Origin of the sequence: Selenomonas dianae (genome assembly GCF_030644225.1) — a bacterium.
In the GTDB taxonomy this organism is placed as follows: Bacteria; Bacillota; Negativicutes; order Selenomonadales; family Selenomonadaceae; genus Centipeda; species Centipeda dianae.
In genome coordinates this window covers 1,943,089-1,999,980 of the sequence record NZ_CP128650.1, presented here as the reverse complement: position 1 = coordinate 1,999,980, position 56,892 = coordinate 1,943,089, and the positions used below count along the sequence as shown (strand labels likewise).

Annotated in this window: 60 protein-coding genes (1 of these 60 only partly in view); 47 read left to right on the top strand and 13 right to left on the bottom strand. The window is 58.3% G+C overall.

Going from position 1 to position 56,892, the window contains the following annotated elements:
- The 3 genes in view from QU667_RS09810 to QU667_RS09800 are tightly spaced (at most 26 nt apart) and all read right to left on the bottom strand, a layout consistent with a single transcriptional unit that may run on beyond the window.
- Positions 1 to 527: the 5' portion of an asparaginase gene (locus tag QU667_RS09810; RefSeq protein WP_304986993.1), read on the bottom strand. The gene continues 406 nt to the left of window position 1, outside the view; the window shows 527 of its 933 coding nt (coding positions 1-527); the start codon lies at positions 525 to 527; its stop codon lies off the left edge, out of view.
- On the bottom strand, positions 524 to 886 hold the full coding sequence (locus tag QU667_RS09805; protein ID WP_304986992.1) for a nitrous oxide-stimulated promoter family protein: 363 nt from the start codon (positions 884 to 886) through the stop codon (positions 524 to 526). Before QU667_RS09805 ends, QU667_RS09810 begins: the two co-directional genes overlap by 4 nt.
- 26 nt (positions 887 to 912) lie before the next feature.
- Entirely contained in the window at positions 913 to 1,482 is a 570-nt protein-coding gene (locus QU667_RS09800) for a flavodoxin family protein (RefSeq protein WP_304986991.1), read from the bottom strand.
- 101 nt (positions 1,483 to 1,583) lie between these two features.
- On the opposite strand from QU667_RS09800, the gene QU667_RS09795 reads away from it, so the two are divergent.
- The 3 genes from QU667_RS09795 (at position 1,584) to pflA (ending at position 5,905) form a co-directional block, all read left to right on the top strand.
- Positions 1,584 to 2,744: an MFS transporter gene (locus QU667_RS09795; RefSeq protein WP_304986990.1), complete on the top strand. Its 1,161-nt coding sequence runs from the start codon at positions 1,584 to 1,586 to the stop codon at positions 2,742 to 2,744.
- 169 nt (positions 2,745 to 2,913) lie between these two features.
- Complete coding sequence (pflB, locus tag QU667_RS09790; protein ID WP_304986989.1) at positions 2,914 to 5,163, top strand: formate C-acetyltransferase; 2,250 nt, start codon at positions 2,914 to 2,916, stop codon at positions 5,161 to 5,163.
- Positions 5,150 to 5,905 carry a pyruvate formate-lyase-activating protein gene (gene pflA / locus QU667_RS09785; protein ID WP_304986988.1) on the top strand — a complete coding sequence of 252 codons (756 nt, stop codon included), beginning with the start codon at positions 5,150 to 5,152 and terminating at the stop codon, positions 5,903 to 5,905. The genes pflB and pflA overlap by 14 nt, the downstream gene beginning before the upstream one ends.
- 372 nt (positions 5,906 to 6,277) lie before the next feature.
- On the opposite strand, the gene holA is transcribed toward pflA, so the two are convergent.
- From holA to QU667_RS09770, 3 genes are read right to left on the bottom strand one after another with little or no spacing between them, the layout of a single operon-like run.
- The gene (holA, locus tag QU667_RS09780; protein ID WP_304986987.1) at positions 6,278 to 7,324 is read right to left on the bottom strand and encodes a DNA polymerase III subunit delta; all 1,047 of its coding nucleotides are present in this window, start codon (positions 7,322 to 7,324) and stop codon (positions 6,278 to 6,280) included.
- The gene (locus QU667_RS09775) at positions 7,321 to 7,947 is read right to left on the bottom strand and encodes an MBL fold metallo-hydrolase (RefSeq protein WP_304986986.1); all 627 of its coding nucleotides are present in this window, start codon (positions 7,945 to 7,947) and stop codon (positions 7,321 to 7,323) included. Before QU667_RS09775 ends, holA begins: the two co-directional genes overlap by 4 nt.
- Positions 7,944 to 8,438 (bottom strand): GNAT family N-acetyltransferase, encoded by a 495-nt coding sequence (locus QU667_RS09770; protein WP_304986985.1) that lies wholly within the window; start codon positions 8,436 to 8,438, stop codon positions 7,944 to 7,946. Before QU667_RS09770 ends, QU667_RS09775 begins: the two co-directional genes overlap by 4 nt.
- A gap of 112 nt (positions 8,439 to 8,550) precedes the next feature.
- On the opposite strand from QU667_RS09770, the gene QU667_RS09765 reads away from it, so the two are divergent.
- Entirely contained in the window at positions 8,551 to 8,982 is a 432-nt protein-coding gene (locus QU667_RS09765) for an EamA family transporter (RefSeq protein ID WP_304986984.1), read from the top strand.
- Positions 8,983 to 9,012: 30 nt separating this feature from the next.
- The gene (locus QU667_RS09760) at positions 9,013 to 10,227 is read left to right on the top strand and encodes a DUF819 family protein (RefSeq protein WP_304986983.1); all 1,215 of its coding nucleotides are present in this window, start codon (positions 9,013 to 9,015) and stop codon (positions 10,225 to 10,227) included.
- A 64-nt stretch (positions 10,228 to 10,291) separates the two neighbouring features.
- Here the strand turns inward: QU667_RS09760 and nrdG are convergent, their stop codons facing one another.
- The 7 genes from nrdG to QU667_RS09725 all read right to left on the bottom strand — a co-directional run bounded on the left by nrdG (position 10,292) and on the right by QU667_RS09725 (position 14,273).
- The gene (nrdG, locus tag QU667_RS09755; RefSeq protein ID WP_304986982.1) at positions 10,292 to 10,819 is read right to left on the bottom strand and encodes an anaerobic ribonucleoside-triphosphate reductase activating protein; all 528 of its coding nucleotides are present in this window, start codon (positions 10,817 to 10,819) and stop codon (positions 10,292 to 10,294) included.
- Positions 10,791 to 11,075, bottom strand: a complete 285-nt coding sequence (nrdD, locus tag QU667_RS09750; RefSeq protein WP_304986981.1) for an anaerobic ribonucleoside-triphosphate reductase — start codon at positions 11,073 to 11,075, stop codon at positions 10,791 to 10,793. The genes nrdG and nrdD overlap by 29 nt, the downstream gene beginning before the upstream one ends.
- Positions 11,076 to 11,366: 291 nt before the next feature.
- Positions 11,367 to 12,455 carry a mechanosensitive ion channel family protein gene (locus tag QU667_RS09745; RefSeq protein ID WP_304986980.1) on the bottom strand — a complete coding sequence of 363 codons (1,089 nt, stop codon included), beginning with the start codon at positions 12,453 to 12,455 and terminating at the stop codon, positions 11,367 to 11,369.
- Positions 12,456 to 12,491: 36 nt separating this feature from the next.
- On the bottom strand, positions 12,492 to 12,956 hold the full coding sequence (locus tag QU667_RS09740; protein WP_304986979.1) for a hypothetical protein: 465 nt from the start codon (positions 12,954 to 12,956) through the stop codon (positions 12,492 to 12,494).
- Positions 12,953 to 13,321, bottom strand: coding sequence for a response regulator (locus QU667_RS09735; RefSeq protein ID WP_304986978.1), 369 nt, complete (start codon positions 13,319 to 13,321; stop codon positions 12,953 to 12,955). Before QU667_RS09735 ends, QU667_RS09740 begins: the two co-directional genes overlap by 4 nt.
- Positions 13,302 to 13,724: a cytidine deaminase gene (locus QU667_RS09730; RefSeq protein WP_304986977.1), complete on the bottom strand. Its 423-nt coding sequence runs from the start codon at positions 13,722 to 13,724 to the stop codon at positions 13,302 to 13,304. The genes QU667_RS09735 and QU667_RS09730 overlap by 20 nt, the downstream gene beginning before the upstream one ends.
- Positions 13,725 to 13,736: 12 nt before the next feature.
- Entirely contained in the window at positions 13,737 to 14,273 is a 537-nt protein-coding gene (locus QU667_RS09725) for a GNAT family N-acetyltransferase (protein ID WP_304986976.1), read from the bottom strand.
- 156 nt (positions 14,274 to 14,429) lie between these two features.
- Here QU667_RS09725 and QU667_RS09720 point away from each other — a divergent pair, with 156 nt between their 5' ends.
- From QU667_RS09720 to QU667_RS09515, 42 genes are all read left to right on the top strand, one after another.
- Positions 14,430 to 14,900, top strand: coding sequence for a hypothetical protein (locus tag QU667_RS09720; RefSeq protein WP_304986975.1), 471 nt, complete (start codon positions 14,430 to 14,432; stop codon positions 14,898 to 14,900).
- A gap of 31 nt (positions 14,901 to 14,931) precedes the next feature.
- Entirely contained in the window at positions 14,932 to 15,960 is a 1,029-nt protein-coding gene (locus QU667_RS09715; RefSeq protein WP_304986974.1) for a rod shape-determining protein, read from the top strand.
- Between the two features lie 77 nt (positions 15,961 to 16,037).
- The gene (locus QU667_RS09710) at positions 16,038 to 16,838 is read left to right on the top strand and encodes a flagellar hook-basal body protein (RefSeq protein WP_304986973.1); all 801 of its coding nucleotides are present in this window, start codon (positions 16,038 to 16,040) and stop codon (positions 16,836 to 16,838) included.
- 72 nt (positions 16,839 to 16,910) lie between these two features.
- On the top strand, positions 16,911 to 17,705 hold the full coding sequence (gene flgG / locus QU667_RS09705) for a flagellar basal-body rod protein FlgG (RefSeq protein ID WP_304986972.1): 795 nt from the start codon (positions 16,911 to 16,913) through the stop codon (positions 17,703 to 17,705).
- Positions 17,702 to 18,469, top strand: coding sequence for a flagellar basal body P-ring formation chaperone FlgA (gene flgA, locus QU667_RS09700; protein ID WP_304986971.1), 768 nt, complete (start codon positions 17,702 to 17,704; stop codon positions 18,467 to 18,469). The genes flgG and flgA overlap by 4 nt, the downstream gene beginning before the upstream one ends.
- 23 nt (positions 18,470 to 18,492) lie before the next feature.
- On the top strand, positions 18,493 to 19,092 hold the full coding sequence (locus QU667_RS09695) for a flagellar basal body L-ring protein FlgH (RefSeq protein ID WP_304986970.1): 600 nt from the start codon (positions 18,493 to 18,495) through the stop codon (positions 19,090 to 19,092).
- Positions 19,093 to 19,107: 15 nt separating this feature from the next.
- Complete coding sequence (locus QU667_RS09690) at positions 19,108 to 20,223, top strand: flagellar basal body P-ring protein FlgI (protein WP_304986969.1); 1,116 nt, start codon at positions 19,108 to 19,110, stop codon at positions 20,221 to 20,223.
- 15 nt (positions 20,224 to 20,238) lie between these two features.
- The gene (locus tag QU667_RS09685) at positions 20,239 to 20,643 is read left to right on the top strand and encodes a rod-binding protein (RefSeq protein ID WP_304986968.1); all 405 of its coding nucleotides are present in this window, start codon (positions 20,239 to 20,241) and stop codon (positions 20,641 to 20,643) included.
- Positions 20,644 to 20,729: 86 nt separating this feature from the next.
- On the top strand, positions 20,730 to 22,223 hold the full coding sequence (locus QU667_RS09680; protein WP_304986967.1) for a phosphodiester glycosidase family protein: 1,494 nt from the start codon (positions 20,730 to 20,732) through the stop codon (positions 22,221 to 22,223).
- A 140-nt stretch (positions 22,224 to 22,363) separates the two neighbouring features.
- Entirely contained in the window at positions 22,364 to 23,329 is a 966-nt protein-coding gene (locus QU667_RS09675) for a polyprenyl synthetase family protein (RefSeq protein ID WP_304988448.1), read from the top strand.
- Positions 23,330 to 23,345: 16 nt separating this feature from the next.
- A complete protein-coding gene (gene tatA, locus QU667_RS09670; RefSeq protein WP_304986966.1) occupies positions 23,346 to 23,717 on the top strand; it encodes a twin-arginine translocase TatA/TatE family subunit in 372 nt (123 codons plus the stop codon).
- 71 nt (positions 23,718 to 23,788) lie between these two features.
- Positions 23,789 to 24,007, top strand: coding sequence for a Sec-independent protein translocase subunit TatA/TatB (locus QU667_RS09665; RefSeq protein WP_304986965.1), 219 nt, complete (start codon positions 23,789 to 23,791; stop codon positions 24,005 to 24,007).
- Positions 24,008 to 24,010: 3 nt separating this feature from the next.
- Positions 24,011 to 24,823, top strand: coding sequence for a twin-arginine translocase subunit TatC (tatC, locus tag QU667_RS09660; RefSeq protein ID WP_304986964.1), 813 nt, complete (start codon positions 24,011 to 24,013; stop codon positions 24,821 to 24,823).
- A gap of 212 nt (positions 24,824 to 25,035) precedes the next feature.
- Complete coding sequence (locus QU667_RS09655; protein ID WP_304986963.1) at positions 25,036 to 26,496, top strand: menaquinone biosynthesis decarboxylase; 1,461 nt, start codon at positions 25,036 to 25,038, stop codon at positions 26,494 to 26,496.
- An 8-nt stretch (positions 26,497 to 26,504) separates the two neighbouring features.
- Positions 26,505 to 27,353: a 4-hydroxybenzoate octaprenyltransferase gene (locus QU667_RS09650; protein ID WP_304988447.1), complete on the top strand. Its 849-nt coding sequence runs from the start codon at positions 26,505 to 26,507 to the stop codon at positions 27,351 to 27,353.
- Between the two features lie 27 nt (positions 27,354 to 27,380).
- Positions 27,381 to 28,250, top strand: coding sequence for a bifunctional methylenetetrahydrofolate dehydrogenase/methenyltetrahydrofolate cyclohydrolase FolD (folD, locus tag QU667_RS09645; protein WP_304986962.1), 870 nt, complete (start codon positions 27,381 to 27,383; stop codon positions 28,248 to 28,250).
- A gap of 2 nt (positions 28,251 to 28,252) precedes the next feature.
- Positions 28,253 to 29,917, top strand: a complete 1,665-nt coding sequence (locus QU667_RS09640; protein WP_304988446.1) for a formate--tetrahydrofolate ligase — start codon at positions 28,253 to 28,255, stop codon at positions 29,915 to 29,917.
- Between the two features lie 199 nt (positions 29,918 to 30,116).
- Complete coding sequence (locus QU667_RS09635; protein WP_304986961.1) at positions 30,117 to 30,773, top strand: acetyltransferase; 657 nt, start codon at positions 30,117 to 30,119, stop codon at positions 30,771 to 30,773.
- A 22-nt stretch (positions 30,774 to 30,795) separates the two neighbouring features.
- Positions 30,796 to 31,287 (top strand): ApeI family dehydratase, encoded by a 492-nt coding sequence (locus tag QU667_RS09630; RefSeq protein ID WP_304986960.1) that lies wholly within the window; start codon positions 30,796 to 30,798, stop codon positions 31,285 to 31,287.
- Complete coding sequence (locus QU667_RS09625) at positions 31,274 to 32,065, top strand: SDR family NAD(P)-dependent oxidoreductase (protein WP_304986959.1); 792 nt, start codon at positions 31,274 to 31,276, stop codon at positions 32,063 to 32,065. The genes QU667_RS09630 and QU667_RS09625 overlap by 14 nt, the downstream gene beginning before the upstream one ends.
- Before the next feature lie 82 nt (positions 32,066 to 32,147).
- Entirely contained in the window at positions 32,148 to 33,068 is a 921-nt protein-coding gene (locus QU667_RS09620) for an N-acetylneuraminate synthase family protein (RefSeq protein ID WP_304986958.1), read from the top strand.
- A gap of 15 nt (positions 33,069 to 33,083) precedes the next feature.
- Positions 33,084 to 34,160: a LuxE/PaaK family acyltransferase gene (locus tag QU667_RS09615; protein ID WP_304986957.1), complete on the top strand. Its 1,077-nt coding sequence runs from the start codon at positions 33,084 to 33,086 to the stop codon at positions 34,158 to 34,160.
- Positions 34,144 to 35,340, top strand: coding sequence for an acyl-CoA reductase (locus QU667_RS09610; protein ID WP_304986956.1), 1,197 nt, complete (start codon positions 34,144 to 34,146; stop codon positions 35,338 to 35,340). Before QU667_RS09615 ends, QU667_RS09610 begins: the two co-directional genes overlap by 17 nt.
- A 24-nt stretch (positions 35,341 to 35,364) precedes the next feature.
- Positions 35,365 to 35,604, top strand: coding sequence for an acyl carrier protein (locus tag QU667_RS09605; RefSeq protein WP_304986955.1), 240 nt, complete (start codon positions 35,365 to 35,367; stop codon positions 35,602 to 35,604).
- A gap of 11 nt (positions 35,605 to 35,615) precedes the next feature.
- Positions 35,616 to 37,028: an AMP-binding protein gene (locus QU667_RS09600; RefSeq protein ID WP_304986954.1), complete on the top strand. Its 1,413-nt coding sequence runs from the start codon at positions 35,616 to 35,618 to the stop codon at positions 37,026 to 37,028.
- Positions 37,018 to 38,097, top strand: a complete 1,080-nt coding sequence (locus QU667_RS09595) for a LuxE/PaaK family acyltransferase (RefSeq protein ID WP_304986953.1) — start codon at positions 37,018 to 37,020, stop codon at positions 38,095 to 38,097. Before QU667_RS09600 ends, QU667_RS09595 begins: the two co-directional genes overlap by 11 nt.
- The gene (locus QU667_RS09590) at positions 38,081 to 39,280 is read left to right on the top strand and encodes an acyl-CoA reductase (RefSeq protein WP_304988445.1); all 1,200 of its coding nucleotides are present in this window, start codon (positions 38,081 to 38,083) and stop codon (positions 39,278 to 39,280) included. The genes QU667_RS09595 and QU667_RS09590 overlap by 17 nt, the downstream gene beginning before the upstream one ends.
- Positions 39,281 to 39,298: 18 nt before the next feature.
- Positions 39,299 to 40,255, top strand: a complete 957-nt coding sequence (locus QU667_RS09585) for a CatB-related O-acetyltransferase (RefSeq protein ID WP_304986952.1) — start codon at positions 39,299 to 39,301, stop codon at positions 40,253 to 40,255.
- Between the two features lie 15 nt (positions 40,256 to 40,270).
- On the top strand, positions 40,271 to 41,887 hold the full coding sequence (locus QU667_RS09580; RefSeq protein WP_304986951.1) for a glycosyltransferase: 1,617 nt from the start codon (positions 40,271 to 40,273) through the stop codon (positions 41,885 to 41,887).
- Positions 41,888 to 41,913: 26 nt separating this feature from the next.
- Positions 41,914 to 43,017 (top strand): DegT/DnrJ/EryC1/StrS family aminotransferase, encoded by a 1,104-nt coding sequence (locus QU667_RS09575; protein WP_304986950.1) that lies wholly within the window; start codon positions 41,914 to 41,916, stop codon positions 43,015 to 43,017.
- 133 nt (positions 43,018 to 43,150) lie between these two features.
- Positions 43,151 to 45,814, top strand: coding sequence for a valine--tRNA ligase (locus QU667_RS09570; RefSeq protein WP_304986949.1), 2,664 nt, complete (start codon positions 43,151 to 43,153; stop codon positions 45,812 to 45,814).
- Between the two features lie 9 nt (positions 45,815 to 45,823).
- A complete protein-coding gene (locus tag QU667_RS09565) occupies positions 45,824 to 47,125 on the top strand; it encodes a bifunctional folylpolyglutamate synthase/dihydrofolate synthase (protein ID WP_304986948.1) in 1,302 nt (433 codons plus the stop codon).
- 64 nt (positions 47,126 to 47,189) lie between these two features.
- Positions 47,190 to 48,473 carry an O-antigen ligase family protein gene (locus QU667_RS09560; RefSeq protein WP_425541891.1) on the top strand — a complete coding sequence of 428 codons (1,284 nt, stop codon included), beginning with the start codon at positions 47,190 to 47,192 and terminating at the stop codon, positions 48,471 to 48,473.
- Positions 48,474 to 48,475: 2 nt separating this feature from the next.
- Positions 48,476 to 49,147, top strand: a complete 672-nt coding sequence (locus QU667_RS09555) for a redox-sensing transcriptional repressor Rex (protein WP_304986946.1) — start codon at positions 48,476 to 48,478, stop codon at positions 49,145 to 49,147.
- Between the two features lie 235 nt (positions 49,148 to 49,382).
- Complete coding sequence (gene scpC, locus QU667_RS09550; protein WP_304986945.1) at positions 49,383 to 50,879, top strand: succinyl-CoA:acetate CoA-transferase ScpC; 1,497 nt, start codon at positions 49,383 to 49,385, stop codon at positions 50,877 to 50,879.
- Positions 50,880 to 50,954: 75 nt separating this feature from the next.
- Positions 50,955 to 52,601 (top strand): acyl-CoA mutase large subunit family protein, encoded by a 1,647-nt coding sequence (locus tag QU667_RS09545; protein ID WP_304986944.1) that lies wholly within the window; start codon positions 50,955 to 50,957, stop codon positions 52,599 to 52,601.
- A 129-nt stretch (positions 52,602 to 52,730) separates the two neighbouring features.
- Entirely contained in the window at positions 52,731 to 53,123 is a 393-nt protein-coding gene (locus QU667_RS09540) for a cobalamin B12-binding domain-containing protein (protein WP_304986943.1), read from the top strand.
- A gap of 95 nt (positions 53,124 to 53,218) precedes the next feature.
- On the top strand, positions 53,219 to 54,157 hold the full coding sequence (gene meaB / locus QU667_RS09535) for a methylmalonyl Co-A mutase-associated GTPase MeaB (protein ID WP_304986942.1): 939 nt from the start codon (positions 53,219 to 53,221) through the stop codon (positions 54,155 to 54,157).
- 40 nt (positions 54,158 to 54,197) lie between these two features.
- Entirely contained in the window at positions 54,198 to 54,614 is a 417-nt protein-coding gene (mce, locus tag QU667_RS09530) for a methylmalonyl-CoA epimerase (protein WP_304986941.1), read from the top strand.
- A gap of 84 nt (positions 54,615 to 54,698) precedes the next feature.
- Entirely contained in the window at positions 54,699 to 56,228 is a 1,530-nt protein-coding gene (gene mmdA / locus QU667_RS09525; RefSeq protein WP_304986940.1) for a methylmalonyl-CoA decarboxylase subunit alpha, read from the top strand.
- Positions 56,229 to 56,246: 18 nt separating this feature from the next.
- Positions 56,247 to 56,384: a hypothetical protein gene (locus QU667_RS09520; protein WP_304986939.1), complete on the top strand. Its 138-nt coding sequence runs from the start codon at positions 56,247 to 56,249 to the stop codon at positions 56,382 to 56,384.
- Between the two features lie 76 nt (positions 56,385 to 56,460).
- On the top strand, positions 56,461 to 56,856 hold the full coding sequence (locus QU667_RS09515) for a biotin/lipoyl-containing protein (RefSeq protein WP_304986938.1): 396 nt from the start codon (positions 56,461 to 56,463) through the stop codon (positions 56,854 to 56,856).
- The last annotated feature ends 36 nt before the right edge of the window (positions 56,857 to 56,892 follow it).

Sequence of the window (56,892 nt, the reverse complement as noted above, 5' to 3'; positions counted from 1 at the left end):
GGGGCGGTGAGGTCGATCTCCGTGCGCCCGATGCTGCGAAAGGCATCGTCCGCCAGCGAATGTATCTTCTTCGCCGCATTGCCGTGGATGAGCCGTCCGCCGAATGCGAGGCAGACCCCTGCGAAGCCGCTGCACGCCGCCTCGTATGCGAGGCGCAGATTCCCCTCCGCATCCGAGCCGTCCCTGCCGAGCGGACGCTGCGAACCTGTGAGGACAACGGGACGGTCGATGTGCTCAAGCATATAGTAGAGTGCGGCGGCGGTATATGCCATCGTGTCCGTGCCGTGGGTGATGATAAAGCCGTCGTAGTCCGTGCGGCAGTCTGCAACTTTGCGCGCGATCATCTGCCAGTGGCATGGGGCGATGTTTGTGGAGTCGAGCGAGAGGAGATCGACGACCGCGATTGTGCTGCCTGTCGCACCGATTGCCGTACGCATATCTTCGGCGGTGAGGGCGGGGCGCAGTCCGTGCTCCGTTTCGCGTGCAGCGATTGTGCCGCCCGTGGCGATGAGGAGGATGTTCTTCATGTATGCTGACCTTTCTTTTCGCGACTCCTTAGATCGATCCACATATGCCGGAGGGTCATGATGGGGCGATGGAGGAGCATACGAGGCCCGCTCCAACGCATGACGGCACGGACGCGCTCGCGCATAGCGCGGCTGTAGCAGTGGACGGGGCACGCAGAGCAGAAAGATTTCACGTCCATGCGCGGACAGCGGATGATGCGCTCGCGTGCGTAGTCGAGGAGGCGGCGGCAGTCGGGGCACAGTGTGGGCGCGCCGTCCGCCTCCGCCGTGCGGTGTGCGTGTCCATGACCTCGGCAGTAGAGGGCGATCATCTCCGCCATCACGTCGGCTTCGAGGGTTCGTTTCTTTTCGGTGTTCATATCGACAAATCTTTCGTTTTTTGAAATTATCGAGGAATGCCGGCACGGGCGTGTTTCTTTTCCTCCTGTGCGCGGCGGAATTTGTCGAGGAGGTCGAGTTTGTGCTCCATCTTCTCTACGAATGCACGCGCGGCGGCGCGATCCTCCTCGTTCGGGTGCTCGGCGGCGCGTACCCAACGCTCCTGCGCCTCGGGGCTGTTGTGCGTGTCGTCGGGCTGTGATTTCTTGCGGCGGGCGATGAGCGCGGGGGCGAGTTTTCCCTGCGCGGAGAACGTGCCGAGGATTTCGCAGTCCGCACCGAGCAGATAGGCGGCGCGTGCAAAGGAAGTGACGGCGTGCTCGGAGCCGACATCTGCGCCGTGCGTCTGGAAGAGGATGACGCACGCATCGTTGACCTTGGGCAGGTATGCCTTCATGAGATCGTCGGGGCCGCCGCGCCGCAGCCAGTAGCCGAGCGCGACGACATCGTACGCGGAGAGATCTGTCGGCGCGTCCTGCACGCGGAAGAGCTCGCCGCCCGAAGCGCCCGCAATCTCCTCGGCGATTGCCTTTGTGTTGCCCGTGGTGGATGAATAGATGACCGCCCATTTCCTCATATCGTGAATACTCCTTTACTTTTTCATCTCATTTGTTACAATACATTACATCACATTTTTGGATGGTATGCAAGGATGTTGGTCACAGGAGGATGTCTGTCATGAATACAAACATACGGCACGCGACGGCGCTGCTCTCGACGGGACACGCGATGGTGGATTTCTATGCGAATTTCCTCCCGATCCTCCTGCCGCTGCTCATGCTGAAATTCGATCTGTCGCTGACGATGTGCGGCGTGCTCGTCATGGTCGCGTCGGTGACGACGAATATGCTGCAGCCGATCTTCGGCTACCTCATGGACAAGCGAAACTTCAGCCCGCTGCTCCCGTACATCGTACCTGCCGCAGCCGTCCCGATGTGTATGGTCGGGTTTGCGGGACACACGGCGCTGCTCTTCGTGCTCGTCGCGGTGACGGGCGCGGCGGTCGCGGCGTATCATCCGCTCTCGTCGATGCTCGTCGGACGGACGGCGGCAGAGGGGCGCGGAAATGGCATGATGAGCTACTTCATCGCGGGCGGCAATGCGGGCATGGCATTCGTGCCGCTCGTCCTCGTCGCGTTCCTCGAAAAGCTGTCGCTGAATGCGCTGCCGCTTCTCATTCTGCCTGCGGCACTCATGGCGCTGCTCTTTATCCGCTCGGGACTGTGCGCGGTCTCGTCCCTGCCGGAGCATCCGGCAGCGGAGCGGCCGAAGCTCACCCGTATTCTCTTCGCGCGTACGACGATCACGCTGAATCTCGCGATGGGACTGCGCTGCTGGACGCACGGCGCGTTCGGGACATTCCTGCCCCTGCTCCTCGTCGGAAATGGGGAGGACACGAGCGCGGCGGGGCTGTTCCTCACCATCTTCATGGTCGGTGGCATGATGGGCGGGCTGTTCGGCGGCAATCTTGCGGACAAGTTCACGGGGCGGGGGATCATTGTGACGTTCCTCGTGTTCGGCATCCTACCCTGCGCGTACTACTTTACCCATGTGAGCGCGGATGTGCTCGGCGGCATTGTCCTCTTTGCTGCGGGCTTTGCTCTGATGGCACCGCAGCCGAGCTCGATCATCTGGGCGCAGCAGGCACTTCCCGAAAACGCGGGCATGGCATCGGGGATGATGCTCGGTATGTCGTTCGGGCTTGGCAGTCTCGGCGTGGCGGCGACGGCGGCACTCGGCGATGTCGTCGGTCTTGCCCCCGCCCTCCTCATCTCCGTGCTTGCACTCCCGCTCGCGGCTCTCCTTGCATATATCACGCCGGAGCCGCAGACAAAGTAGGGGAATCACCACATATCAGCATATACATAAATTATATTTCTTATGAAAAATATTGATAGCATTTATTTCGCCCCTCCTATTGAAAAGTGAATTGGATTCAAGTATGATGGGATTGTCGAATGGGGATTTATTCTCAATGGCATTCCATTCACAGAATAGGAGGCATACAATGCTGCAAAGCAAGAGCTGGGACGGTTTTGAGGGGGGCGTCTGGCAGGAGGAGGTCAACGTCCGCGACTTCATCCAACGCAACTATACGCCGTACGATGGCGACGAGAGTTTCCTCGCGCCGCCGACGGATGCGACGAACCGCCTGTGGGCGCGCGTGCAGGAACTCCAGAAGGAGGAACGCGCAAAGGGCGGCGTGCTCGATATGGAGACGGAGGTTGTTTCGGGGCTGACGGCGTACGGTCCGGGCTATATCGACCCCACGATGAAAGACCTCGAAAAGGTGGTCGGTCTCCAGACGGACAAACCGCTGAAGCAGGCATTTATGCCGTACGGCGGCATCCGCATGGCGGAGGAGGCTCTTGAGAACTACGGCTACAAGGTCAGCCCGAAGCTCCACGAGATCTTTACAAAGTACCACAAGACGCACAATCAGGCGGTTTTTGACGCGTACACGGACGAGATCCGCGCGGCGCGCCGCAGTCACATCATCACGGGGCTGCCCGACACGTACGGGCGTGGGCGCATCGTGGGCGACTACCGCCGCGTCGCACTCTACGGCATCGACCACCTCATTGCGTTCAAGCAGGCGGATCTTCTGAACTACGGCGACGGCATCATGAGCAACGATGTCATTCAGCAGCGCGAGGAGGTCGCGGAGCAGATTCGTGCGCTCAAGGGCATGAAGGAGATGGCGGCACTCTACGGCTTCGACATCGCGCAGCCCGCGCAGGATGCGCGTGAGGCGGTGCAGTGGCTGTATTTCGGCTACCTCGCGGCGATCAAGACGCAGAACGGCGCGGCGATGAGCGTCGGGCGCATCTCGACCTTCCTCGACATCTACATCCGGCGCGACCTTGAAAACGGCACGCTCTCCGAGGAGGAGGCGCAGGAGCTCATTGACCATCTCGTACTGAAATTCCGCATGGTGAAGTTCGCACGCATCACGTCCTACAACGAACTGTTCTCGGGCGATCCGATCTGGGCGACGCTTGAGATGGCGGGCATCGGCATGGACGGCCGCCACATGGTCACGAAGAATGACTTCCGCTTCCTCCACACGCTCGAAAACATGGGACCCTCCCCCGAGCCGAACCTCACCGTCCTCTACTCCTCGCGTCTGCCGCAGACGTTCAAGGACTATGCGGCGCGCATCTCCATCCGCACGAGTTCGATCCAGTACGAGAACGACGATGTGATGAAGCCCGCGTGGGGCGACGATTACTCCATCTGCTGCTGCGTCTCGGCGACGCAGACGGGCAAGGAGATGCAGTTCTTCGGTGCGCGTGCGAACCTCGCAAAGTGCCTCCTCTACGCGATCAACGGCGGTATGGACGAGAAGAGCGGCGTGCAGGTCGGCCCTGCGTACCGCCCGATCCGCACGGAGTACCTTGAGTATGACAACGTTATTGTGAAGTATGAGCGGATGATGGACTGGCTCGCGCACGTCTACGTGAACGCGCTGAACATCATCCAGTATATGCATGACAAGTATTACTACGAGGCGGCGGAGATGGCGCTCATTGACACGGATGTGCGCCGCACGTTCGCAACGGGCATCGCGGGCTTCTCACACGTCGTGGACTCGCTGTCCGCGATCAAGTATGCGAAGGTAAAGCCGATCTACAACGACCGCATTGTCGTGGACTACGAGGTGGAGGGCGACTTCCCGCGCTACGGCAACGACGACGACCGCGCGGACGAGATCGCAAAGTGGGTGCTCAAGACCTTCCTCTCGAAGATCAAGGCACGCCACACCTACCGCCACTCCGAGCCGACGACCTCGATCCTCACGATCACATCGAATGTCGTCTATGGCAAGTACACGGGCGCGATGCCGGACGGCCGCAAGGCGTGGACACCGCTCGCGCCGGGCGCAAATCCGAGCTACGGCGCGGAGTGCTGCGGACTGCTCGCCTCGCTCAACTCCGTTGCAAAGCTGCCGTATCACTGGGCGCTCGACGGCATCTCGAACACGCAGAGCATGACACCCGCCTCGCTCGGACACAATGAGGACGAGCGCGTACAGAACCTCGTGAGCGCGATGGACGGCTATTTCGATCAGGGCGCACATCATCTGAACGTGAACGTATTCGGGCGCGAGACACTGGAGCACATCATGGAGCATCCCGAGGATCCCGCGTATGCGAACTTTACCATCCGCGTCTCGGGCTACGCGGTCAAGTTCATCAGCCTGACGCGCGAGCAGCAGGAGGATGTGATTTCGCGTACCTTCCATGCGCATATGTAAGGGCAGAATCAGTGCGACGGAGAGCTTCGGCTCGGTTGACGGCCCCGGCATCCGCTTCATCGTCTTTGTGCAGGGCTGCCGCTATCGCTGCCAGTACTGTCACAACCCCGAGACATGGGAGCGGGAGGGCGGCTATGAGGCGACCCCCGAGGAAATCTTTCGGCAGGCGTGGCGGTACCGCCCATACTGGAAGCAGAAGGGCGGCATCACGGTCAGCGGCGGGGAGCCGCTGCTCCAACTCGCATTCGTGACGGAGCTGTTTCGTCTTGCAAAGGCAAAGGGCGTGAACACCGTCGTCGACACGGCGGGCGAGCCGTTCACCTATGACGAACCGTTTTTTAGCGCGTTTGAAACGTTGCTGCCGCTCAGTGATTTGTTCCTGCTCGATCTGAAGCAAATCGACGATGAAGTACACAGGTCGCTCACAGGCGTATCGAATGCGAGCGCACTTGCGCTTGCTCGCTTTCTCTCGGAGCGCGGCGTGCGGATGTGGATTCGCCATGTGCTCGTGCCGGGATGGACAACGGGGGAGGATGATCTTCGCCGTCTCTCGGACTTTATCGCAGGGCTAAAGACGGTTGACCGCGTGGAGGTGCTGCCCTATCACGCGATGGCACGCCACAAGTATGAGGAGCTGCACCTGCCGTATCGGCTCGGGGACACGCCCGCACCGACGGCGGAGGAGATCGCCCGCGCGGAGGAGATCCTGCGCGTGGGGGACTATACGGGATATTTGAGATAAACGAAAAGAGCGGTACTGCACGGCGCAGCATCGCTCTTTTTGATTTCGTACCTCTGTTTTTCTTTTTACGTTTATGCTATACTGTCTGTGTTGCCACCTCCTATAATGGCACTGAAAGGAGGTGTGATTATGGAGCTTACCATCTCGTTCATCAGCTCTGTTGCGGCAAGTGTAGTGGCTCACTACATTTGCAAATGGTTAGACGGAGATTGATCGGCAACTAGCCTAGGGTTTCAACCTCTTTCCCTGTCCCAAATAAGAGAACCCCCGCAAGTGTCAGTTGCGGGGGTTTTTGTGTAATACCGTGACTATGGATTACACCATCTCGTTCGCTCTGCCTTTATTATAGCACGATGTCTTTTTTTTGCAAGATTATTTTTTACAAAGCCGTATGACGACATCCTCCAACAACTCATCGCCCGCCTGCCCCGTCTTGAGCAGATAGTCGGCATCGGCGAGGGCGAGGACGGCGCGTTCGAGCGTCGCCTCGGAGAATCCCCTTGCGTGTCCCCCGAGTTTTTCGGCGATGAAGGGATGCAGCCCCATGACCTTGCCGAGCCCCTTCGGCGGCGTGCCGCTCATGAGCAGGCGTTTCGCCTGCCAGAGCTGTCGGACATGGCGCACGAGGAGAGCGAGCAGGACGGTGAAGTGTACGCCGTCCGCACGGCAGCGGGCGAGGAGGTCGAGCGCACGGATGACATCGCGTGCACTCACGGCATCCATCAGCGCGAACACGGACACCTCGGGCATCTCGGAGAACGCCGCGCGCAGATCGTCCTCTGTGAACTGGGCGTTGTCTGTGTAGAGCAGCAGCTTTTCCAGCTGACGATCCAGAAACTCAAGCGAAATCGTCGGCATGATGCCGACCACACTTAGAAAAAATGTGCGTGCCTCCCTGTGCATGGAACGCCCCATCTCGCGCAGCCGTCCGTTCAGCCAGTTCTCCACCGTCCACGGGCGCACGGGTTCGCTCTCAAGGACGCGTCCGTATTTTTCGACCGTCTGGTAGAGCTTGCGCCGCTTGTCGGGCTTTGCCGCAAGCGTAAAGATGACATAATTGGTCGGGAGGAGATCGGCGAGGTGTGCAATCAGCGCATCCGTTGACGTATCCTTTGGCGCGGGGGCGTCCGCATCCTGTTCTTTCTTTTTCGTCGCGCGGAAGATTGTCGCATTGCGCACGAGGACAACGGTCTTTTCTGTGAAAATCGGCACCGTTTCGAGAGTTTCTATTAGTACGTCCACGGACGGCATCTCCTCGCAGCGAATGAGCGCGTAGGCACGTTCCTCCGCCACAGGCAGGAGGCGGCGCAGAATCGCCTCCTCCGCACGTCGTATATAGTAGCTCTCCTCACCCGCGAGCAGAAAGACGTGCGGCGGCTCGCCCCTTGTGAGCGATGCCATGAACTCCGCATAGTTCATCGGCGGTAACGCGCCATCTCCGCGCCCACGGTGGTCGGCTCCGTGTGTCCCGAGTAGAGAACGGTCTCGGGCGGCAGGGTGAAGACCTCGCGTGCGATGCTGTCCCAGAGCGTCTGTTCATCGCCGCCCGGGAAGTCCGTGCGGCCGATGCTCGCGAGGAAGATCGTATCGCCGACGAAGGCGACGCCGTCCCGTGCACTGTAGAAGATGCAGGAGTCCGTCGTATGCCCCGGCGTATAGCGCACCTCAAGGCAGCACGCGGGATTTGCCGCAAGGCGTATGATCTCGCGGTCGGCGACGGTCGTCACATCCGAGAGCGTAATTTTCCCGCCGCCCCAGAGCGAGAGGTTCCAGTTCGGGTCACTGTAGTAGCGCGGGCTGTCCTCGGCGGCATAGATGGGCGCACCCGTGCGGATCGAGAACTCCTCCGCGCCGCCGATGTGGTCGAAATGGCAGTGCGTGAGGAGCAGCCGCTCGATGGTCCAGCCCTTTGTCTCCGCGTGCGCGGCAAGGTATTCGCCGTCGGAGCCCGCGTCGATGAGAAAGCCGTGACTTGTTTCATCGTCAATATAGAAAAAAGAATTGGTCGGAATCATATCGCCGACGGTCATACATTCGATCATGCATAGTCTCCTTTACTCCATTCGTAGGCACGGCGGGGCGTACCGTCCCAGACACGCACGATACCGCAGTACACAAAGCCGTTCGTGAGAAATCCGTGCTGCATGGGGTGGTTGTCCGCGTGCGTATCGACGCGCAGGTGATTGTACTGTGTACGTGCGAAGTCCAGCATGGCGCGAAAGACCCCGTGCTCCGTCCCGTCGCTTGCCGCGCGGTGCATTGCCGCATAGGGCGATGGGTCACGCCATGCGCCGTCAATCACGGCATAGCTCGGATCCTCGCCGGGGACGAGGGCAAAGACGGCACAGAGATGCCCCCTCTCGTTTTCCATCCCCCATAATACCTTTTTCTCAATATCTGCGCGTATGATCTCCTCCGGCGGATAGCCGCCGCTCCACTGCGTCAGATTGCCCGAGCGACGCATAAAGGCGCGTGCCGCATCATAGATGCGCAGAATCTCGGGAATATCCTGCACCGTGGCTTGTCGTATCATCACAATCCCTCCATTTCTGTTATTTTACACGATTGCGTAATATTTTTAAAGAAGGGTTTGCGGGGATTGTCAAATAATGCTATACTAAATCACACTTTTGGGGGGGATAGGGATGAGTTCATGGCTCGTCTATGCACTGCTCTCGGCACTGTGTGCGGCATTTGTTTCCATCTTCGGCAAGGTCGGGCTCACGGGGCTGGACAGCAGTGCCGCGACGGCGGTGCGAGCTGCGATTATGGCACTGTTCCTCATGGGGGTGGTTGTCGCTGAGGGGCATACCGCTGATCTGCCGCAGGTGTTCGCCGACCGAAAGGCACTTGCCTTTGTCGCGCTCAGTGGGATTGCAGGAGCTCTTTCGTGGCTCTTCTACTTTATGGCGCTCAAGGATGGCGCGGTCACGCAGGTTGCTCCGATCGACAAGCTGAGCGTCGTCTTTGCCGTTGTACTTGCTGTTATGATCTTTGGCGAAAAGGTCAGCCTCGCGCATGGAATTGCGATTGTGATGATTGCGGCGGGCGGGCTGATTTTGGCGATTGTTCCATAGGGAATCATTGATGAAAGGATTGGAGTTGAAATGGATTCTCTGATTCATCCGGAAAACACATGGGTTCTCATGTCCATCATGATGGCGGCGGTCGCCGCCTCCATTTATCTGGAGTACCGATACCGATGGGCATCGCGCTTTGCGGGCGGGCTGATCGCTCTTGTCATCGCATTGGTGCTGGTCAACGTGGGTATCATTCCATCCTCTGCCCCCATTTATGACGATGCCGTCTTGGGATACTTTGTCCCGCTTGCGGTTCCCCTCCTTCTGCTCCAGACGAACATACGCAGGGTCTGGAACGAAACGGCGCAGATCTTCGCGATTTTTCTCATCGGCGCCATCGGGACGGTTGCGGGTGCGGTGATCGGCTGTGCGCTCCTGCAAAGTTCCATCGAAGGTCTGCCGAAGGTCACGGCGATGATGACCGGATCCTACATCGGCGGCGCGGTAAATTTTACGGAGCTCGCCGATCTGTTCAAGGCCAACGGAACGCTCGTTTCTTCCGCCGTTGTGGCGGACAATTTCAACATGGCGGTCTACTTCCTGATTCTGATCGGGATTGCGGGGAATGCGCTCTTTCGCAGATTCTACGAGCATCCGCTCATTGACGAGGTCGAGAAGAACCGTGTGTCGGAGGAGGGGAAGACCCTCGCAGCGATATACTGGGGGCATCGGGATGTCTCACTCCGTGATCTCGCCATGAGCATTGCCTATGCCGTCGTCGTGGTGACGATTTCGAAGGGGATCGGCGGTGCGTTTGCGACGCTTGTTCCCGCCGATGGCGGAACCCTGTCGAAGATGTGCAGCGTCTTCCTCGGTAGTCAGTATGTCTGGATTACCCTGCTGTCCGTCGTCTTTGCGAGTGCATTTGAAAAACAGGCAAACGCCATGAACGGAGCGCAGGAGATCGGGACGTTCTTCATCTATATGTTTTTCTTCATCATCGGGGTACACGCCTCCATTGTGGAGATCCTGACGAATGCGCCACTTCTTTTCGTATTCTGTTTTATCATGGTTGTTGTCAATATGCTCTTTTGTCTGATCGGCGGGAAGATACTGAACTTCCCGTTGGAGGACATCATCATCGCCTCCAATGCGAACATCGGCGGCCCTACAACGGCAGCGGGAATGGCGATTTCACAGGGATGGACGAGCCTCGTCGGGCCTGCGATGCTCGTCGGCACGTTCGGCTATGCGATTGGGACGTACATCGGCATCATCGTTGGCAGTATGGTCGGGGCATGAACGTCGCTTGCCCACTCCACGATACGAATAAAACAGGGAATCGGTTTTGTGCCGATTCCCTGTTTTATTCGTCTGCATATCGTAGTGTAAGCTGACCCGTTGCGCGTGTTGCAGCGAGGTCGATCACGCGCTGATTGCGTGAGCCGCGAAAGTGTAGCGTGAGATCACGCTCCTCGGCGCGGTAGTCGCCGTCGACGAGGACATCCAGTTCACCGAGCAGGGCATCTACCGCAGGATTTTTCTGCGCCCGCAGTTCCTCAAGCGTGTAGCCCGTGTAGCTCCACACATCAAGACCGCGTTCGTGCGCCCCACGTGCGAGCGGAAGCAGCGCCGCCGGCTGTAAGAAGGGCTCGCCGCCACTGAGGGTGAGCCCCGTCAGGAGCGGATTCTCGTCGAGCTCGGCGAGTACCGCCCCGACGGTCGTCATGCGTCCGCCGACGAGCGGCTGTGTGTCCGGGTTGTGACAGCCGGGGCAGCGGCGCGGACAGCCCTGTGTAAAGACCGTCAGCCGTATGCCCTCGCCGTCCACGATGGAGTCCCGCGCGATCCCCGAGATGCGGATCTCAGTGGAGTCCGTGCTTGACACGCTCATGCTCCTCGGCCTGTTTGGCGTTGTTCCAACGATCCGTGGTGCCGACGAGGTAGCCCGTGATGCGGCGCACGCGCTCGAACTTGGGCTGGCGCATCTCGTAGCCGAGGGTGACGCGCCCGTCGTCCGTCCCCGTGATGGAGAGACGATCCAGCTTTTCGTTGGTCTGTCCCTCAATGTACGCAATGTAGTTTTCAACCTCGTGCGGGGTGATGTCCGAGAGGCCGTTCACGGTGACGTTAATATCGTTGACAATCATGCTTCATTCTCCTTTTTTGCGCGCGCCCGGGGCGCGTTCCTGTCTGCGGCGACACATCGCCGTTTCGTGAGAATTATACAACATCTAGTATGTGAACGTCAATAGGAAATCTATATATAGTTGTTTGTACACAGACTTATCCACAGGGATTTTTCGGAAATCAGGGTGTGTTTCGGCGAAAGTCCCGATGGGAAAAGGCATGGCGGGCACATCTCCGAACAAAAAGTTATCCACAGTTTCCCCAGGGAGAAACTGTGGATTTTGTGGATAAGTTGTGACGGATACAGGTGTTTACGAAGCAGCGTCCTGTGGATTGTTTTCCGCCGCATCCGCCTCCTCCTGAATGATGGTTCGGATGGGATAGGGGATGTCGATGCCCTCCGTGCGGTAGCGGTCGGTGAGTGCCTTGATGAACTCGTGCTTGATCATGCCTTGGTGGTCGAATATGCGCGACGGCAGGATCACATTGAAGTTGATGGAGGAGTCGCCGAAGTCCGTATAGAGGACGAGCGGATTTGCGTTCGGGTTGTCGTCCACACGCGCGAGGACTTCCTTTGCCGTCTCGATGGTGACGCGCTCGACGGCTGCGAGGTCGCTGTCATAGGCGACGCCGACGGGGATGCTGATGTTGATGTTCTGCGTGGGCAGGCTGAAATTCGTGATGTTCGCGCCCGCGATGGTCTTGTTTGGAATGACGATGGTGCTGCTTGCGCCGAGAGGGATGATCGTGGTAAAGCGCCATGTGATGTCCGTGACACGTCCCTCCTCGCCCGAGTTGAGGCGGATGTAGTCGCCGATGCGCAGCTGCTTGGAGAGGATGAGGTGTAGCCCCGAGAAGATGTTGGCGAGCGTCTCCTGCAGGGCAAGGGCGACCGCCATACCGCCGACACCGGCCGCCGTGAGGATCGGCGCGATGGAGATGCCGTAGTATTGGAGGATGACGAGCAGTCCCATGGCATAGATGACACCGATGAGGATGTTGTTGAGCAACGTCGTCTTCGGGAGGTTCTTGTCCGAACGCTCGAAGTACATGGTGACGACACCGTCGACCGTGCGCGCGAGGACGCGCGTGATGGAGAAAACGTTGCTGGTAAAGAGGAGATATGAAAGCAGCTTGGTAAGTGTCGGTGAGATCTCAACGGCATCAATCGCCCAGTACAGACCGATGATGAAGCTGAAGAAGATCGGAACGCCCTGCATGGAGCGGACGAGAACATACTTCCATGTGCTCTCCTCCACCGCAAGGTGGTGATCGATGTAGCGGCGGATGAGGCGGTCGGCGATGATGCCCGCCGTGAGGGCGGCAAGGACGATCAGTGCGGGGACGAGCAGCAGATCGACGAGGGTTTCGAAGTCGATGGTGTATGAGAATATGGTCAAGGGAATACTCCTTTCAAGAGACACGGGGGGATTTCGTCATGTGCTTCCGTGCGGTTCGGCGGCAAGAAATTCCGCGTGTGCCGCCATCAGGCGCAGCGTACCGATGGGACTGGCGATAAAGTGTGAAAACTCCATTGGTTCGGGTTCTGCGGCGCCGTGGCAGTGACGCGGCGGGGCAATGATGGAGACGGTGCAGCCGTGTGCGCTCATATGTGAGGAAAAATGTCCGTTGATGACATTGAACAGCTCCCCGACGGCATCCACGGCAAGCTCGTCCATGCCGTCGAGCGATACGCCGCTGTACCCGCTCGCGAGCGCATAGAAGGAATCGACGCAGGCACCGAGCGCGACGATGAGGGGCGTGCCGTCCACATCAAGGCGCTGCGATATGGTGACGTAGCCGACCTCTGCACTCTGCGTAGAGGCGGATGCCGTCACGCGGGCGTAGTCGGACAGCCCCGTGAGAAAAATGTCGGTGTAGCTTTTGTAAAAAGCGTTCATTGACCCTCCACGCATTGCCGCATCTTGGCAAGTGCTGCTGTGATCTCATGATCGGAATAGGGCTTTTGGATGAACATGAGCGCACCGCATTTCTCGGCACACGCCATGTTCTCCGCGCTGGCGGCGGTGGAGATCATGACGACGGGGATGTGTGGATGCGTCTCACGCAGACGGCGCAGCACCTCGCAGCCGTCGAGCTTCGGCAGGATGATGTCGAGAAAAACGGCATCGGGCGACTTGTCCGCGAGGCGGCGCAGTGCCTCCTCGCCGTCGCACGCCTCCACGACTGTATGCCCGCGGTCATAGAGCTCCGCCTTGAGCTTGATACGCACGAGGCGCGAGTCGTCAACAATCAGTATCTTCATGTATGAGCTCCTTTGTCGGCAGTGCCGCCGCGCCGAAGGCGTGCGGCAGGAGTTCGGCGGGCGTGAGGATGCGTGTTGCGCCCGCCGTGTTCGCGAGGATGATGCGTTTGAGTGGAAACTCCATCAGCATCTGGCGGCACATACCGCAGGGGGCGCAGGGGGCGGGGCTGTCCGCAATGACGGCAAGCGCCTCAAAGTCATGCTCGCCCGCCGTGACGGCGGCGGCAACCGCCGCACGCTCGGCACAGATACCGACGGGGTAGGAGGCGTTCTCGACGTTCACACCGCCATAGACACGCCCGCTCGCGGCGAGGAGTGCCGCGCCGACGGCAAAGCCGGAGTAGGGGGCGTAAGCGCGGCTGCGGAACTCTGCCGCTCGTCGGATGAGTTCGTTATCATTCATGTCATTTCCTCCCTATAATTCCAGTCCCGCACGCTTGCGTGCGCGGTATTCGCGGTCGAGGATGCCGAGGATGACGAGGTTCTCATAGACCCCCTTGTGCAGAATCGTCTCGCGGATGAGTGCCTCGCGTACCATGCCCTCGCTCTCGTAGAGATGCAGGGCGCGTGCGTTGTAGTCCTTGCAGTCGAGCCACGCGCGGTGTGCGCCGCACTCCTCGAACGCCCATGCCTTGAGGAGCTTCATCGCCTCGTGTCCGTAGCCGCGCCCCTTCTTGGCGATGACGACGTGCGTCCACTCCTGCTCCTTGGACGGCAGGAGCAGACCTGCGACGTGGAGATAGCCGACGCGCTCCCCGCTCGCGCACTCCTCCACGATGATGTCCGTCGATGCCTCTGCCTGCGTGATGATGATTTCGTGGTCGGCGCGTGAGAACGGCACAATGTAGTCCCTGTTGTCCTCCGCCTCCTGCAGAGCGCAGATGTAGTCGATGTCCGCCGGCTCCGCGCGGCGCAGCAAAAGACGCGATCCTTCCATTAAGATTTCAGCCATAATGTCCTCCCGTATACCGTTTGTTTTATTTTACATGGAATGGGCATGGAAATGCAAGAAGCGTCTGTGTACAAATAATTATAGATTGACGATATGGAACGAACAACATATAATAAGAGCGTTGAACTTGAAATGTGAACGAATGGGAGGAAGGGCATGGCGGCGCAGAAGAAACCGTCGGTGCGTGAGGTGCTTTGGCGAAAGAAGCGCGCGAGAGATCAGATGCTCGATGAGGTGGGCAAACTCTGCGACGAGGCGTGGGCGGTTTTTGAAAAGGTCGCCTCGGATCGTTCATCCGGCACGAACGATGCAGTCGCCGCGCGGGAGATCGGGCTGCGTCTGCGTTCCCTCGCCTATCTGATCGAGGGCGAACACTACATCGACCGCATTGCATTTGAGTTGCAGACGAAGGATGCCTATATGACCGCAAGCGAGGTCGCACGCGCCTATGTCGCGGAGATGATTCTGACCTATCTCGACGCCATTCTCCTCTATGGCAGACAGTGCAAATGGGACAATGATGTGCTGCGTGAGGAATATTGTGCATCGTTGGAGAAATCCTTGGAGGAGATCCGCGCCGCGCTGATTCCCGTGCCGCCGACGCAGGTGGAGGAATCGGAGCGCTGAGTAAAATGGAATGACAGGAGGCTTGCCGCAGATGTTCGGTATGTCAATGGATATAGGAATTGACCTTGGAACGGCGAATGTGCTCGTCTACGTCAAGGGCAAGGGGGTCGTCCTCAAAGAACCCTCGGTGGTTGCGGTGAACCGCGACACGAATCAGGTGCTTGCCATCGGCGAGGAGGCACGGCAGATGATCGGGCGCACGCCCGGCAACATCGTCGCCATTCGCCCGCTGCGTGACGGTGTGATCGCAGACTATGACATCACGGAGAGTATGCTGCGCTTCTTCATCGAAAAGGTGGTCGGGCGCAGCATTGTCTTCCGTCCGCGCATCATGATCTGCATCCCCTCGGGGGTGACGATGGTGGAGCAGCGTGCCGTGCAGGAGGCCGCCGAGCAGGCGGGGGCGCGGCACATCCAGCTCATCGAGGAGCCCCTTGCGGCGGCGATGGGCGCGGGTCTGGACATCGTGGAGGCACAGGGCTCGATGGTCGTCGACATCGGCGGCGGTACAACGGATGTCGCCGTCATCAGCCTCGGAGGCGTTGTGACGAGCGAGAGCATCCGCATCGCGGGCGATACGTTCGATGAGGATCTGATCGCCTATGTCAAGCGCGAGTTCAACCTGCTGATCGGCGAGCGCACGGCGGAGGAGATCAAGCTGCGCGTCGGCGCGGCACACACGGCGGCGCGGCGCGAGCAGATGGATGTGCGCGGACGGGATCTCCTCTCGGGACTGCCGAAGAACATCACAATCTCCACGGCGCAGGCATCCTCTGCGATTGAGGCCTCCGTGATGCGCATTGTCGATTGTGTAAAGAAGGTACTGGAGGAAACGCCGCCGGAACTCGCGGCGGACATCATGGATCGCGGCATTGTGCTGACGGGCGGCGGTGCGCTGCTCTACGGTATGTCGGAGCTGATTCAGCGTGAAACGGGGACGCCGACGGTTGTGGCGGACGAGCCCATGAGCTGTGTGGCACTCGGCTGCGGAAAGGCACTCGATATTTTCGACAAGTTCGACGGCAAGGCGACCAATACGAGTTTCGGACGAAAAAAATAACCGTCCATAGAGGAAAATCACCGCACATGGCGAAATAATATAGATACAGGATTTTTCGGGAAAACGAGGGACAGACTATGTGGAGAGGACTCTATATCGCAGCGTCGGGCATGATTACGGAGACGAAGCACACGGACATGATCGCGAACAATCTTGCCAACGCCGCAACGACGGGGTATAAGCGCGACGACATGGCGGTTCGTGAGTTCGAGCCGCTGCTGCTGCGCCGCATCAACGACCACGCTGCGGATACGGATGTGACGAGCTTCAAGGGATTCCGCATCGGTATGGGTGCGCCTGTCGTCGGTCAGCTCGGACTCGGCTCCGCTGTGGATGAGATCGCGACGGAGCATCTGCAGGGGGCGATGCAGGCGACGGGAAACACCTATGATCTGGCGATTTCGGGACCCGGCTACTTCGTTGTGAATACCATCGACGGGCCGCGCTACACGCGCGACGGCGGGTTCTACCGCTCCACGAATGGCACGCTGCTGAATATGCGCGGGCAGGAAGTGCTGTCCACGCGGGGGCGCTCGATTTCGATTCCGGCGCGTGCACAGCATGTGACGGTCGGGAGCGATGGGAGCATCTACGCGGACGGCGCTCAGATCGCACAGCTCGACTTCGTCCAGTTCGACGGCAAAAACGCCGTCGTCAAGCAGGGGGACAACCTCTACCGCCCGCAGGGCGGCGCACAGCCCAGACCTGCGACGGGGACGATCGAGCAGGGGATGCTGGAGATGTCGAACACAAGCGTTGTGACGGAGATGGTCGAGCTCATCAACAACCAACGCGTCTACGAGGCGGGGTCAAAGGCGGTGCAGACGCAGGACAGTCTGCTCGACAAGGCGGTCAACGACGTTGGGCGCACAAGTTAAGGAATCATATCATTGATCCGATATAAATAAAGGAAACAAACAGCAATCATTCCTTGGAGGGGGATAACGACTATGATGCGAGCACTTTGGTCTGCGGCATCCGGTATGAAGGCACAGCAGACGCATATGGATGTCGTCGCGCACAACATTGCCAACGTCAATACGCACGGCGGCAAGAAGGTGCGTGCGGAGTTCCAGGATCTCGTCTATCAGACGCTGCGCGAGGCGGGCGCACAGAACGGCGCGGACTCGCAGTACCCGACCGCACTCCAGATCGGACTTGGCACGCGCGTTGCAGCGACGCAGCGCGTCTTTACGCAGGGCCCCTTGCAGACGACGGACAACCCGACCGACATCGGCATCCAGGGCGAGGGCTTCTTCCGCGTCACGATGCCGGACGGAACAACGGCATACACGCGCGACGGTACGTGGAAACTCGATGCGGATCGCCGCATGGTGACGACAGACGGCTATCTGCTCGCCGACGGCATCACGATCGGACAGAATGCACCGTCGGACTCCATCACGATCTCCGGCGACGGGCGTGTCTCCTACCGTGAGGCGGGACAGACCCAGCAGCAGGAGGCGGGGCAGATCACGCTTGCCCGCTTTGTGAATCCGGCGGGACTCACCGCCATCGGGAAAAACCTCTTCGTTGTATCCGATGCTTCGGGCGAAGCGATCGAGTCGAATCCCGGGGTGGACGGCGCGGGCACGCTCGCACAGGGGACGCTTGAGATGAGCAATGTGCAGATCGTTGAGGAAATGGTCGAGATGATCGTTTCCCAGCGCGCCTATGAGTCCAATTCGAAGGCGATCACGACATCGGATTCGATGCTTGAGATCGCGAACTCGCTCAAGCGTTGATTTCTCTAAGAAGCATCCTCACAGCCATTCTATGTCTATGGAGTGGCTTATTCGCTTTTCTGTGGATGGGTGCTCCGCCTGCCGCCGCCTATGGCGCGACGATGGAGGATCCGTTTCCGACGGTGCTCTCCTCTGCGCAGCTCTCGTCGCTTGCGGAGCGGCAGATCGAGGAGAAACTGGGCAGGGACGGCGAGACGCGGCGGCACGAGCTGCGTCTGCAGCGCGCCGCTGCGACCATGCACCTCCCCGCAGGCGAAGTGACCGCCGTCGTCGAGTTCCCACGCGGGCTGCCGTACGGGCGTGAGTTTCCTGCGGCATTCACCATCTACATCGACGGCGTACTGAACCGGCGGGCGACCAGCTACTATCGTCTCACCGTCTATGACCATGTGCTCGTAGCGATGAAGGACATCCGTGCGGAGGAGCCGATCTCCGCCGCGAATGCGCGGGTGGAGGAGCGGGCGGTGGACACGCTGCCGGAGCTTACCCTCACGGATTTTACGCGGTTGGAGGGACGTGTGGCGGGGCGCTGGATCCGTATGGATACGGCAATCACCCCCGCAATGCTTGCCATGCCGCTTGTCCTGCGTCCGGGGAATCCCGTGGAGCTCGTTTACGATGCGGACGGCATCGCCATTCGCGCCGAGGGAATTGCCCTCGAACCGGGGCGCATCGGCTATACGATCCGCGTGCGCAATGCGCGTTCCGGCAAGATCCTGCGCGGCAAGGTCGTCGATGCTGCGACGGTGCAGATCATCGGATGAAAATTTTCCATAAGGAGTTCAACATGAGTAAACAAAAATGGCTGGCAGGGGCTCTGGCCGCCGCACTCTGTACGGCAAGCCTCGCTCCCGTCGTTTCGGCAGAATCCCTGTGGAACAATCCGAACGGGCAGCCGGCGAAAAATCTGTTTGCCGATCACCGTGCGACGGGCATCGGGGATATTGTCACCATTGTCATCAGCGAGTCGACGACGACCTCTGCGACGCGCAGCAGCTCGAATGAAAAGAGCGGCTCGGTCAAACTGGGTGCCGGCATTGGCATCTTTGACTTTTTGCAGGCGGCGTCAGCGGGCAGTTCGGACAAGTTCAGTGCGAAGGGTTCCGCCGCCTCCTCGAACCGCGTTGCGGGCAACGTCACGGTCACGGTGGTGGATATAACGCCGGGCGGCAATTTCATCCTGGAGGGTACACAGTCCATCTGGCAGAACAAAAACGAGCACAAGATTGTGTTCCGAGGCACCTGCCGTCCCGAGGACATTTCGAGTTCGAATACGATTCTCTCGACGCGCGTCGCGGATGCAACCGTACGATTTGACGGGAAAGGCCCGCTCAACGCAAAGCAGCGGCAGGGCATTCTCACGCAGATCTTTAACATTCTGTTCTGACAGGAGGCGCATTTTATGAAGAAATATGGCATCCTTCTGCTTCTCCTTGCGCTCCTTTTCGGCACGCTGCCTGAAACTGCGTCGGCGGATTCCGCCGTGACGCGGATCAAGGACATCAGCAAGGTGCAGGGCGTGCGCTCCAACCAGCTCATGGGCTATGGTCTGGTCGTCGGTCTGGACGGCACGGGCGACGGGTCAAGCTCGGGCGAGACGGTGCAGTCCATCGCCAATATGCTGACGAGTTACGGCATCAATGTGAATACCGGATCACTGAAACTCAAAAACGTTGCGGCGGTCATGGTGACGGCGACACTCCCTCCGTTTGTGCGTGAGGGGGACACCTTGGACGTGACCGTCTCCTCGATCGGCGATGCGAAGAGCCTGCGTGGCGGGACACTGCTCCAGACGCCGCTGCGTGCGGGCAACGGCGAGGTCTACGTCGTCGCACAGGGCGGCGTTTCCACGGGCGGGTTCTCGACCTCCGGCGGCGGTACGAGCGTATCGAAGGCGTTCCCGACGGTCGGCATCGCCGTGAATGCGGGCATTGTCGAGCGTACGGTGGAGGACGACGGCATCGGTGCGAACGGGCAGATTTCGCTCTCGCTCATGCGTCCGGACTTTACGACGGCGACGCGTGTCGCAGGGGCGATCAACGCACAGTACGGGAGCATCGCACAGGCGAGCAATCCCGGGCGTGTGGACGTTGTCGTTCCGTCCTATTTCCGTGAGAACGTGGTCGGCTTTGTTTCGTCCATCGAGGAACTGCCCGTCCGTCCCGACAATATGGCGCGTGTCATTGTGAACGAGCGTACGGGGACGATCATCATGGGCGCGGATGTCTCCGTGGATGCGATTTCGATTACGCAGGGCGGTCTGACGATCCGCATTCAGGGGGCGAAGGACGTTTCCCAGCCGGGGCCGTTCAGCTACGGCAATACCGTGGTGACGGACAGCTCCGATGTCGATGTGACGGATCACAAGGGCAGCACGATCATCCTGCCTGCGACGACGAACATCGGCGATATTGTAGGTGCGCTCAATACTGTGGGTGCGAATCCGCGTGAGACGATCTCGATCCTGCAGGCGATGAAGGCGGCGGGGGCGCTGCACGCCGAGCTTGATATTGTGTAAAACGGGGGGAACAGCATGACGATTCAGCCGATCCATGATGCGGCTCTTTTGAGCGGCACGGCGCAGACCTCCTACAATGCCGCACGCGTGAGTGCCGAGGAGAAGTCCTTTCAGGCGACGCTCGACGAGCTGCAGCGAAAGGCGACGGAGGATGCGCCCCTGCATAAGACGACGCCGGAGGATCTTGAGGCGAAGAAGCTGCGCGAGGCGTGCGAGGGCTTCGAGGCGATGTTTCTCAGCATGATGTACAAGCAGATGCGTGCGACCGTGCCGGAGAACGATCTTTTTGGCAAAAAATCCAACGCCATCGAAATCTTCGAGGATATGCGCGATACCGAGCTGATGAATGCGGCGGCAAAGAGCGGCGGCATCGGCATCGCAGATATGATGTATCAGCAGCTCACCATCAAGACAAGGTGAGATACATGTGTGCAATCAAGGGGAAGCTGCCCGCGCAGCATCCCCTTTTCTATTGCACGGATGATTGACTTAGTTTGGAGTATTTCATGCGTTTATTGAAAAAAATTGCGGTACTCGCGGCAGCATTGATGTTTGCGGCATCCTCCTGCGTTTGGGCGGCGGAGCTGAACGCTCTGCGCTCGTCGAGTACAGCGGCACGCGACCGCATTGTCTTTGACTTTTCGGAGATGCCGCTCTACCATATCAGTCTCTCCGAGGATGGGCGCGAGCTGACCTTTGACTTTGTGGATACGAACGCCGCCGCCTTCCGACGTTCCGCCGTGCGGACGGCACGCATCGACTCCGTTTCCTATGCTGCGCGGCGCGGGCATTTCTACGTGACGGTCACGATGGCAAAGGGGATGGACTATGCGCTCGGCAATCTGATGAACCCCGCGCGCGTCTATCTCGATGTCGCACCCAAGGGAGCGGCAAAGCCGCAGCCAAGGGACACGGGGGCATTGCCGCCGTCATCTCCTGCAAAACCGGCGGTCGCGCCGGCGGGAGGCGCACAGCCGGAACAGCCGAAACTCCCGATTCTGAAAGAGGAAACGATCGCCACAGGGCTGATGCTGCGCACCTATATCTACGAGGACGAGGATGGGCAGGTGACCTCGTATTTTGTCGAGGCGGATCCGACGAAGTACAGCGTCCGTCCGGCACTTGCCCGTGGCATCATCCCCGGGCGGCAGACCGTGAGCGGCATTGCACACGACACCAATGCGGCGGCGGCGATCAATGCGTCCTATTTTGCGCTGAACGGGGAGATCCTCGGTGTGACGAAGATCAACGGTACGATTGTCGGCACGACCTACTATGACCGCAGCGCATTCGGTGTGATGCCGGACGGATCCTTTGTCTTTGGTACGGTTTCCTACAGCGGAACTGTGAAGATCGACCAAGTGACGCTCCCCGTCTCGGGGGTCAACGCCGAGCGCGGCGAAAACGGACTCGTCATCTACAACCGCGCCTACGGGCATTCGACGGGGACGAATCCGTACGGGTTGGAGTATGTGATTCGTGCGGGACGGGTTGCCGAGATCAACACGAACGATTCGGCGATTCCCGCAGATGGCTATGTCGTTTCCGTGCATGGAACCTCGATGGATGCGTTTGCGGCGGCAGGAACGCGCATCGGCGATCCCGCAGTCCTTACGGAGTATACAGGCGGTATGTGGGATATGGCGGAGCAGATTGTCGGCGCAGGTCCACGCCTTGTCGAGAACGGCGCCGTTCACGTGACGGCGGGCGAAGAGCAGTTCCCCGGCGACATCCGCTATGGGCGTGCGCCGCGCAGTGCCGTCGGCGTGACAAAGAAAGGCAGGGTTGTCTTTGCCGTCGTCGACGGACGGCAGGAGGACAGCCACGGGCTGACACTGACCGAGTTTGCCGCCCTGCTCGTAAAATTCGGCGTGCAGAACGCCATCAACCTCGACGGCGGCGGATCGTCCGCGCTCTATGTGGACGGCGATGTGGTAAATTCTCCCTCCGACGGGCAGGAACGTGCCGTCGGCAGTGCGCTGATTTTGCAGAAACGATAACTGTTCCCGCAAATGAGAGAGCGATGAAATAATTTTGACGGTATGGGCGCAATATGATAGAATGTGTGGAGGTTTACACATGGCTAGGAAGGTAGGCGCATCCCGCGCCTGATGTAGGTGATACAACGTTGAAAAGCGACATGTTCGATGTCATACGGCAAGATCTTGAGATCTTCGAGGAGGAACTCGCACAGGCGGTTGTCTCTGAGACGGCACTCATTACGGATGTCGGGAAGCATCTCATCTCCTCGGGCGGAAAGCGTCTGCGTCCCGCGCTTTTCCTCCTCACGGCACGCGGCGGGGCTTCGTTTGCGTATGCGCGTGCACTTCCGATTGCGATTGCGCTCGAACTCATTCACACGGCATCCCTCGTGCATGACGATGTGATCGACGAGGCGGATACGCGGCGCGGTGCTGTGACGACAAACGCGAAATGGGGCAATCAGGTCGCCATCCTGAGCGGCGACTATCTCTTTGCACGCGCGTTCAAACTTGTTGCCGAGGCGGGCTATGATTCGTCGGTCTATGTGAAGCTCGCGCACCTCGTCTGCACTCTGAGCGAGGGGGAGATCCTTCAGGATCACACGGCGTATCAGGTGCCCGCAAGCGAGGAGACGTACTATGAGCGCATCCGAAAAAAGACGGCGGATTTTCTTGAAATCTGCTGCGAACTCGGCGGCGCGATCGGCGGCATGAGTGCGGCGGATACGGAGCACATGGCGCTCTACGGTCATGCGATTGGCATGGCGTTCCAGATCACCGACGACCTGCTCGACTATCGGCAGACATCGGAGGACATCGGAAAGCCGGCGGGGCATGATCTTGCACAGGGCTTTGTGACCCTGCCCGTCATCCGTGCGCTCGAAATGCTCGATGCGGCGGGACGTGCGGAGCTTACGGCACTCATCACGAACCCGAAGATGACTGCACAGGAAGTTGCGCGTGCACTCGAAATTGTCCGTACGACGGACGGGCTCGACTATGCGCAGGAGAAGGCGGATGCGTATCTGGAACGCGCGAAGAATGCGCTGCCCGAGACGCTCGACACGGAGGTTCGCGAGGCATTCCTGATGGCGGCGGACTTTATCGGACGCAGAGAGTTTTGAAACATAAGGAGATACTATGTTTGGCATTGGCGTACCCGAACTGATTTTGATTTTGGTGGTGGGGCTGATCGTCTTTGGCCCCGGCAAGCTCCCCGAGATGGGGCGTTCGCTCGGCAAGGGCATCCGTGAGTTCCGCAAGGCATCGAACGCGCTGACCGCAGCGATCAACGCCCCCGAGCCGCCGCCCGCACCGCCTGCAGCTGCACCTGCGGCGCAGCCCGCAGCACAGCCGCTACAGGCGACATCGGCGACACCGGCGACGGCAGAAACACCCGCCGCGGCACCGGTGCCCACGGCGACCCCGACCGCAGCGACTGCTGCGGCGGCAGTCGAGGCGCACAAGGCGGAGCAGAAAGCGGCTGCCGCAGAAGTCAAGACACAATCGTAACGTGTTCGCGTGGGGCTTTACACAAGCGAGCAATGATACCCCATAAATTCGATTTGTTTTAGGAGGTTCTTATGTTTGGTCTGGGAGTTCCCGAACTCGTCCTCATCCTCATCATCGGGCTTGTCGTCTTTGGTCCCGGCCGTCTGCCGGACATCGGCAAGGCGCTCGGCAAGAGCATCAAGGAGTTCAAGTCGGCAAACAACGAGAAGGACGATGCCCGCGCGGAGATCAACGTCACCGAGGAGGCAAAGCGTCTGCCGGAGAGTGAGAAAAAAGAGGCAAAGAGCTGACCCATGGCGGAGGATTCGAAAGAAGTCGGTGCAGTGAGCGGGGAGCAGCCTGTCCCTGCACCCGTTGACGCTTCGCCTGCACCGCGGTTGGAGACAGCGTCTGCGGCGGATGTGACGGACGACGACGGCAGCATGTCGCTCATCGCACACCTCACGGAGCTGCGTTCGCGCCTCATCAAGTGCCTGCTTGCGGTCGCCGTCGGCTCCGGTGTCGGCTATTACTTCATCGACGAGATCATGCACTATCTGACCGTTCCGGTCGGAAAGCTCTACTATATGCAGCCCGCAGAGGCGTTCTTTACCTACATCAAGATTGCCGTTGTCGTGGGCTTTCTTCTCGCGCTGCCCGTCATCTTCTATCATGTGTGGCGGTTTTTCCTGCCCGCCCTGACGCGTGCGGAGCGGCTTGTTCTCGGGATTGTCGTGCCTGTTTCGGTGATTCTCTTTTTCCTCGGGCTCGCATTCTCGTTCTTCCTCGTATTCCCTGCGGCAATCATGTTCTTCAAGGGATTCGGCAACGAGGAACTTGAGGCGCTCTTTTCCGTGAACCGCTATTTCGAGTTCGTCATTATGTTCGTGCTGCCGTTCGGCTTCGTCTTTGAACTGCCGCTCGTCATCACGATCCTCGGCAAGTTGGGCTTCATTTCCTCTGCATTCCTGCGGAAATACGCCCGCATCGTCATCTTCCTCTCGTTCATCATTGCCGCCGTGATCTCGCCGACACCCGACGTGTTCACGCAGTCGATGATCGCCCTGCCGATGATCGCGCTCTACGGGGTCGGCTATCTGATTGTACGGTTTATACTGAGAAAGTAATTTTGCTTCATAATACCCCGCGCGAACGCTTAGTTACGCAAGCGGTCGCGCGCTTATTCGCCTAAATACCTGCGGACTTCTTAAACGCGCTTCGCTTGAACGAAAGAAATCCGCAGGGGGCGAAACGCCCGCTTTCCCCGCTTGCTCCACTAGGGTTCGCTTTGGGGTATTACCGCAGCATTGCGTACTCGTTTCAACTAGGAGGGAACATCTTGGCATATAAGGATCTGCGCGAATACATCGCCGCGCTTGAGGAGCGCGGACTGCTCCGACGCATTACGGCGGAGGTCGATCCGGAGCTTGAGATCACCGAGATCACGGATCGCATCTCAAAGCGCGAGGGCGAAAAAAATGTTGCACTGCTCTTTGAGAACGTCAAAGGCTCGAAGATGCCCGTGCTCATGAACGCGTTCGGCAGCTACGAGCGCATGGCACTCGCATTCGGCGTGGAAAAACTCGACGATGTGGCGGACGAGCTCACGGAGATCCTAAAGATTCCACACATCTCGCTCCAGAACAAGATGAACCTCATGACGCTGATCCCGATGGCGCGCAAGGCGATCAACTTCCCGAAATACGTGAAGAATGCGCCCTGCCAGGAGGTCGTCGAAACGGAGCATCCGAACCTCGACGAGATCCCCATTCTGAAATGCTGGCCGGACGACGGCGGCCCGTTCGTGACCCTGCCGCTCGTCTTTACGAAGAACCCCGCGACGGGCAAGCGCAACGTCGGTATGTACCGTCTGCAAAAGTACGACAGCCGCACGACGGGAATGCACTGGCACATCCACAAGAACGGCGCAGAGAACTTCCGCGACATGAAGGCGCGCGGCGGTGCGCGCATCGAGGCGGCGGTCGCCATCGGCACCGACCCCGTCGTGACCTATGCCGCGACGGCACCGCTGCCGCGCGACATCGACGAGATGGTCTTTGCGGGCTTCCTGCGGCATAAATCCGTCGAACTGGTGAAGTGTATCACCGTTGACCTCGAAGTACCCGCAACGGCAGAGATCATCCTTGAGGGCTACGTCGATACGAACGAGATGCGCCGCGAGGGACCGTTTGGCGACCATACGGGCTACTACTCCCTCGCGGACGACTATCCCGTCTTTCACATCACGGCGATCACGCACCGGAGAGATGCCATCTACGCCGCAACGGTGGTCGGCAAGCCGCCGATGGAGGACTGCTTTCTCGCCAAGGCGACGGAGCGCATCTTCCTGCCGCTCCTCAAGCAGATGCTGCCCGAGGTCGTCGATGTCAATATGCCGCTTGAGGGCGTATTCCACGACTGCGTTGTCGTCTCCATCAAGAAGCAGTTCCCGATGCACGCGCGCAAGGTCATGCACGCGCTCTGGGGCATGGGACAGATGATGAACGTCAAGATGATCATCGTCGTGGACGCGCACGTCAACGTGCAGGACATGAAGGAAGTCTGGTGGCGCGTCTTTAACAACATCGACGCGAAGTACGATCTTGAGATCGTGCAGGGGCCTCTGGACGTGCTCGACCACTCCTCGCCGATGGCAAAGTGGGGCTCGAAGCTCGGCATCGACGCGACAAAGACGTGGCCGGAGGAAGGGCACGCACGCGAGTGGCCCGATGAGATCGAAATGTCGGAGGACATTGTGAAGCGGGTCGATGAACGCTGGAAGGAGTTCGGTCTGGATTGAGCTGGTGGATGGAGCGTCTGCGGGCGCACATGAACAATACCGCCTTTCATCATACGGTGTTCTCCCTGCCGTTCGCGCTCATGGGAGCACTGCTTGCGGCAGGGGGCAATCCGCCCCTCGGCGATCTCGGCTGGATCGTGCTCGCCATCACGGCGGCGCGTTCGGCGGCACTCGCCCTCGACAATCTCGCTGATCTGAAGTATGACAAACAGCAGCCCCGCCTCGCCTATCGTGCGATGGTGCAGGGGCGCGTGACAAAGAAGGAGGCGCTCGTCTTTATAGGCGTGTGCCTCCTTGTGCTTGTATTTGCCGTCTTGCAGCTGAATCCCGTCTGCATCCGCCTTCTGCCGTTTGCCGCCGTACCATTTCTCATCTACCCGTATATGAAACGTGTGACGGGGTGGGTTCATCTCTTCCTCGGCGTTGCCATCGGCATGGCGCCGGCGGGCGGCTGGGTGGCGGTCAGTGGGAAGATCGAGCTGCCGATGCTCGTCCTCTTTATCGCTGTCGCGCTCTGGATCGCCGCGTTCGATGCGATGTACGGGGCGCAGGATGAGGCGTTTGACCGCAGTCATGGGCTCCACTCCCTCGCGGTCACGTTCGGTGCAGAGGGGGCGTTTCGGATCGCGCGTGCCATGCACGTTCTCTCCATCATCCTCTTTGTTGCGCTCGGTGCGATGATGCATCTTGCATTTCCCTACTACATCGGTGTCGCCATCGCGGCGGGAACGCTCGTCTATCAGCACCGCATTGCGGGTCCGACGGACTTCTCGCGCGTGACACAGATGTACTTTATGCGGAACGGGATTGTGTCGATTGCAATTTTTATCTTTACGTGGATCAGTTATTTGGTGTAGGAAATCACGGATCAAAGGAGAGCAGCTATGGCACGCATACTGTATGGCAAGGAATTTGCCGCAAAGATCAAAGAGGAGGCGGGGCGTGCGGCGGCGGAGCTGAAAATCAAAGGCATTCAGCCGCGCCTCGCCGTTATCATCGTGGGCAGCGACCCCGCGTCCGAGGTCTACGTCCGCAACAAGCGGAAGGCGTGTGAGGAGCTGGGCATCCTCTCGGATCACATCGCCCTGCCCGCAGAAACGACGCGTGCGGAGCTGCTTGCCTGCATCGACGCGCTGAACGCGGATCGGGATGTGCACGGTATCCTCGTCCAGCTGCCCCTGCCCGCGCAGATTGCGGCACATGAGGAGGAAGTTCTGAGCCGCATCGACCCACGCAAGGATGTGGACGGATTTCATCCCGTGAACGTCGGTCACCTTACCATCGGCGTACCCGGGCTGCGCCCCTGCACCCCTGCGGGCTGCATCCGTATGCTTGACTATGCGGGCATCCCCATCGAGGGCGCACACGCGGTTATCATCGGGCGCAGCAACATCGTGGGCAAGCCTATGGCACATCTCCTTTTGGAGCGCAATGCGACCGTGACCGTCTGTCACTCGCGGACGAAGAACCTTGCACAGGTGACACGTGAGGCGGATATCCTCGTCGCGGCGGTCGGACGGCCGCATTTTGTCACGGCGGATATGGTGAAGGCGGGCGCGACGGTGATTGATGTCGGCATCAATCGCGTTGCACCGAAGAAGCTCGTCGGCGACGTGGACTTTGATGCCGTGGCGGAGGTGGCGGGAGCGATTACGCCCGTCCCGGGCGGCGTGGGTCTTTTGACCGTCGCCATGCTGATGGAGAACGTCGTGCAGGCGGCAAGGATGCAGATGGAAGCGGGGGGAGAGCGATGACAATGAAATCGGATGTCGAGATCGCACGCGCGGCACAGCTGCGCCCCATCGCAGAGATCGCGGGGACGCTTGGAATCGCTGAGGAACACATCGAGCCGTACGGCAGGTACAAGGCAAAGCTGACCCCCGCCGCACTTGCGGGGGCAAACGGGGCAAACGGCAAGCTCATCCTCGTCACGGCGATCAACCCGACTCCTGCGGGCGAGGGCAAGACCACGACGAGCGTCGGACTTGCCGACGCTCTGCACAGGCAGGGCAAAAAGACCGTCGTCGCCCTGCGCGAGCCGTCCCTCGGTCCGTGCTTCGGCATGAAGGGCGGCGCGGCGGGCGGCGGCTATGCGCAGGTCGTGCCGATGGAGGACATCAACCTCCACTTCACAGGGGACTTCCACGCCATCACCACGGCGCACAACCTCCTTGCGGCGCTGATCGACAACCACATCTTTCAGGGAAATGCGCTCGACCTCGATGTGAACCGTATCGTGTGGAAGCGTGTCCTCGACATCAACGACCGCGCCCTGCGCCATGTCGTCACGGGGCTGGGGGGGCGCGTGCACGGCATTCCGCGCGAGTCGGGCTTTGACATTACGGTCGCCTCGGAGATGATGGCGATCCTCTGCCTTTCGGATGGCCTTACGGACATGAAGCGCCGTCTCGGGCGCATCCTCATCGGATGGACGCGCGGCGGCCGTCCCGTCCATGCGGACGAACTCGGCGCAACGGGTGCGCTCACACTCCTCTTCAAGGATGCCATCAAGCCGAACCTCGTGCAGACCATCGGCGGCACGCCCGCCTTCATCCACGGCGGGCCATTCGCGAACATCGCGCACGGATGCAGCAGCGTTATGGCGACAAAATACGCTCTCAAATGTGTCGACTACGTCGTGACGGAGGCGGGCTTCGGCGCAGATCTCGGCGCCGAGAAATTCTTTGACATCAAGTGCCGCCTTGCGGGGCTCTCGCCCAATGCCGTCGTCATTGTCGCCACCGTGCGTGCGCTCAAGATGAACGGCGGCGTGCCGAAGGACGCGCTCGGTACGGAAAATCTCGACGCGCTCCGGCGCGGCGCGGCGAATCTCGAAAAGCACATTGAGAACGTCGGCAAGTACGGTGTGCCCGCCGTCGTCGCCGTCAACGTATTCCCGACGGACACCGAGGCGGAGCTGGCACTCCTCACCGAACTCTGTGCGCGTCTCGGTGTGACCGCCGTGCGCTCCGAGGTCTGGGCGAAGGGCGGAGAGGGCGGACTTGCACTTGCGGATGCCGTCATGGATGCTCTCGGAAAGCCCGCCGACTTCCACCCGATCTATGATGCGAAGAAGTCCATTGCGGAGAAGATCGAAACGATTGCAAAGGAAATCTACGGCGCGGACGGCGTGGACTTTACGGATGCGGCGCAGAAGCAGATGGCGGAGATGGAGACGCTCGGCATGACGGAAACACCCGTCTGCATGGCAAAGACCCAGTATTCGCTCTCGGACAACCCTGCGCTCCTCGGCCGTCCCGCAGGTTTCCGCATCACCGTGCGCGAACTGCGTGCCTCCTGCGGTGCGGGCTTCGTCGTCGCCCTCACGGGGAATGTCCTCACCATGCCGGGGCTGCCGAAAGTTCCCGCTGCAATGGGCATGGACATCACCGAGGACGGCGTGATTACGGGGCTGTTTTGAGAGATGCGGGACGATGGTAGAGGAATATCATGAGCTGTGTCCACATGGAGCTCTTTACGAGTTGTTTTCGTGTGGAGGCAGCTCTTTCTTGTGCGAATACACGAATGGTGTGTCCTAATGGTATATAGAGTTGTGCGAGGGGCTGTCGCACGATCGGACAGGCATCTACAATTCCTATAGGTTTGCGAGTGATTCATAGATGATTTTATTTATATATGGAGCAAGCGGTGCTGCCATTGAGATCTATGACTTGGCAGAGCGCGTGAATGCAGTATCCCACAGGTATTCGAAAATTTACCTCATTGATGACTTTGAAGAAGAAGTGTCGTATTATGGGACGGAACGGATTCACTTTTCTTCGTGTGAAACGATCGCACAGGAAGAATTTGAATTTGTTATTGCCGTCGGTGAACCTGCGGCGCGTGCTTTTCTGCTGAAACGCATTGAGGAAAGCGGCTATAAGTTGGCAACCCTCGTTGACCCTTCTGCCATAGTTTCACCTACAGCGCAGATTGCACCGGGGTGTATCGTCAATGCGCATTCCATCGTATCATCCAATGCTGTCTTAGAAGAAAATTGCTTTTTGGGCTTCCATGTGGTCGTCGGACATGATGCACATCTGAAAAAGAATACCGTTGTATGTCCGATGGCAACGGTCGGCGGCGGCTCTACCGTCGGTGAAAATACGTTTATCGGTCTGAACTCCTCGATGAAGGAACGCACAAATTTAGGAGATAACGTCATTGTCGGAATGGGCTCTATGGTTTTCAGATCAGTGGAGGATGGATGTACTGTTCTTGGGAATCCTGCCAGAGTAACAAAGGGCAATGACGAGCATAGGGTTTTTCGGGACTAGATGGAAGTGAGGTTATATCGGTATGTCAGAAGAAAAAATCTTATCATTCGATAGTGATGAACTCCAGAAATACGAGCCAAATCGCTATCCGTTTCTTTATATTGATCGGGTAACGGAGTGTGTGCCTGGGAAATATGCCAAGGGATATAAAAATCTGACGAATAATGAGTGGTTTTTCCCCATACATTATCCGGGGAAGCCTCTTGTGCCCGGTGCCGTTCAGATGGAAGCACTGTGTCAAATGCTGACGATTGCACTCAATACGATGGATGGGGTCGAGGATATCAATATTGAAGGTGTAGAATGTAAAGTCAAATTCATTAAAAAAATCCGCCCTGGGGATCGACTGGACATTGTTGCAGAAGTAAAATCGTATACGAGAGGAATCGGGAAAGGTGTGTCCAGAGGCTATGTGGATGGTGAGCTTGCTTGTGAGGCAGAAGTGACACTTTTGATTCCCTCTGTATTTTACAAATATCGACCGAAGAGAGTGGAAAAAAATGCTGAACGGTAAAATTGCGGTCATCACAGGTGCGAATCGGGGCATCGGGGGGGCAACGGTACAAAAATTTGCCGAACATCACGCCTGCATTTGGGCTTGCGCAAGACGGCAGACGGAAGAATTTGAAAAAAAAATTAAGACATTATCGGAGCAGTATGCAACGGAAATTTACCCGTTCTATTTTGATGTCGCAGATGCAGACGCGGTAAAAAAAGCCATCAAAACCATCGGAGACAAACAAAAGCGCATTGACATTCTGGTGAATAATGCGGGAATCTCCGTGGAACAATTATTCCCGATGACCGCAATCAAAACGATTGAAGACTGTATGCACACAAATTTTATGTCACAGGTGCAGTTGGCTCAGCTTGTATCACGGTATATGATGAGAAATAAGGCGGGGGCGATCATCAATGTAGCCTCGGTCGCCGGGATGGAGGCGGAGGAAGGCGGGCTCGCGTACGGCAGCAGCAAAGCTGCGGTGCTTTTTTCGACGCAGACGATGGCACTCGAACTCGGGAAGTATGGCATCAGGGTGAATGCGGTTTCTCCCGGGTTTATTGATACGGATATGTGGCACGCGCGCAGCGATGCGCTCAAGGAGAAAATACTTCAAGAGACCCCATTGAAACGGCAGGGGGCTCCGGAAGAGGTTGCAAATGCCATTTTGTTCTTGGCATCGGATATGGCATCGTTCGTTACCGGGCAAAATATTGTAGTTGATGGAGGACGAAAATCTCAAGCATTGGGGGTGACGATGAAACTGGATTTAAGCGAAGGAGGCCTGTGAAATGTACTTGGATAAAGCGTGCCCGTATATTGTGGCTGAGCTGAATTCCAGCCACAGGGGAAAGGTTGAAGTCGCAAAAAAAATGATCGATGCGGCGAAGGCGTGTGGCTGCGATGCGGTCAAATTCCAGTCATGGACGGAGACTTCTCTCTACAGCAAGACATATTACACAAAGAACCCGATCGCGCGGCGCATGGTGAAGGGCTTTGCGCTTTTGCCGGAGGCGCTCGTGGAACTGTCCTCCTATTGCAGGGAGAGCGGCATTGATTTCGCATCCACACCTTATTCCCGCAGTGAGGTTGATCTCCTGGTTGATGCGTGTGACGTTCCGTATATCAAGATCGCATCCATGGACATCAACAACATCCCTTTTTTGGAGTATATTGCAGGCCGCATGGTTCCGATTGTACTCTCTACGGGGATGGCAACGCTTGATGAAATCAGGGCGGCTGTTCGTGCGATTGAGGGCAGAGGCAATCATCAGATCTGTATTCTCCATTGTGTTTCACTGTATCCCGTGGCGCATGAACATATTCATCTGAATAATATGCGTATGCTGAAAGCGGAGTTCCCGGAATGCAGCGTCGGATATTCGGATCATACCATGGGAAGTGAAGCCGCGTGTGCCGCAACGGCACTTGGCGCGGTGATGATCGAAAAGCATTTTACCCTCGACAGCAGTGTGATCGGCTGGGATAATCAGATGGCGACCGAGCCGGAACAAATGGAGAAGTTGGTGCGGGAATGTCGAAACGTCGCGGCGGCGCTGGGGTCTTATGAACGAAGTGTGACGGAAGAGGAGCTTGCACAGCGGGGAAAGATGCGAAGGAGCATTGTTGCCGCGAAGCACATTCCTGCAGGGCAGGTGCTTTCGATGGAGGATCTTGACGCAAAACGGCCGGGGGACGGGATACCTCCCAATGAGTTTGCCCGTGTGATTGGCAAGAAAGTGAAACGCGATATGGAAGCCGATGAGATGCTTCTGCCGGATGATCTGGAATAGTGCAGGGATGGAGATATGCTAGAAGTCTTTCACGAGCTTGCCCCGTATGCATTACCGAAAGCTGAAAAGGAAAAGCTTTTATTGTCTGCCATGCGGAAATTGACCGAATGGCATCGGCATCGCTGCGTTCCGTACCAAAGGTATTTGGATGCCATCGGCTATGATCCGGCTGGTGTCAAAACACTGGAGAACGTGCCGTTTCTTCCCATTCGTGCATTCAAAGAGTTGCAGATGAAGAGCATCCCGGATGACGATGTTTTCAAGGTGATGATGTCATCGGGAACAAGCGGTCAAAAACAGTCGAGGATTTATCTGGATCGGGAAACAGCTGTTTTACAGCAAAAGGTACTGCTCCGACTGCTGGGGGATTTTATCGGGAATCGTAGGCTGCCGATGCTCGTGATTGATTCGGATGCGGTGATTAGGGATCGACGAAACTTTACCACGAGAGGTGCAACGATCATGGGGTTGGAGTTTGCCGCCAGACGTATGATTTTTGCACTGGATGAACAGATGCAGCTCAAGGAAGATGTGCTGGATGACTTTATTCAAGCCTACGGAGCCGAGCCATTCATCATTTTTGGATTCACCTTTATGGTTTGGCAGCATCTTTTCCGGCGATTAAAACAAGCGGGCAGAACTGCCGATTTGTCGAACGGTTATCTGCTTACAGCAGGCGGTTGGAAAAAGTTAGTCAATCTGAAAATCTCCAATGAAGATTTCAAGAACATGGGACAGGCTGTCTGTGGAATAAAACATTATGTGGATCACTATGGAATGGCAGAGCAGACGGGCTGCATCTATGCGGAGTGCGAATACGGGCATCTTCATGCCAGCATCTACTCGGATGTAATCATACGTCGATATCGTGATTTTTCGCCTTGTGCCATGGGCGAGAAGGGCTTTATTCAGCTCCTCTCTACGCTGCCGCATTCGTACCCGGGGCACTCGATTCTCACGGAGGATGAAGGTATCATCGAGGGGGAGGATGACTGCCCGTGCGGAAGAAAAGGGAAATACATCCGTATCCTAGGCAGGGTGGAGCAGGCGGAAATAAGGGGGTGCAGCGATACCTATGGAGCACGTATATAGGGACATCGACTTTTTGGTCGGAAATATGGATGTCCTCTGCAATATGGAAAAGACGCGGGCACTGCCGATGTTTTCAGAAGATGTCGTATCCTTTCTGGGTAGATTATCCGAGGTGCTGCTTCGTGATCCCCGAGCGAAGGCATATGGGGACATCGCTGCCTTTGCTTTTTGGCTTCGCAAGGCGTCCATAAAAAAAGAGGCCGCCAAATATGAAGCTTCTGGCAGAAGAATTGGCTGGGGGATGGCGTTCCATATCGCGCCGTCGAATATTCCCGTGCAGTTTGCAGTTTCCCTTGTCTATGCATTGACCGCCGGCAATGCGTCTGTGATCCGTGTATCCGATAAGCAGTTTGAGCAGGTGGATCTCCTGTGTGAGACGATCAACACACTATTGCAGGAGGAGTTTCAGAAACTGCATCCATATATCTGCATTGTTCGATATGCACATGACAACGCGGCGACGCACGTGCTGTCATCACTCTGTGATCTCAGAATGATATGGGGCGGCGATAAAACAATCGAAGATATAAAAAGAAACACCACACAATCCCGATGCGTGGAGTTGGGGTTTGCGGATCGGTATTCGATTGCAGTCATTGACGCGGATACGTATTTGCAGAAGGAACCACAGATCGTTGCGCGCGATTTTTATCTCGATACCTACTATTCTGATCAGAACGCTTGCAGCTCAACGCGGCTGGTTCTATGGACAGGAAATTGCATCGATCAGGCAAAAAAACTTTTTTGGGAGAGTCTTCAAGAAAAAGTACATCAAGGGTATCAACTGAGCGATATCAGCGGGTCGGAAAAACTGCTGCAGACGGCAGTGCTTGCGGCTGCCTGTCCCGGCATCAAGGAGATTCGGCAGAATAATGCGTTGGTGCGGATCGAGTTGCCGGAACTGTACGAGGATGTGATGGATTATAAAGGGAATTGTGGGTACTTTCTCGAATATAGTTTAGGGAACTTGGATGAACTGGCGTGCATTCTTGGCAAGCGGTGCCAGACCGTTACGTATCTGGGGGATCATCTGCATGATAAAATCAAGGAGATCATCTTCCAACAGGGGCTGCGAGGGGGGGATCGCATCGTTCCCATGGGACACAGCCTTGATCTGTCCTTTGTTTGGGACGGCTATGATATGCCGTTGACACTTTCCAGAAAGATCAACAATCAATAACGTATACAGAGAGGGAGCAATATCATGACGAATTTGGAGAAGTACACGCAGATATTTTCTGACAGCCTTGGCGTTTCCAAGGACGATGTGGAGGGACTCACATATCAGTCCATCAGTGCATGGGATTCGGTCGGACACATGGAATTGGTGGCTGCCATCGAGGATGCCTTTGATATCATGATGGATACCGATGATATCATCGACTTTAATTCTTTTGAACGGGGGAAAGAGATCCTGTCGAAGAATTACAACATCACATTTTAAGAGGCTGTGCCGTGTTTTTTGATCTGAAATCTTTTGCCGAGACGCCCGCACTCCTTATGGAAAATGAAGTGTGGGCATACAACAAGTTGTTTGATATATCGGAAAAGATTGCGGGGATGGTACCAACGCGCTCGTTGGTTTTTTTGGTGTGCAGCAATACGCCTGCATCCATTGCGGCATATGTGGGCTTTATCAACCATGGGATTGTTCCCGTTATGGTCGATAAGGATTTGGATGAGGAATTGTTTCAGAACCTTTTAGAGAAGTATTTACCGACCTATATTTTTGCGGAGGAAGCGCATTTCGACTTTTTGGATCGTTATACGCAGACTTTACACATAGCGGGTAGTGTCCTTTACGATCTTGCGGAGCAGCATCCCTTTCCCCTGCATGACGATCTCGCACTCCTCATGACGACATCGGGCTCGACGGGCAGCCCGAAGCTGGTGCGGCAGAGCTATGATAATCTCAAGGCAAATACAGCGTCCATTGTGAAGTATTTGGATCTTCACGAAGATGAACGTGCTGTGACGAATTTGCCGCTTCACTATGTCTATGGGCTTTCTGTTCTCAATACACACCTTGCGGTCGACGCGTCGGTTGTTGTGACGGACAAAACACTCTTTGACCGCAGTTTTTGGCAGCTTATGCGGGAAAAAAAAGTTACAAATCTTTCCGGTGTTCCCTATACCTATGCGATGCTGAAGCGGCTCCGCTTCTTCCGTATGGATCTCCCCGCGCTCCGCACGCTGACGCAGGCGGGCGGCAAGCTCGACCCTGAACTTCATGCGCAGTTTGCAGAGTTTGCCGCTCGGGAGGGCAAGTCGTTTGTCGTGATGTACGGTGCGGCAGAAGCAACGGCACGCATGGGGTATCTGCCGCCGCAGGATGCCCTTGAAAAGGTCGGGGCGATGGGCGTTGCGATCCCGGGCGGCAGGTTCGCGCTCATCGACGAGGTGGGCGCGGAGATCACGGCGGTGGATACCGTCGGCGAGCTGGTCTACTATGGCGCAAATGTTACGCTCGGCTATGCGGAGGGCGGTGCGGATCTCGCTCGGGGCGACGAGCGTCATGGCCGCTATGAGACGGGCGATCTCGCCCGCCGCGATGCGGATGGGTACTATACCATCGTCGGTCGCAAGCGGCGCTTTTTGAAGATGTTCGGCAAGCGGACGAATTTGCAGGAGGTTGAGCATATCCTGCGCCGGCAGTTTGGTGAGGTCGAGGTCGCGTGTGCGGGCGTTGACGATCACCTCCATATCTTTGTGACGCAGGAGGCGCTTGTTCCCGCGATTGTGCCGTTTTTGAGCGCAAAGCTCGGCCTGCACCATACGGCGCTCACGGCGAAGTATATCGCGGAGATCCCGAAGAATGCTTCGGGCAAGACGGTCTATCGCGCATTGGAGCAGTATTATGACGTATGAGGATGTGCTTGCCCTGCCGCCGTTCGGCGTGGGGCGCACGGACAAACAGGCGCTCCTGTGCGGGGGGCTGCTGCGCCTGACGGAGCACCACAGGGCGCACTGTGCGCCCTATGCGCGGATGATGGAGGCGGTCGGCTTTTCTGCTGCGGATGTTCGCTCGGTGGAGGATGTTCCGTTTTTGCCTGTGCGCCTCTTCAAGGAGATGGAGCTGCGGAGTGTGGCGGAGGAGGATGTGTTCAAGACGATGACCTCGTCGGGGACAACGGGGCAGCAGGTATCACGTATTTTCCTCGACCGCAAAACAGCGGCGAACCAGCAGAAAACTCTTGTGCGTATCGTTTCCGCATGGACGGGAAAAAGCCGTATGCCGATGCTTATCATCGACTGCCCTTCGGTGGTCAAGAACCGTGCGATGTTCTCGGCACGCGGGGCGGGGATCCTCGGTTTTTCGATTTTCGGGCGCAAGAAGCTCTACGCGTTGAATGATGCGATGGAGCTGCAGCTCGATGCCGTTCGCGCATTTCTCGCAGAGCACGCGGGGCGGCGCATTTTGATCTTCGGCTTTACCTTTATGGTGTGGCAGCATTTTTACAAGTCTTTGCGGGCGGCGGGGGAACGGCTTGATCTCTCGAATGCCATATTGATTCATGGTGGCGGCTGGAAAAGGCTCGCCTCCGAGGCGGTTACGCCTGCGGCGTTTCGCGCTGCACTGCGTACGGTCTGCGGCGATCTTGATGTTGCGGACTACTACGGCATGGTGGAACAGACGGGCTGCATCCATCTCGAATGCGCGGAGGGACATCTCCACACAAGCACGTACGCCGACATCATTGTGCGCCGGCCGTTTGACTTTTCGTCTGCGGATTTCGGCGAGCGCGGCATCATCGAGGTGGTCTCGCTCCTGCCGGAGTCGTACCCGGGACACGCGCTCCTAACGGAGGACGAGGGCGTTCTGCTCGGTGAGGACGACTGCCCATGCGGACGTAAAGGGAAGTATTTCAAGGTGCTCGGCAGGCTGAAAGAGGCGGAACTGAGGGGGTGCAGCGATGCCTATGCGGCAGCGTTTTGAGGGTGTGGACTATGTGCTCGGCAGCGCAGAAAGCGAGGCGCAGATGGCGGACGTGCGCCCGCTTCCGATTTTTTCGGAGGCGGCGTGTGCGTTCCTCTCCGCACTCTCGGCACGGATTCTTGCGGATACGGCGGCAAGGGCGTACCCCGATGTTGTAACACTCGGCTTTTGGTGCCGTCCCGCCGCGCTTCGCCAAATGCAGCGCGTCTATGAGGCGGAGAAAAAGAGGATTGGGCGCGGCATTGTCTTTCACATTGCACCCTCGAATGTGGCGGTGAACTTTGCCTACTCATGTCTTGCGGCATTTCTCGCGGGAAACGCGAGCATTGTGCGTCTGCCGTCAAAGGCCTTCCCGCAGGTCGATGTTCTCTGTCGGATTTTCGCGGAAACGCTGGTGGACTTTCCTGCACTCCTGCCGTACTTCCTCTTTGTCCGTTACGGGCACGCGCAGGAGGTGAACGAACACTATTCACGTATGTGTCAGACCCGTGTCATATGGGGCGGCGATGCGACGATTGAAGAGATACGCCGCTCGCCCCTTGCTCCGCGTGCGCATGAAATCACGTTTGCCGACCGTCATTCGCTCGCCGTTCTTGACGCCGATGCCTATCTTGTGGCAGCGGACAAGGAGCGCATTACACAGGACTTTTACAACGATACCTATCTTAGCGACCAAAATGCCTGTACCGCGCCACATTTTATTATCTGGCTCGGTGCAGCAGAGAAGGTAAAGGCGGCGCAGGAGGTGTTTTGGAGCACCCTGCATACGCTTGTGAAGGATCGCTACACGCTGCAAGGTGTTCAGGCGGTGGATAAGCTGACGCAGCTCTATCGGCTTGGTGCGTGCTTTGAGGCGCGGCAGGTTCCGATGGAGGACAACCTTATTACGCGCGTCTGTGTGGCAAAGCTGACGGAGGAACTTGCTGCCTACAAGGCGGGAAGCGGTTTCTTTATCGAATATCGGGCGCAGGAACTTGCAGAGATACGACCGCTGTGCGGTATTTCGTGCCAGACGCTTTCGTATTATGGCGTGGAGCGGGACAGCCTCTTGCGGGAGGTGCTTGCCATGCGCCCTGCCGGCGTGGATCGCATTGTACCCATGGGACGTACGATGGACTTTGCGCTCGTCTGGGACGGTGTTGATCTCATTCGGACGATGAGCCGTGTGATCTGGGCGGTTTGAACGGAGGGGGATATGCCCATGTGTACGAAGGTACTCGTCGTTCTCGGCGGCGACTTGGACGAGGAGCTTATTCCTCGTTATCGGCGTGCGGAGCAGGAGGGGACGCTTTCGATTGTCGGTTATGCGAGATGTACGGAACGGGGGCTTTCCGTCGAGGGCGTGAGGGGAGAGGTGGAAATTCATCGCGTCCTGCTTTCCTGCTCGAAGCTCTTTCCGATGATTGCGTATCTGCGGCGCTGTGCACCCGAGATTCCGCGTGCAGCGCTGCTTGATGGGCGTATTTTTCGGATGCCGGGGCTGGACGTGCCGCGCCTCTTTGCGGAAAATGTCGGCTATGCGCCGCTTCAAGCGGAACTTACGGATCGGGAAGAGGCGTTTTTGGATGTGACGCGGGCAGAGATTCCGCGCGTCTGGTCGTATGGTTCACGTACGGTCTCGGTCGGCGTAAAGAGTTATTTTGGCGGACGCATCGAATGGGGCTATCGCGGCGGCGTGCAGGAGGTGCGCATCGGGAATTACACGTCCTTTGGCCCGCACGTTGTCCTTGAGGTCGGCTTGAACAATCAGCATGACTACCGCCGCATCACTACTTATGATCCGGGGTGTATGGATTTTGATGCGGAGGATTGGTGTTCCTCTCTGGGGTATAAGAGTTATGCGGGGGGGGTACATATCGGTTCGGATGTTTGGATCGGACGCGGCAGTCGCCTGAAGGCAGCGGGCGACAGCGGCATTCTGACGGTCGGGGACGGTGCGGTGATCGCGGCGGACAGTGTCGTTGTGAAGGATGTACCGCCCTACGCCATCGTGGGCGGCAATCCCGCACAGATCATCAAGTACCGTTTTCCTCCCGAGATGATTGAATCCCTCCTGCATCTGCGCTGGTGGGACTGGCCGCTGGAAAAGATACATGAGCACCTGGATGTTATGAACGATCCGGCTGCGTTTTTGCAAAGACATGGACTTTGGCGATAGAAGGGAACGTTGCGTATGAATGACAGGAAAATCGCAGTCATTGCCCAGTGCGATGCAGGTGGAGGCTCTGCCATACGCCCGTATCTCGATGCGATTGATGTGCCGCAGGGCTATGCGGTGGAGCTGATCGAGATACCGTCCGGTGGGAATGTCGCAGCCGCCTATCAGCGTGCGATGGAAGGGAGTGACGCGAAGTATAAAGTTTATCTCGCGGCGGGGAGCATCCTCTTGCGGCTGAATTTCTTTGCGGAGATGCTGCGCGTATTTGCGGATCCCGCAATCGGCATTATGGGGCTCGTCGGTACGGCGCAGCTCTCGACATCGGGGGTGTTTGCAGAGTCGCCATCGATCTGCGGAAAGCTTTTATATATGGATGATACCGGCTTCCACGGAGATGATATTGCGGACGATGTGGAGGATGTCATGGCGGTGAGCAGTGATCTCATCGCCACGCAGTACGATATTCCTTGGCGCAGTGATCTTTTCCATGGCGATTGTTTTTTTGCGGAAGCGCAGTGCATCGAATTCCGGAAGAGGGGCTATCGTACAGTTGTGCCCAGACAGGAAGAGGCGTGGCTGCTTGCGGGCAAGAAGGAATTTCAGTATAATCAAACGAGCCGTGAGGTGTTTCTCGATACGTATTCCAAGGACATCTATCCGCTCGTCTCGGTCATTATTCCAACGTTTGAGCGCCCGCACTATTTCCGCCTTGCACTTGAGAGCGTGCTTGCACAGACCTATCGCAATCTGGACATTTTCATTACGGACAACTCGCACAATACGGAGACGGCGGACATGATGCGGCGGGATTTTTCGGATGACCCGCGCATTCACTACGAACACCATCCCTCCTACGGGGCGTTTGAGAACTGGGCGCGCGCCCGCAGTTATGACAACGCGGATGCACGCTATGTCAACTGGCTGATGGACGATGATCTCTTTATGCCGGATAAGATCGCGGTCATGATGGACGCGTTCTTTGCACACCCCGACATTAGTTTTGTTACATCGTATCGGGAACTTATCGATGCGGATGGAAATAAGCTGCCGGATATTCCTGTAACAAGCCCCATTGCTCAGGAGGTTACGAAATTCAGCGGCGAGACAATTGGAGCGAATATTCTTGCACATCTGACTAATTTTGTCGGTGAACCGACCACGGCACTGCTCAAAAAGAAATTTATGTTGGATGGGCATGATCTGGGCTTTTCGGGCCGAGAGGGCAAATATCTCATATCAGATTTTCCCACGTGGCTGCGTCTGCTCAGTCAAGGAAATATGGTGTATTTTCCACAGCCGCTGAGCAAGTTCCGTGTTCATGACGGGAATGAACAGCGATCGCTGCCCTGCCGCATTCGTTGTATCATTTGTTGGGCGCTGGTCATTCGAGAGGCAATGAAACGCAATATCTACCTCCATGATTCAGATACACGTCGAAAGGCTGTTACGGGCTGGTTGAGGATGGCAAGTGAATTTCTTCGGATAGCCACAATGACGCCCAATCTTTGGGACGATGCGGAATTTCGTGATCTGCTGTGCGTTTTTGCAGGGATGTCGGAGGCTCTCCGCAACGATTGCCGCATTGCGTTCGATATTGACACAACGCTCGTATTGCATATGGATGAGGGCTGATAATCTATGCAGCGGGGAGGCAGGGTATGAGTATCATGGTGACGCGGTCGTCGATGCCGTCGATGGAGGAGTACATCGCGGAGATCCGCGATATTTGGCAGTCGCGTTGGCTGACCAATATGGGGGCAAAGCATCAGGAGTTTCAATCAGCCCTGAGGAACTTTTTTGGTGTGGCACAGGTCGAGCTCTTTACGAACGGACATATGGCGCTCGAACTCTCGCTGCAGGCGATGAATCTCACGGGCGAGGTCGTCACGACACCGTTCACATTTGCCTCGACGACGCACGCGATTGTACGCAACGGACTGGAGCCGGTATTCTGCGATATTGACCCTGAGGACTATACGATGGATGTGACGAAGATCGAGCGTCTGATTACAGAGCGCACGTCTGCCATTATGCCCGTCCATGTCTATGGGAATGTCTGCCGTGTGGAGGAGATCGAGCGCATTGCCCGCAGGTATGGGCTGAAGGTGATCTATGATGCCGCACATTCCTTTGGCGTGCGTTATCGGGGGCGGAGTACGGCAGTGTACGGCGATGTTGCGTGTTTCAGTTTCCATGCGACAAAGGTCTTTCACACCATCGAGGGCGGCGCGGCGTGCTTTCGCGATGAGGAGCTTGGGCGAAAGCTGTACCGCCTGAAGAACTTTGGCATTCGCGACGCGGAGTGCGTCGACGGCATCGGCTCCAATGCGAAGATGAACGAGTTCTGTGCGGCGATGGGGCTGTGCAACCTGCGCCATGTCCATGACGATATTGCGCGGCGCAAGGCGGTCGCGGAACGCTATCGTGAGCGGTTGGAAGGCATCGGCGGCGTGCAGCTGAACCCCATGCAGACGGATGTCGTGCCGAACTACGCCTATTTCCCCGTGGTGTTTCATGAAAAGGAGTTCGGCAGTACGCGCGACGATGTGTTTGCCGCGTTGGAGCGGGCCGACGTACACAGCAGGAAGTATTTCTACCCGCTCACGAATACCTTTGAATGTTTCCATGGGAAGTATGACGTAGAGCAGACCCCGATTGCGCGTGATATTGCCAACCGCGTTCTGACACTGCCGATCTATCCGGAACTGGAGGCGGCGGAGGTGGATCGTATTTGTGACGTGGTTCTTTCCTGCAGAGCGTGATCGTAGACATATTCTTGCAAAAAAAGTTGTTTTATGCTAATCTTATCGTTGCAATTCATAAGAGCAGCATTGACGACGTGCGGACGCCCTCGTCCCCTCGGGACGGGGGTGTTTCTTTCGGGAGGAACAGACAATGAGTCAGGAATCCGGTGCAAATATTCCAAAGACGTATGACCCGCAGAGTTTTGAACGCAAATGGTACGACTACTGGGAGCAGCACAATCTTTTTCACGATGTGGCGGACGAGGGGCGCGAGCCGTACAGCGTAGTGATCCCGCCGCCGAATGTGACGGGGCAGCTCCATATGGGTCATGCGCTCGACGAAACGCTGCAGGACATCCTCGTGCGCTATCAGCGGATGCGCGGGAAAAATGTCGTCTGGATTCCGGGCTGCGACCACGCGGGCATCGCGACACAGGCAAAGGTGGAGGAGAGTCTGCGTGCGGAGGGGACGAACCGCTTCGCACTCGGGCGCGAGAAGTTCCTCGCACGCGTCTGGGACTGGAAGCAGCAGTACGGCGACCGTATTATGTATCAGCTGCGGATGCTCGGTGCGTCCTGCGACTGGGAGCGCGCGCGGTTCACGATGGATGAGGGCTGTTCGCGTGCCGTGCGCGAGGTATTCGTGAGCCTCTATGAACAGGGGCTGATCTATCAGGGCACGCGCATCACGAATTGGTGTCCGGGCTGTTCGACGGCGATCTCGGACATCGAGGTCGAGCACGCGACGGAGGAGGGGCATCTCTGGCACATCCGCTATCGGATTGAGGGTACGGACGACTACGTTGAGATTGCGACGACGCGCCCCGAGACGATGTTCGGCGACACGGGTGTCGCCGTCCACCCCGACGACGAGCGCTACAAGCATCTCGTGGGCAAGACGCTGATCCTGCCCGTCGTGGAGCGACGCATTCCCCTCTTTGCAGATGCGTACGTCGATCCCGCATTTGGCACGGGCGCGGTCAAGGTGACCCCCGCGCACGATCCGAACGACTTTGAGATGGGACTGCGCCACAATCTTGAACAGGTGGTCGTCATCAATGCCGACGGCACGATGGGCGCGGGCGCAGGAAAGTATGCGGGGCTTGACCGCTATGAGTGCCGCAAGGCGCTTGTGCAGGAACTTGAGGAAATCGGTGCACTCGTGCGCACGGAGAAGCACGAGCACGCCGTCGGGCACTGTTCGCGCTGCAAGACGACAATCGAGCCGCTCGTATCGAAGCAGTGGTTTGTCCGCATGGAGGATCTGGCAAAGCCCGCGATTGCGGCGGTGAAGGACGGGCGCATCCGCTTCGTCCCCGAACGCTTTACGAAAATCTACGAAAACTGGCTCGAAAATATCCGCGACTGGTGCATCTCGCGCCAGCTCTGGTGGGGGCACCGCATTCCCGCGTGGCACTGTGAGGACTGCGGCGAGACATCTGTCTCGCGCGAGGATATTACGGCGTGTATGCACTGCGGCAGCACGCACATCCATCAGGATGAGGACGTGCTCGATACGTGGTTCAGCTCCGCGCTCTGGCCGTTTGAGACACTGGGCTGGCCCGAGCAGACGAAAGATCTTCGCCATTTCTACCCGACGGCAACGCTTGTTACGGGCTATGACATCATCTTCTTCTGGGTCGCGCGGATGGTCATGATGGGGCTGCGGTTCGGCGGCGATGTGCCGTTTCGCGATGTGTTCATCCACGGGCTTGTGCGCGACAGCGAGGGACGCAAGATGTCGAAGTCGCTCGGCAACGGCATCGACCCCGTGGAGGTCGTCGAGAAATACGGCGCGGACACCCTGCGTTTCATGCTCATCACAGGCAATACGCCGGGCAACGATATGCGCTTCTATTGGGAGCGTGTCGAGGCGGCGCGTAATTTTGCAAATAAAATTTGGAATGCGTCGCGCTATATGCTGATGAACCTTGAGGGCACGGACGATTCCTTTGTCCCCGCGGAGAGCGACTATACGCTCGCCGACCGTTGGATCCTATCGCGTGCGGCACAGACGGCACGCGATGTGACGGCGAACCTTGAGCACTACGAGCTCGGTGAGGCGGGACGTGCCATCTACGAGTTCCTGTGGAGCGAGTTCTGCGACTGGTACATCGAGCTGACGAAGGCACGTCTGTACGACAAGGAGAATGTGCGCGCAAAGAACACGGCGCTCTACGTCCTGCGTACGGTGTTGGAGCGTACGATGCGCCTTCTGCATCCCTTCATGCCGTTCCTGACCGAGGAGATCTGGCAGAAACTCCCGCACGAGGGTGAGAGCATTATGCGTGCGCCGTGGCCCGAGGCGTCGGAGGCGGAAATCGACGCGGAGGCCGAGGCGGCGATGACTGCGATCATGGAGGTTATCAAGGTGACGCGCAACCTGCGTGCGGAGCTCGGCACGCCGCCCGGCAAAAAGAGCACGCTGATCCTGCGCGTACGTGATGCGTCGCTTGCGGATACCTTTGCGGCGCACGAGGACTATTTCCACGCGCTCGCCTCCGCGTCCGAGGTGACATTCCTCGCAGGGGATGCGCCCGATCCCGAGAATGTGGTAACGGGGGCACTCGCGGGTGCGGCGGTCTATCTGCCGCTCGCGGGGCTCATCGACGTGGAGAAGGAGCGGGCGCGCCTCACGAAGGAGCGGGACAATCTCGAAAAGGAGATTGTGCGCCTCACGGGCAAACTCTCGAACGCAGGGTTTACATCGAAAGCTCCCGCAGCGGTGGTTGCGGCGGAACGCGAAAAGCTCGCGGGCTATGAGGAGAAGGTCACGCTCATCCGCACGCGTCTTTCGGATCTTGCGAAGCTCTGAGGTGCTCCGATGAACTATGCGGAGGCACTTCTCTATCTCGATGAACTGAATACGTTCGGCATTCGTCCGGGGCTGGCACGCATCGAAGAACTGTGCGCGCGTCTGGGCAATCCCGAGCGGTGCTATGCGACCATCCACATCACAGGGACGAACGGGAAAGGCTCGGTCACGCAGATGTTGGATGCGGTGCTGCGTGCCTCGGAGATCCGCAGCGGACGCTATCTCTCGCCGCACCTCATCTCCTATACGGAGCGCATGAGTGTGGACGGTCACGATATTTCCGAGGAGCGGTTTGCAGAACTCCTCACGCGCGTGCGCACGGCTGCCGATGAGATGGTTGCGGCGGGGTGTGAGCACCCGACGCAGTTCGAGGCGCTGACGGCGCTTGCCTTTCTCTACTTTGCAGAGGAGCAGGTCGAGGCCGCCGTGATTGAGACGGGGCTTGGCGGGCTTCTGGACTCGACGAATGTCGTTGAGCCGATGCTTACGATCATCACCAATGTGACGATGGAGCACGCCGATCGCTGCGGCGGGACACTGGCGGGCATCGCCGCGCACAAGGCGGGCATCATCAAGGAGGGGGTGCCTGTCATTACGGCGGCGACGGGCGAGCCGCTGACGATCATCGAGCGGCGGGCGGAGGAGCTCGGCGCGGATGTCTTTGTCTGCGGTGAGGATTTCTCGGCGCAGCTGTTCTTTCCGAAGGAGGGCGGGCAGCGCGTCGCGTTCCACTCCGTCGTCTGCCGCGAACCGGAGCCGTTTGACCTCGCACTTGCGGGAACGTGTCAGGCGGAGAACGCCGCGCTCGTCATCATGGCGGCAAAGCTCCTTGAGCGCGAGGACGCGCGTGTTACGGACAAAGCCATTCGCACGGCACTGCGCACGGTGCGCCATCCCGCACGGTTTGAAATCCTCACGCGGGAGAATTTGCCCGTCGTCATCGACGGGGCGCACAACCCTGCGGGAATGTGTGCCCTGCGTGCGGGGCTCGACGCGTATTTCCCCGAACTGCCGCGCGTCTTTTTGCTCGGCATTCTGAAGGACAAGGACATCGACGCGATGCTCACCGCACTTCTGCGCCCCGGCGATACGGTCGTCACCGTGCGTCCGAACTCCGCACGTGCGGCGGCGGCGGATGTTGTGGCGGCGGCCGCAGCGGGGCTTGACGCGGACACCTGTGCCTGTGCCGACCCGCAGACGGCACTCGCCGAGGCGGAGCACCGGGCGCAGCGCAGCCATGCCCTCCTTGTCGCTGCGGGGTCGCTCTATCTGGTGGGCGGCATCCGTGCGCTTCTCTTGGCGGGGAGGTGACGGCGTGGGTGAAGAATTTCAGGAGCGGCGGCGTGTTCTGCGCCGCCGCCGCCGAGCGGGGCGCATGGCGCGCGTGATGATGTACGCCGTCATTGCCGAGGCGTTTTTGATTCCGCTCAGTCCCCTTGCGGCAATGGCAGTGCTGCTCCTCGGCTGCGGAGCGATGCTCCTGCGTCTGCGAATGGATCGGGGGTTTCATCTGCGCCGTCTGCCGTACGATGCGCCGGCACTGCTCTTTGTCATCATCGGACTTCTGTCGGTTGCCGTTGCGCAGGATCGGGCGTTCAGTTTCTATAACTTCTATCATCTCGTACCCATCTATGCGCTGACCTATCTGCTCGTCGGGCAGACCCTGCGTACGCCGCGCGAATGTCAGCGCGTTGTGCTTGCGATGGCGCTGTCGGCGGGGCTCGTTATCCTCTATGGATTCTATCAGTTCATTTTCGGCATCGACATCGGGGCGATGAAGTGGGTGGACGGAGAGGCGTTTCCCGAACTCTCGAAACGCGTCTTTTCGACGTGGGAGAATCCGAACATCCTCGCGGGATACCTCGATATTGTCATCTGCGCTGCGGTGGGGCTTTTGCCTGTGCTCTCGCGCACATGGCGCATGATCGCGGGCATTCTGCTTGTCGCCGCGCTCGCGTGCCTCGGCATGACCTATGCGCGTGGGGCGTGCCTTGTCGTCGCCGTCCTGCTTGCCGGCTACGGTGCGCTGCGGGATTGGCGCATCCTCGTGGGACTTGTGGTGCTCGGCGGCGGCGCACTCCTCGCCGATCCCGTGCTCGCCGACCGGCTGCTTTCCGTCTTTACGCGCGTGGACACCTCCTCGGAGATGCGCCTCGCGTTTTGGGAGAGCACCGTCGCGATGATCCTCGATCATCCCTTCCTCGGCATCGGCTGGGGGATGTACTTCATGGTTTACCCCGAGTACGATTTCTATCTGCAAGGGGCGCCTGTGCAGATCGTACACGCCCACAATATGTATCTGAACTATGCCGCAGAGATCGGCGTGCCGGGAGCTCTCTCATTCCTCTGGTTCTTCTTCGGTTCGCTCGTGCTTGCCTTTCGGCTGCCCAAACGCGTACCCCCGTGGGAGGCGGTGCTCGCCGCACACGAACACGAGTGGCGCACGGTCGCCGATGTGCGTACGGCACTTGCACGCTGGCGCAGACGGCGCTTCGTCGAGGGGCTTTCGACCGGGCTCGGACTCGCATTTCTTTCCGTTGCGCTCAACGGCATCACGGATCATCTGCTCTTTAACATACCGTCCTCCATGCTGCTTTGGATGCTCGCCGCCATGACGGCGGCACTGCACACGATTGCGCGGGAGACGAAGGAAGGCTGACCATGCAGGAACATCTATTGATATCGAAGGCGACCGTGGATCGTCTGCCGCGCTACTATCGCTGTCTGCGCCAGCTGACGGACGAGGGCGTGGAGATCGCCTCCTCGGAGGAGCTCGGCCGCCGCCTTGCCATCAACCCCGAACAGATTCGGAAGGACTTGGCGTTTTTCGGGCAGTTCGGAAAGAAGGGCGTGGGCTACTATGTCGCCGAACTCAAGGAAAGCATAGGAACGATACTCGGTCTTGATCACCATTGGAATGTCGCGATTATCGGCATGGGACATCTGGGTGCCGCCCTTGCAAACTATCAGGGAATCACACGTCTCGGCTTCCGGCTTGCCGCCATCCTCGATGCAAATCCGATCGTTATCGGTACGCGCGTCGGAGAACGGCGCGTGGAGGACATCGCCTACCTTGCGGAGATCATTGCCGAGCGCGACATCCGCATCGGTGTGATCGCCGTGCCCGCCGCAGCGGCACAGAGCGTTGCCGACAAGCTCGTCGCGGCAGGCATTCGTGGGATTTGGAACTTTGCGCCCGTGAAACTCCGGGTGCCGCCGAACATCCCGTTTGTCAGCGAGGATCTGTCCGTCGGGCTCAGTTCGCTCTCGTATTATCTCTCACACGCAGTGCCCGAGGAAACGGAGTTGTCGGACAAAAATTCGCGTGATTGAAACTCATTTGCCCCTTTTTTCACAAATCACAGAAAATGCCGTCAATGTAATCTTGACGGCGTTTTTTTTTCGTGCTATCCTATGGAAAGATATAATTGACTTATGCACCTACGATAACTTGTAGTTATTTAGAACATTCCTACCATGAATAGTGGGCGCGACGAAATACGAGTTCTGAAGTGCTGCAAGGGCGCTTGGTGCATCGGTCGGATGAGCATCAAAGGGAGGTTTTTCTATGATCGATATTTCCGATCGCATACCTAAATCCTTGGCGGACAGGGTCGTCAGTGCAGAAACGGCGGCAGAGTACTTTGCCGACGGCATGACCATCGGTGCGAGCGGGTTTACGCCTTCCGGTTATCCGAAGGCAGTTACGCTCGCCATTGCCGAGCGCATGAAGAAGAATCCGTTCAAGGTCAATATCTGGACGGGGGCATCGACGGGACCCGAGCTGGACGGCGCACTCGCGGAGGCGGGCGGCATCAAGCAGCGGCTGCCGTATCAGACAAATTCACCCCTCAGAAGTGCGATCAACTCGGGTCTTGTGAACTACATTGATATGCACCTCTCCGAGGTCGCGCAGCAGTCGCGCGAGGGCTTCCTCGGAAAGATCGATGTCGCTCTTGTCGAGGCGGTCGCGATCACGGAGGAGGGCATCATCCCCTCGACTTCGGTCGGCAATACGCCGTCGTACATCCAGAGCGCTGACGTGGTCATCGTCGAGGTGAACACGAGCCAGCCGATGGAGCTCGTCGGTATGCATGACATCTACATCCCCCTCGATCCTCCGAACCGTCTGCCGATCCCCATCACGAAGGCGGGCGACCGCATCGGTACGACGTTCATGCCGTGCCCGCTGGACAAGATCAAGTACATCGTCCCCTGTGACATCACGGACAAGACGCGCGCACTCGCCCCGGTGGACGACATTGCACGCAAGATGGGCGCGTTCACGGTAGAGCTCCTCAAGAAGGAGATCGCCGAGGGGCGTATGCCGAAGGGGCTTCTCCCGCTCCAGTCGGGTGTCGGAAACGTGGCGAACGCGGTCATCGCGGGCTTTGTCAGTTCCGACTTCACGGATCTTGAGGTCTATACCGAGGTCATTCAGGACGGTATGTTCGACCTCGCCGATGCAGGTAAGCTGAAATTCGCGTCCGGCACGGCGTTCTCGCCCTCGCCCGAAGGCCTCCAGCGCTTCTACAAGGACATCGACAAGTACAAGAAGATCATGATGCTCCGTCCGCAGGAGATCTCGAACAACCCCGAGGTTGTCCGCCGTCTCGGTGTCATCGCGATGAACACGGCGATCGAGGTCGATATATACGGCAACGTCAACTCCACGCACGTCACGGGCACGAAGATGATGAACGGCATCGGCGGCAGCGGCGACTTCGCACGCAATGCCTACCTCACCATTTTCTACACGCAGTCCGAGGCAAAGGGCGGCAAGATCTCGTCCATCGTTCCGTTCTGCTCGCACGTCGACCACGGCGCACACGATGTCGACATCGTCATCACGGAGCAGGGCGTTGCGGATTTGCGCGGCAAGTGTCCGCGTGAGCGTGCGCTTGAGATCATCAACAACTGCGCACATCCGGACTATCGTCCGATCCTGCTCGACTACTACGAGCGTGCACTTGCAGCGACAAAGGGCGCACAGACGCCGCACCTTCTCGACGAGGCGCTTTCCTTCCATCAGCGCTTCCTCGCGACGGGGTCGATGCAGAAATAACCCGATAGAAAGAGGGCACAAAGCCCTTTATATAACCCAACACAAAGAACTGTAAAGGTAAAGGAGAATACATTCATGAGCAATGAAAAGATCCAGGCGGAGCTTGACAAGTACAATGCCGCCGTAGAAAAGGCAACGGCGAAGTTCCCCGCACGTCCCCACATCCCCGAGCAGGGGCTCTATACGCCGCTCGATATTGCGGAGACGGACTATGCGGAGGACATCGGCTTCCCCGGTGTCTACCCCTATACCCGCGGCGTTCAGCCGACGATGTACCGCGGACGCTTCTGGACGATGCGTATGTACGCAGGATTCTCCACGGCGGAGGAGTCCAACAAGCGTTACCGTTACCTCATCGAGAGCGGCGCAACGGGACTTTCGTGTGCATTTGACCTCCCGACGCAGATCGGCTACGACTCCACGGATGCCATCTCCGAGGGCGAGGTCGGCAAGGTCGGCGTTGCGATCGACTCGCTCGCCGACATGGAAATCCTCTTTGACCAGATCGACCTCGGCAAGGTCTCCACGTCCATGACGATCAACGCGCCCGCGTCCGTCCTCCTCGCGATGTACATCGCCGTGGCGGAGAAGCAGGGCGTGTCGGCAGACAAGCTCAAGGGCACGATCCAGAACGACATTCTGAAGGAGTATGCGGCACGCGGCACGTACATCTTCCCGCCGCGCCCGTCCATGCGCCTCATCACGAACATTTTTGAATATTGCTCCAAGAACGTCCCGAACTGGAACACCATCTCCATCTCGGGCTACCACATCCGCGAGGCCGGCTCCACGGCATCGCAGGAAATTGCATTCACCATCGCGGACGGCATCGCCTACGTCGAGGCTGCCATCAAGGCAGGACTCAGCGTCGATGCGTTCGCAGGACGGCTCTCCTTCTTCTGGAACGCACACAACAACGTGCTTGAGGAGGTCGCGAAGTTCCGTGCATCCCGCCGCATCTGGGCGAAGGTCATGAAGGAACGCTTCAAGGCGGAAAAGCCGAAGTCCATGATGCTCCGCGTCCACACGCAGACGGCAGGCTCGATGCTCACCGCACAGCAGCCGAACAACAACATCGTCCGCGTCGCGCTCCAGACGGCAGCCGCCGTTATGGGCGGCACGCAGTCGCTCCACACGAATTCCCGCGACGAGGCGCTTGCGCTTCCGACGGAGGACTCGGTCATGGTCGCCCTCCGTACGCAGCAGATCGTTGCGTACGAGAGCGGACTTGCCGATGTCGTTGACCCGCTCGCAGGCTCGTACTACGTCGAGGCGATGACGAACCGCATCGAGAAAGAGGCGTGGGAGTACATCAAGAAGATCGACGATCTCGGCGGCGCGGTTGCGGCGATCGAGAAGGGCTACATCCAGAAGGAAATTCAGGACAGCGCCTACAAGTGGCAGATGGACGTCGAGTCCGGTGCCCGCGTCATCGTCGGTGTCAACAAGTTCCAGGTGGAGGAAGAAGCACCGAAGAACCTGCTCCGCGTCGACGCATCCGTCGGCGAGAAGCAGAAGGCAAAGGTCGAGGCGATGAAGGCGAAGCGCGACAACGCAGCTGTTCAGGCGGCTCTTGCCGACCTCAAGGCGGCGTGCGGCGACGAGAACGAGAACCTCATGCCGCACATCCTCGCAGCGGTCAAGACCTATGCGACGCTCGGCGAAATCTGCGGCGTCATGCGCGAGGTATTCGGCGAGTACGAGGCGCACGTCAACCTGTAAGCCTGTGTTTGTGCGGGGGATATACCGCACGTATCCACGGTTTGCGGGACAGAGCTGAAAACAATTTGGTGAATGCAAGGGGGGTATGCCGCCCGCACGGCGGCAGCCCTGTTCAGGAGGAATATAAAAATGGCAGAGAAAATCAGAGTGCTCGTTGCAAAGCCGGGTCTGGATGGTCATGACCGCGGCGCGAAGGTCGTTGCCCGCGCCCTGCGCGATGCAGGCTTCGAGGTCGTCTACACGGGGCTTCGTCAGACCCCCGAGGAGATCGCCGAGGCAGCTCTGCAGGAGGATGTGAACGTCGTTGCGATGAGTATTCTCTCGGGTGCGCATCCGCACCTGTTCCCGAAGGTCGTGAACCTGCTGCGCGAGAAGGGCATGGACGACGTGCTCGTCATCGGCGGCGGGGTCATCCCCGAGGGCGACATCCCCGCACTCAAGGAGGCGGGCGTTGCCGCAGTCTTTACCCCCGGCACACCGACCGGCGACGTAGTTGACTTCATCAAGGAGCATGTGGCGTAACAACGTCATTTTGAAAGGATGGATGACAGGCAGGAGAATCTTTTGTCTGTCATCCATTCCCCTGTATGGAGTGACTGCGCGAAGGAGGTGGGCGCATGGATATTGCAGCCGAAGTGCTCAATGGAAACCGCCTCGCGCTCTCGCGCGCCATCACGGCGATCGAGAACGAACGCGCGTCGGCGACGGACATCATGAAGGCGCTCTATCCGCATACGGGACATGCCTATGTTCTCGGCATTACCGGCCCTCCGGGTGCGGGCAAAAGCACCATGACGGACAAGATTGCCAAGGAATACCGCAAACGCGGGAAAACCGTCGGCATCATCGCCGTCGACCCCACGAGCCCCTTTTCCGGCGGCGCCATTTTGGGCGACCGCATCCGCATGAACGACCTGACGCTCGATGAGGGCGTTTTTATCCGCAGCATGGGAACGCGCGGCAGCCTCGGCGGCCTTTCGCACAAAACTGCTGACGCGGTAAAGGTCATGGATGCGTTCGGCAAGGACATCATCTTTGTCGAGACCGTCGGTGTCGGGCAGTCCGAAGTGGATATTGTGCGGGCGGCGGACACAACCATGGTCGTACTGATTCCGGGCATGGGCGACGACATCCAGGCGATCAAGGCGGGCATCCTTGAGATCGGCGACGTGTTCGCCATCAACAAGTCCGATCTTGACGGCGCGGACAAGCTCGTCCGTGAGATCAATATGATGCTCGATCTGGACGATCACATGAGCGACTGGCGGCCTCCGATCCGCAAGGTCGTCGCGAATCGCGGCGATGGGATCACGGAGCTGGTCGATACCATCGAGGAGCACCGTATCCATATCGAAGGGAATGGTGTCCTTACCGAGCGGCGTACGCGCCGCACACGCGATGAGATGCTGGACATCCTGCACGCAGGTGTCCGCCGTCACATCGAGAGCCGCATTGTCGATACGGGCAGACTGGACGACTATGTGGCGAAAATCAAGGCGCATGAGACCGACCCCTATACCGTGGTGGGCGATGTCATGGCCGAAATGTTATCTTAACAGTGGAAATTGACAGCAATTTCCCAAGGAGGAAGCACCTATGTTCAAGGTTCTGGCAGTGGATCACATCGGGATTGCCGTAAAAGATCTCGAGGAGGGAAAGAATTTCTGGTCGGACGTGATCGGTATCCCCTGCACGGCTGAGGAAACCGTCGCCGAGCAGAAGGTCACGACGACGTTCCATCCGACACCGAACAAGAGTGAGATCGAGCTGCTCATCGGCACGGCAGAGGACAGCCCGATCACGAAATACATCGAGAAGAAGGGCGAGGGCATCCAGCACATTGCCCTGCGCGTGGACAACATCGAGAATGCGATTGCCGATCTCAAGGCGAAGGGCGTCCGCATGATCGACGAGAAGCCGCGCATCGGTGCGGGCGGCGCGAAGATCGCGTTCCTCCATCCGAAATCGACGAAGGGCGTTCTCCTTGAGATCTGTGAGCATGAGGATCGCTGAGGAGCGACCCGCGCTATAGAATGTTCATTCCCGCAGGATTGCATCATTCCTGCATCCTGCGGTAAGAGATACAGGAGGGATATGATGTCCACAGTCCAGGAAAAAATTGAGTTGATGCTGGAGAAGAAAGAGCATCTGAAACAGGGCGGCGGCGCCAAGAACATCGAGAAACAGCACAGCAAGGGCAAACTCACCGCACGTGAGCGCCTTGACCTGCTTTTCGATGAGGACAGCTTCGTCGAACTGGATATGTTCGTTCGTCATCGCTGCACCAACTTCGGGCAGGACAAGAAGGAGCTGCCGGGCGAGGGCGTTGTGACGGGCTACGGCACGGTGAACGGCCGCCTCGTCTACGCATTCGCACAGGACTTCACCGTTGAGGGCGGTTCGCTCGGCGAAAAGCACGCACACAAGATCTGGAAGGTCATGGATCTCGCGATGAAGATGGGCGCACCCTGCATCGGCATCAACGATTCGGGCGGCGCACGCATCCAGGAGGCGGTCGATGCCCTCTCGGGCTACGGCGGCATCTTCTACCGCAACACGAAGTCCTCGGGTGTCATCCCGCAGATCTCTGTCATCATGGGACCCTGCGCGGGCGGCGCGGTCTACAGCCCCGCTCTTACGGACTTCATCTTCATGGTGAAGAAAACAAGCCAGATGTTCATCACGGGACCTGCCGTTATCAAGGCGGTCACGGCGGAGGAGGTCACGGCGGAGGCACTCGGCGGTGCAATGACGCACAACAGCCGCTCCGGCGTTGCACATTTTGCGGCGGAGAACGATCAGGACTGCATCGACCAGATCCGCTACCTGCTCTCCTTCCTCCCGAGCAACAACATGGAGGAAGTCCCGCACGTAGAGACGGGCGACGACCCGAACCGTCAGGACGAGAGCCTCAACACGCTCATCCCCGACAATCCGAATGCACCGTATGACATGAAGGATGTCATTCGTTCCATCGTCGACAACGGCGAGTTCTACGAGGTGCATCAGCATTTCGCGACGAACATCATCTGCTGCTTCGCACGCTTTGACGGCCGCACGGTCGGCATCATCGCGAACGAGCCGAACGTCATGGCGGGCTGCCTCGATGTCGATGCGTCCAACAAGTCGGCGCGCTTCATCCGCTTCTGCGATGCGTTCAACATTCCGCTCGTCAACCTCGTCGATGTGCCGGGTTTCCTGCCGGGCGTCGATCAGGAGTACAGCGGCATCATCCGCCACGGCGCGAAGATGCTCTATGCCTACAGCGAGGCGACGGTGCCGAAGGTTACGGTCATCACGCGCAAGGCGTACGGCGGCTCCTACATCGCAATGTGCAACCGCGAGCTCGGTGCGGATCAGGTCATGGCATGGCCGACGTCTGAGATCGCCGTCATGGGCCCTGCGGGCGCGGCGAACATCATCTTCCGCAAGGATCCGGACAAGGATGCGCGTACGGCGGAGTACATTGAGGAGTTCGCGACCCCGTACAAGGCGGCGGAGCGCGGCTACGCCGACATGGTCATCACGCCGAGTGAGACGCGCCCCTACATCATCACGGCACTCAACGCACTTGCGAGCAAGCGTGAGGACAATCCCGCGAAGAAGCACGGGAACATTCCGCTCTAATCAGGCAGGAGGTAAAATATGGCTACAAATACCGCTGGGCCGGAGATCGTCGCAGTCATCACAGCCGCTGTTCAGTCGGCGATGGGCGGCAAGGTTGTCGCTGTGCGCATCAAGCCGGCAGAGATCTGGACGCTCGCCAATCGCAGCAATCTTTGAGGAATGTCTGTCGCGGGGGAAGCATTGATGAAACGGCGTGCTTCCCTTGGGAATATAAATGTTGGAGGAATAACACATGAAGAAGTTCAACATCACGGTCAACGGCACTGCTTATGAGGTTGAGGTCGAGGAAGTACGCGCAGCAGGCGCAGCTCCCGCAGCTGCACCGCGTGCAGCCGCTCCTGCACCGGCTCCGGCTGCTCCTGCACCGGCAGCTCCTGCGGCTCCGGCAGCACCGGCGGCATCGGCAGGGGCGGGCGAGAGCTCCGTGGACGCTCCGATGCCCGGCAAGATCATCGAGGTCAAGGTCTCGGTCGGTCAGGCGGTCAAGGCGGGCGATACGCTCCTCATCCTTGAGGCGATGAAGATGCAGAACGAGATCGCAGCACCTGCGGACGGCACGGTCAAGGCGATCAACGTTACGGCAGGACAGTCGGTCAAGGTGCGCGAGGCACTTGTCATCCTCGGCTGATTTCGACGCAGAGATACGTTTATGGGTTGCTGTGCG

Coding starts and splice junctions, on each gene's coding strand:
- scpC (WP_304986945.1), top strand. CDS start 49,383: ATGATCGATATTTCCGATCGCATACCTAAATCCTTGGCGGACAGGGTC.
- QU667_RS09540 (WP_304986943.1), top strand. CDS start 52,731: ATGGCAGAGAAAATCAGAGTGCTCGTTGCAAAGCCGGGTCTGGATGGT.
- QU667_RS09775 (WP_304986986.1), bottom strand. CDS start 7,947: ATGATCGAATGTATGACCGTCGGCGATATGATTCCGACCAATTCTTTT.
- QU667_RS09720 (WP_304986975.1), top strand. CDS start 14,430: ATGGCGGCGCAGAAGAAACCGTCGGTGCGTGAGGTGCTTTGGCGAAAG.
- QU667_RS09805 (WP_304986992.1), bottom strand. CDS start 886: ATGAACACCGAAAAGAAACGAACCCTCGAAGCCGACGTGATGGCGGAG.
- nrdD (WP_304986981.1), bottom strand. CDS start 11,075: ATGATTGTCAACGATATTAACGTCACCGTGAACGGCCTCTCGGACATC.
- mmdA (WP_304986940.1), top strand. CDS start 54,699: ATGTCCACAGTCCAGGAAAAAATTGAGTTGATGCTGGAGAAGAAAGAG.
- QU667_RS09555 (WP_304986946.1), top strand. CDS start 48,476: ATGCAGGAACATCTATTGATATCGAAGGCGACCGTGGATCGTCTGCCG.
- tatC (WP_304986964.1), top strand. CDS start 24,011: ATGGCGGAGGATTCGAAAGAAGTCGGTGCAGTGAGCGGGGAGCAGCCT.
- QU667_RS09685 (WP_304986968.1), top strand. CDS start 20,239: ATGACGATTCAGCCGATCCATGATGCGGCTCTTTTGAGCGGCACGGCG.
- QU667_RS09605 (WP_304986955.1), top strand. CDS start 35,365: ATGACGAATTTGGAGAAGTACACGCAGATATTTTCTGACAGCCTTGGC.
- QU667_RS09640 (WP_304988446.1), top strand. CDS start 28,253: ATGAAATCGGATGTCGAGATCGCACGCGCGGCACAGCTGCGCCCCATC.
- QU667_RS09625 (WP_304986959.1), top strand. CDS start 31,274: ATGCTGAACGGTAAAATTGCGGTCATCACAGGTGCGAATCGGGGCATC.
- QU667_RS09650 (WP_304988447.1), top strand. CDS start 26,505: ATGGAGCGTCTGCGGGCGCACATGAACAATACCGCCTTTCATCATACG.
- QU667_RS09630 (WP_304986960.1), top strand. CDS start 30,796: ATGTCAGAAGAAAAAATCTTATCATTCGATAGTGATGAACTCCAGAAA.
- QU667_RS09560 (WP_425541891.1), top strand. CDS start 47,190: ATGGCGCGCGTGATGATGTACGCCGTCATTGCCGAGGCGTTTTTGATT.
- tatA (WP_304986966.1), top strand. CDS start 23,346: ATGTTTGGCATTGGCGTACCCGAACTGATTTTGATTTTGGTGGTGGGG.
- QU667_RS09675 (WP_304988448.1), top strand. CDS start 22,364: ATGTTCGATGTCATACGGCAAGATCTTGAGATCTTCGAGGAGGAACTC.
- QU667_RS09545 (WP_304986944.1), top strand. CDS start 50,955: ATGAGCAATGAAAAGATCCAGGCGGAGCTTGACAAGTACAATGCCGCC.
- QU667_RS09735 (WP_304986978.1), bottom strand. CDS start 13,321: ATGAAGATACTGATTGTTGACGACTCGCGCCTCGTGCGTATCAAGCTC.
- mce (WP_304986941.1), top strand. CDS start 54,198: ATGTTCAAGGTTCTGGCAGTGGATCACATCGGGATTGCCGTAAAAGAT.
- QU667_RS09620 (WP_304986958.1), top strand. CDS start 32,148: ATGATCGATGCGGCGAAGGCGTGTGGCTGCGATGCGGTCAAATTCCAG.
- QU667_RS09665 (WP_304986965.1), top strand. CDS start 23,789: ATGTTTGGTCTGGGAGTTCCCGAACTCGTCCTCATCCTCATCATCGGG.
- QU667_RS09730 (WP_304986977.1), bottom strand. CDS start 13,724: ATGAATGATAACGAACTCATCCGACGAGCGGCAGAGTTCCGCAGCCGC.
- folD (WP_304986962.1), top strand. CDS start 27,381: ATGGCACGCATACTGTATGGCAAGGAATTTGCCGCAAAGATCAAAGAG.
- QU667_RS09575 (WP_304986950.1), top strand. CDS start 41,914: ATGAGTATCATGGTGACGCGGTCGTCGATGCCGTCGATGGAGGAGTAC.
- nrdG (WP_304986982.1), bottom strand. CDS start 10,819: ATGAGCGTGTCAAGCACGGACTCCACTGAGATCCGCATCTCGGGGATC.
- QU667_RS09615 (WP_304986957.1), top strand. CDS start 33,084: ATGCTAGAAGTCTTTCACGAGCTTGCCCCGTATGCATTACCGAAAGCT.
- QU667_RS09585 (WP_304986952.1), top strand. CDS start 39,299: ATGTGTACGAAGGTACTCGTCGTTCTCGGCGGCGACTTGGACGAGGAG.
- flgG (WP_304986972.1), top strand. CDS start 16,911: ATGATGCGAGCACTTTGGTCTGCGGCATCCGGTATGAAGGCACAGCAG.
- QU667_RS09715 (WP_304986974.1), top strand. CDS start 14,932: ATGTTCGGTATGTCAATGGATATAGGAATTGACCTTGGAACGGCGAAT.
- QU667_RS09680 (WP_304986967.1), top strand. CDS start 20,730: ATGCGTTTATTGAAAAAAATTGCGGTACTCGCGGCAGCATTGATGTTT.
- QU667_RS09595 (WP_304986953.1), top strand. CDS start 37,018: ATGACGTATGAGGATGTGCTTGCCCTGCCGCCGTTCGGCGTGGGGCGC.
- QU667_RS09770 (WP_304986985.1), bottom strand. CDS start 8,438: ATGATACGACAAGCCACGGTGCAGGATATTCCCGAGATTCTGCGCATC.
- QU667_RS09515 (WP_304986938.1), top strand. CDS start 56,461: ATGAAGAAGTTCAACATCACGGTCAACGGCACTGCTTATGAGGTTGAG.
- QU667_RS09765 (WP_304986984.1), top strand. CDS start 8,551: ATGAGTTCATGGCTCGTCTATGCACTGCTCTCGGCACTGTGTGCGGCA.
- QU667_RS09710 (WP_304986973.1), top strand. CDS start 16,038: ATGTGGAGAGGACTCTATATCGCAGCGTCGGGCATGATTACGGAGACG.
- meaB (WP_304986942.1), top strand. CDS start 53,219: ATGGATATTGCAGCCGAAGTGCTCAATGGAAACCGCCTCGCGCTCTCG.
- QU667_RS09520 (WP_304986939.1), top strand. CDS start 56,247: ATGGCTACAAATACCGCTGGGCCGGAGATCGTCGCAGTCATCACAGCC.
- QU667_RS09795 (WP_304986990.1), top strand. CDS start 1,584: ATGAATACAAACATACGGCACGCGACGGCGCTGCTCTCGACGGGACAC.
- QU667_RS09695 (WP_304986970.1), top strand. CDS start 18,493: ATGAGTAAACAAAAATGGCTGGCAGGGGCTCTGGCCGCCGCACTCTGT.
- QU667_RS09740 (WP_304986979.1), bottom strand. CDS start 12,956: ATGAACGCTTTTTACAAAAGCTACACCGACATTTTTCTCACGGGGCTG.
- holA (WP_304986987.1), bottom strand. CDS start 7,324: ATGAACTATGCGGAGTTCATGGCATCGCTCACAAGGGGCGAGCCGCCG.
- QU667_RS09635 (WP_304986961.1), top strand. CDS start 30,117: ATGATTTTATTTATATATGGAGCAAGCGGTGCTGCCATTGAGATCTAT.
- QU667_RS09610 (WP_304986956.1), top strand. CDS start 34,144: ATGGAGCACGTATATAGGGACATCGACTTTTTGGTCGGAAATATGGAT.
- QU667_RS09565 (WP_304986948.1), top strand. CDS start 45,824: ATGAACTATGCGGAGGCACTTCTCTATCTCGATGAACTGAATACGTTC.
- pflB (WP_304986989.1), top strand. CDS start 2,914: ATGCTGCAAAGCAAGAGCTGGGACGGTTTTGAGGGGGGCGTCTGGCAG.
- QU667_RS09570 (WP_304986949.1), top strand. CDS start 43,151: ATGAGTCAGGAATCCGGTGCAAATATTCCAAAGACGTATGACCCGCAG.
- QU667_RS09580 (WP_304986951.1), top strand. CDS start 40,271: ATGAATGACAGGAAAATCGCAGTCATTGCCCAGTGCGATGCAGGTGGA.
- QU667_RS09800 (WP_304986991.1), bottom strand. CDS start 1,482: ATGAGGAAATGGGCGGTCATCTATTCATCCACCACGGGCAACACAAAG.
- pflA (WP_304986988.1), top strand. CDS start 5,150: ATGCGCATATGTAAGGGCAGAATCAGTGCGACGGAGAGCTTCGGCTCG.
- QU667_RS09760 (WP_304986983.1), top strand. CDS start 9,013: ATGGATTCTCTGATTCATCCGGAAAACACATGGGTTCTCATGTCCATC.
- QU667_RS09590 (WP_304988445.1), top strand. CDS start 38,081: ATGCGGCAGCGTTTTGAGGGTGTGGACTATGTGCTCGGCAGCGCAGAA.
- QU667_RS09725 (WP_304986976.1), bottom strand. CDS start 14,273: ATGGCTGAAATCTTAATGGAAGGATCGCGTCTTTTGCTGCGCCGCGCG.
- QU667_RS09690 (WP_304986969.1), top strand. CDS start 19,108: ATGAAGAAATATGGCATCCTTCTGCTTCTCCTTGCGCTCCTTTTCGGC.